We start from the raw sequence: 49,827 nt of genomic DNA, 5'->3' as shown, positions 1-49,827 counted from the left end.
CATTGAAACGGCCTTTAGAAAAAGTAATTTTTGCTTTTCCACCCCAATTGTCCGTTGTTTTTACTTTATCGTCATATGTAGCATAATTACCTGGTGTGTTTTCTATAGCATATTGAAAAACTCTATTGTTTAATGGTTGACCACCCCATATTCCTCCAAGTTCTAAACCAAATGCTCCTACTGTAGTTTTTAAATGCAGAGTTGCTCTTCTTGTTTTTGGAAGTGGAATCGCTATAGACGTTGTGGCAGCACCTGCATCATCAATGTCTTCGTGATATACTGCAGTTGCATCAAAAATTCCGATTTTTTTACTGTATTTTAATAAAAAAGCTGGATTTGCTCCCCACCATAACTGTGGTCCAAAAGCTGCTTTTAATCCGTCTAAACTTCTTTTTCCGTCCAATTCAAAACCCATAACTTCTCCGTTATATAAATCTAAATTTGGACCGTAGTTAGCTTCAGGATATAAACCAAAAAAATCACCTTCGTAGCCCCAATGATAATGACCTGTTCTATAAAAGCCTCTTACATCAAACTCTTTAGCACTCCATGTGTAAGAAGCGTTATAAATTTGAACTCTGTTATTATCTGTAAGTTGCATGGTTCCATCTTCTGAAGAAACGGTTTGGGCTCTACCTCTATTTTCATAAAATATTTCATTGATGGGGTTTTCTGCAACCCGACCTAAAATATTTACATTTACATTAGCTTTCATATTTGGTGCAGGATTGCCTTCCACACCAATGTAATAAGACTCCATATGATCAAAACCCAATTGGTTTGGATATGAAGTTGAATTTTCTTCTGCGTTAGTTGGAGTTGTAACTAAACGTCCACCTGTGTTAAACGTTGTAAATTCTGCTCTTAAGTTGCTGATTTTTAAAATTTGATTATCATTTCCTCCTAAAGCTGCTTTGTCGCCTCTGGCTCTTAAAACAGCATCAGTCAAACTGATGTTTTTGAAATGATTTTCTATATAATCTAAAGTAATTCCTTTTTCATAAGGATTAATTAAATGAGCTTGTTTTAATGAATAGTATGCCGCTCTTGGATATAGATCGTATAATCCTCTGGTGTTTGTTGCGCCTTTTGCACAAATACCAAACCATTCTTCATTCATGTTGTTAGCGCCTAGTTTAAAGTCATACGAATAACCCTGATTTCCCCATGAAGCGTTATCATCATGTACATCTAAATTTTTAGTTTGTCCATACTTCCACCATCCGTCACTAAATTGAAAAGTAAAACCACCTAAAGAGTTGTTTGCTTTACCAAGACCTGCTGCGTTTTCGTAAATTTCTTTCCAGTTGTTTACCATATAATAGGCTTGAGATTTTTGGTCTTCGGCATTATCAAGTGTATTAAAAGCGTCAGCACCAAACTCTGTAAATAAAAGTGGTTTATTTAATTCTTTTTTTACACGATCAAAAGCATCAACAAATGAAACACCTCTATACATATTTGTACCTAAGATGTCGATGTCTTTACATTCTTTTGCTATGATGTCTAAAAATAATAAATCACCATTACAAATGGCTATTGGGTGTGAAGTATCAATTTTTTTCATTCCTAATACCGCTTCATTAAAAAGCTTATACATACTAACAGCTCTTTTAGTAGATTTTCTTTCTTCTAAAGGAATATTTTCTGTAGCTGCACCATCCCAAAACAATCCATAATTGTTTTCATTTCCTAATAAAAATAACAAAAGTCCTTTTGTATTTTTATATTCGTTTACCAAATCTTCTGTTTCTTTTAATAAATTTTTTTTAACTACAGAATTAGAGTACTCTGTATTAGCAACCCATGTGCCGTTAATAGAAACTCCATATCTACCAAAAGAGTGATTAAGCATTGTATAGATGCCATATTTTTCGTAGATATATGTAATCCATTTTGGCTGTATGCCTGTGTATTGTCTGATGGTATTTACACCCATGTTTTTTAGCAAACTCATTTCGCTATCTAAAGCAGCTCTTATAATATCATCGGATTGATTCCATAATACATAACTGTAATTTTGTGAAATAGGAATATAATCCCAATTCATTCCATTAATAATAAAAGGATCACCATTAACAAGCAATCGCATACCGTTTGAGTTATTTTCTATAACTACTTTATCTGCTTGTGCAAAAAAAGAAGTTGTAAAGCAACAGAAAAAGGCTACTAAAAATATTTTTTTCATTTGTAAAACTTTTGATATTATAAGAATTTTTGAATGTTTTAATTATAAGAATCGTAAAAATAAAATTAATATATTCATAAAAATAATTACTTACTACAACAAAACATATACATCTAAATATATTTTTTTTAGTTGTGTAATTTTTTAACAAACAACATGATAACGCATTAAAAGACAATAAAGAAATCTAATTATATAATTAAAGCGTAAATTATTAATAAAGTGATGTGTTGTTGTATAGTAATTTGTAAGCTTTAAAACTGATAAATTGATGTAAATAAAAAATGCGACCCAATTTATAAAAAACTGAATCGCAAATTCTTTTATATATTATTGATATACTCTTATATAATCAATTTCCATACTTGACTGCGTAAATGCAGGATCAATTGTACCTCCAAAATCTCCTCCCATTGCAACATTCAATATCAAAAAGAAATCGCTATTAAAGGGTAATGTATTTGTATTTGGTACAGAATGGAATAAAACGTCATCAACAAAGAACTGAATTGAAGTTGGACTCCAAATGGTTTTATAAATATGGTATTGTGTACTCGCATTTTGAATTACTGTAGTACCTCCATTTCCACCACCAGGTGATACACCCGGATAATGCAGTGTACCATGTATCGTGTTTTGCATATTACCTTTATGTTCCATAATATCAATCTCACCACAAGCAGGCCATGTATTTGTTGCGTAATCTTGACCTAACATCCAAATTGCAGGCCACGTTCCACCTCCAAATGGAAGTTTTGCTCTTGCTTCAACTTTACCATAAGTAAATTCAAATTTATTTTCTGATTTTAATCTTGCAGAAGTGTATGAAGAACCTGTTTTAAGAGCAGTAATTACTAAATTACCAGCAGATACAGTTACATTTGATGCAGCATTGGTATAGGTTTGAACTTCATTATTACCCCATCCGCCTCCAGCACCAAGGTCATATCCCCATTTAGTTGTATCTGGCACACCATCAACATCAAATTCATCAGACCAAACTAAATTTGTATAATCTGTTGGAGGGTTTTGAACAGGCAAAGTAGTTGTAAAAATATGATACCAAGCTAAAGATGCATTGTTACCCATAACTGCTCTAACAACCATTCTATTGTTTGTAATAGATATAATTTCATATGACGATTGACCAATATAATATCCCATAAAGCCATTATCTGAAAAATTCATCATAGTACCTCTTGTTTGAGAAGAAGCTTCAGTGTTTTGAGAAACAAATGATTCAGAAGGACTTAATGAAACTGATTTTATACCTGATGTGTCAAAAGCGTAGCAAAAATCGAAACCTTGAGATCCTCCTGCTACATTTTCATAGGAAGTATTAAAAAAAGTACTTCCCCCATTATTTAGTTCGTATTTTAATTGTTCGCCTACTAATGAAAAAGTTAATTCATTTTCATACAAACAGCTACTATCTGTTGTAGCTGCCTTTTCAAAAGGTGTTGCTTGATAATAATTTGCATAATAATTTGCAGATTCATCGTCGTTGTTTTGACCTACACCTAAATGACCCTGTTCAGATGCTGACCAATACCATTTTTTTGTAGTACCATTTGTTAAAAACTGAACAGTTTCTGGATCTTCAAACAAACTGAATACTTCAATATCTAGAGTAATTGAAGATGCAACTCCCCCTTTACCGCTTGCAATAACAGTAACAGAATATACATGTGTACCTGTTAAAGTAAACCTTTTGTTTAAAGTGCCACTTGGAGCATTTATATCGCCATCGTTAAAAATATATTTATATGAAATAGCATTATCTGCTGTTGCAATAAAATCTACTTTTCCAGAGCCGTCACCATTCGGTAAATCTGTAGTGACTCCTTGAATTACAAAATTTACTGCAAGGTTTGTAGGTGTATTTATATCGCCAAAAGTTTCTAAATTATCTTGACAACCTACCATTAAAATAAAAGTTGCTGCAAGAATAAAAAGTTTATGTATTTTTTTCATTGTTTTGTGTTTTTAATTAAATTGTATAATATCATCAAAATAATAATCAGCTCCTGTTCCTGCATTTCCAAAATCATAAAAAAGAACTACTTTTTGATAATTGTTTGCAGAATTTACACCTGTGAAATCAAAAGTTAATTCTTCCCAACCATTTGCTGTTACTGTTGTTGCGTCTACTTCTAAGAATACATTGGGATTTGTGCTGTTTTCTAGTTTCATTCGAATGATTTTTCCTGCTGCTGGCGCCCAAGATTTGATTTTTATTTTTTGCAAAGAAGAAAAATCAATAGGAGCATCTAACTCAATAAAGGATCCTGCCCAAGTTTGAGAACCATTTCCTTTGTTCATATGTGCAACGTTTGCACTAGTGTTTATGCCTGAAGCATCTGGATTTGCAATTATAGAAACTCCAGCTCCGCCAAAATTGGTAAAAGTATAAGTCAAAACACTAGATTCAAAATCTAAAGGTAATTCGACAGTAGGTGCTCCAGATGTTAATTCAACATCATCATAATAGTAATCAGAATTTGTTCCTGCATTACCAAAGTCGTAAAAAATTACAATTTTTTGATAGTTATTTGAGGATACGGCACCCGTAAAATCAAAAACAAGTTCTTCCCAAGCATTTGCAACAGTTGTTGTTGCATCTAATTCTAAGAAAACATTTGCGTTAGCACTGTTTTCAAGTTTCATTCGAATTATTTTGCCTGCTGCTGGCGCATAGCATTTGATTTTTATTTTTTGTAATGTTGAAAAATCAATTGGTGAACCTAATTCAATAAAAGAACCCGCCCAAACTTCAGAACCATTTCCTTTGTTCAATTTAGCTACTTTAGAACTGGTGTTATCAACATTCATATATGGATTATCTACAACTGTAGTTGAAGCACCGCCAAAATTAACAAAAGCATAATTTAATGTAGATGATTCAAAATTAATTGGTAATAAAATTGGATTTGAAATTATTACTTGTTGTATATCTTCAGCAAATGCAATACCACCTGTTAAAGCGACTACTCTCACTTCATATATTCCAACATTTGTATAGGTATGAGTAACCTCATCACCTTGCATAAAGTCAACTGGTACTTGTGCTGGATCTTCACCATAAAACACTTGAAAGTAGGTTTCTAAATCAGCTGTTGCACTAACTTTAATAGCCATATTATTTCCAGTTACAGGAGTAATGATTGCTACTAAGTTTTCTGGAGCTATAAAAGAAACAGTTAATTCTTTTATGATTTCGGTTTGTAAACCGTTTAATGTGGTTGCTATAATTTTTACAGGATAAACACCCTCTAAATATACATGAGAAGTTGTACCGCCTGGATTTAATACGTCACTTTCATTAGAGGCATCACTATAGAAAACTTCGTACTGTGTAACACCATCACCACTTGGAGTAATGGTAACTAATCCTGAGTTATCTTGCTTTATTGTGAACAAAGCCGATACGTTGGTTGGTGCATCGATATTATTTATATCTATCAAGTCATTATCTGAGGTACATCCAAAAATGAATGCAATGATTACTAATGCTATATATTTTTTCATTTTTATTTATTTATTTAATAATTAGGATTTTGTTGCCAATTGCCGTTTGAGAATTGAATTTCTTCGAAAGGCACTGGAAATAATTCATGCTTACCTGTTATAAAACCTGGAATAGCTTGTGCTGCTCTACCGGTTCTTACTAAATCAAAAAAGCGATGTCCTTCTCCAACTAATTCAAAATTACGTTCGGCCCAAATAAAATCAGTCAACGCAGCACCAGATGATGAAATATTATGATTTACATCTCCAAATGCTCTTTCTCTAACTTGATTTAAATAATCTCTAGCTTTTTCATCGTTAATTCCACCTCTGTTAAAAGCTTCTGCAGCCATTAACAAAACATCTGCATAACGAATAGATCTGTAGTTGTTTGGATTTGTTAAGTTTTGATCACCTATATTGGTATCCCCTTGTCTTGCGATATATTTTCTATTATAAAATCCGGTATGCTCATTTCCTTCTCCAAAAGAAGCATTATTAGATGCTGCCCATGAAACGATGTTTAAAATGGCTACATCTTTACGATTATCTCCTACTTCAAATGAATTATACACGGCTTGTGTGGGTACATTAAAACTGTATCCTGAATCAAATAAAGGTCCTGAATAATTACGTATTCCGTTGAATCCAACTGCTACATTACCTTCACTACACTGCAAACATCCAAAACCAGCACCTTCAGTATCTGTATATTGAACTTCAAAAACAGATTCTGAACCATTTTCACCTGAATTTTCAAAAATGGTATTGTAATCAGAAACTAAAGAGTAACTACCACTTAAAATTACTTGCTCTAAAATAGCTGAAGCATCTACATATTTGTTTTGATACAAATAAACTTTACCTAACAAAGCTTGAGCAGCTCCTTTTGTTGCTCTACCAGTTTGAGAAGCTGAAGCATTTAAATGTTCTACTGCAAAAAGCAAATCACTCTCTATGTTAGCATATACTTCTGCTACCGAAGAACGTGGAAGTGATTCAATATCTTTAACGCTAAATCGTTGATCTACTTTTATTGGAATTGGTCCAAACCATTTAGTCAATTCAAAATTATAGTATGCTTTTAAGAAACGTGTTTCGGCAATTACTTGATTTTTGTTTGGAAAATCGGTTTTATCCTTAAATTCTAAAATATAACTGGCTCTATATACACCAGCAAACATCCAATCCCAAATGTTTTTTAATTGTGCATTAACCGGGGTGTGAATCATGTCATCAACTTGTTGTATTCCTACAACATCTGTAGCACTTTCTCCACCTGCTAAAGTATTATCAGAAGCAATTTCTCCTAACAATACATTTAAATAAGATGATTGTAATAAATCATATGCACCTATAAGTGCATCGTTATAATCAGTTTCTGTGTTGAAATAATTTTCAGAGTCAATTACATATGGCGCTTCTTCGTTTACAAATTCGTCTGAACACGAAACTGCAAAAGCTGCACATACTAATAAAAGTGTTTTTAAACTATATTTTTTCATTTTCATTTTTTTAAAAATTAACATTTAAACCTAATACATATGTTTTTGGAGTAGGATAAAATCCGTAGTCAATACCACCTGAAATAGGGTCTCCACTATTTGCTGATGGGTCATATCCTTTATAGTTTGTAAACGTATATATATTGTTTGCTGATGCATAAATACGTACTTTACTCATACCCGCTTTCTTTATAAAAGAATCTGGAAGCGAGTATCCTAATTGGATGTTTTGAATTCTAAAGAACGAAGCATCTTCTACAAAATAATTTGAAAATAAATTGTTTGATGAAGCGCCTGCTGTAACTCGTGGCACATCATTACTAGTTCCTTCTCCTGTCCATCTACCCAATACATAGTTTAATTTGTTTAAGTTGTTTTCAGTTCTTTCATAATTACGAATCAAATCATTTCCAACTGACGCATACGAATAAGCAACAAAATCAAAACCTTTATATTTTAAATTTAAATTAAATCCTAAGGTATAATCTGCAATTGATTTACCAATAAATGTTCTATCATCTAAATTTACTACACCATCTCCGTTAACATCTTTAAAACGTATGTCTCCAGGAGAAGCTGCCGTTCCTAGACCAGCTTGAGAAGGGTGAGCATTAACCTCGGCTTGATTTTGAAATATTCCATCCGTTTGTAATCCATAAAATGATCCTATCGGTTGACCAACTTGCATTCTTGTTGGAGATTGTTGACCAATACCAAATGCGCCACTTTCAATAAATCCAGTTGAATTTTTAACTTCTAATACTTCGTTATTTATAGTAGTTACATTAAATCCTAAACTGTATTTAAAATCTTTAATTTCGTTTTTGTAGTTTAAGGCTAATTCAAATCCTGTATTTCTAACCGTTCCTGCATTTACGGTTGGGTTTCCAGAACCTGGAGCACCTTGGCCATTAATTCCCGAAACAGGTGTGCCTCTAATTAACAAATCGCTACGCTTATTGTTAAAATAATCTGCCGTAATTTCAAGTTTATTATTAAACATTTTAGCATCAATACCCACATCTAATTTGGTGTCAAATTCCCATTTAACATCTGGATTCGGAATTTGACCTAATGCAGTTCCGTTTGACAAAATACCATCAAACACATATGTACCCTCACCTGATAATAACGAACGGTAATCATTATTACCAATAGCATCATTACCTAAAGTTCCATAACTGGCTCTTAATTTTAAGAAATTAACTTTACTGTCTTGATTAAAAAATTCTTCGTCAGAAATAATCCAACCACCTAAAACAGAATTAAAAAAAGCTACACTGTTATTAGGAGCAAACCTTGAAGATTGATCTCTTCTTAAAATCACAGAAAGTAAATATTTTCCGCTATAATCATAATCTACTGTAGAAAACAAAGAAGGTCTTTTGTAAGCTGCAGACTTATATGACCCAACAGTTAATACACCTTCTGGTGCCGGACCGTTTGCAAGAGCAATGTCTGCATATTCCCATAAGTTATAGGGTACGTCATAACCTGTTGCATATAAACCTTCGCCACCCTCTTCATATAAAGTACCACCAACGGTTACTTTTACATTATGTTTTTCTGCAAAAGACTTTTCATATTCAGCATAAAAGTCAAAAGTATAGTTGTTAAATTTTTGTGTGTTTTGAGATACCGTACTTTGACTTACGTTATTAAAAACTTTTCCAATACCATAATCAACTAACATGTTAAATGATTTTGCTACACTATTACCTCTTTGAAAACCATAACGAGTAGTAAATTTTAAATCGCTTGTCGCTTTAAATTCTAAACTCATACCACCATTTAAACGTTCTTGATTATAACTGTTATACGTGTTAGTAATTTGAGCTAATGGGTTTATTACCTCATTACCAAAACCAGGTGTGGCAGGAACTAAAGTATATGCACCATTTGCATCATAAGGCGTTAATGTTGAAGGTGTATTTAAAGCGTTAAATAATACAGAACCTAATCCGCCTTCATTTAAACCTTGTCTATTAAAATCGGTATAAATTAAATTTGTTGAAAATTTAAATTTGTCTGATAGGTCTACACCTACAGCAATTCTTGCTGTTCCTCTGTCAAACCCAGATTTATCGAGACCTACAATACCGTCTTGCTTTATTTTAGATGCACTAAATGCAAAGGTCATTTTTTCTGAACCACCCGAAACAGACATGTCATTATTAATGATTGGAGCATTTTTTAAAACTTGATCTTGCCAATCAGTCCCTTTTCCAATCCCAACGATTGAAGGGTATGGTATTGTTAAACCTGCATTTGCATTACTTTCATTAAGTAGCAATGCATATTCTTGAGCATTTAACAAATTGATTTTTTTAGTTGTTTGCTGAAAACCTGTATATGAATTAAATGAAACTTTAGTTTTTGCATTTTTCTTACCTTGTTTTGTGGTAACAATAACAACACCATTAGCACCAACAGCACCATAAACAGCAGCCTGTGCATCTTTAAGTACAGTGATGGATTCAATATCCGATGGATTTAATAAATCCATACTACCTTGATAACCGTCAATTAACACTAAAGGACCATTATTACCATTAGAAGAAATTCCTCTAATTCTTATGTCAAAACCAGAGCCAGGTGCACCAGAACCTGAAGAAACATATACTCCAGCAACCGTACCTTGAAGCGCTTGTTCTGCTTTAATAGGTCTTAAATCTTCTATAATTTTACTATCTACTATAGCAATGGAACCCGTAACATCTTTCTTAGTTTTTGTTCCATATCCAATAACAACAATATCTTTCAAAGCTTCCACATTTTCAGTCAATGAAATGGTTACTTTTTCAGATTTGTTAATTACTTTATTAAAGTCATTATACCCTACGTAACTAAATACTAGAGTTGAACCTGATGGATTGTCTGAGATAGTAAAATTTCCATCAAAATCTGAAATAACACCAGTTTTGGTTGTTGTGTTAATAATGTTAACTCCTAAAAGGACTTCACCCGTTTTTGAGTCTACTATCCTACCAGATAACTCGTATTTTTGAGAAAATACAGTTATGGAAAAAAGAAAAAGTGTGAATACTAAAATACTTGATTTCATATATCTATAATTTGTTAATTTAATAATTTCAATATTTATTTGTTGAATATTGAAATGTTTTATTTTCAAATGCAAATTATGATAAAACGAGCTTTAAAAGTCCGTTTACACCACAACAAAAAATATACATTACGGTAATTTGTTAAAAAAAATATGAATTAATTAAAAAAAAGACTGTATATAAGCAGATAATATAATTATTTATTGCCTATTTGCACTATAGAATATGAGTTTATATATATAAATGTTGTGGCTATGTATGGGTAAAATTTATAAATGGTAGTGTTAAATTGATAAAATATATTCCACTAAACCTTGTTCGTGTGATAAATCCATTTTTTTACGCAAACGATAGCGCTTTATTTCTACACTTCGTACAGAAATATTGATAAGTGGTGCAATCTCTTTAGAGGATAAGTTAAGCCTTAAATAAGCACATAGTCTTAAATCATTTGGGGTTAAAGAAGAGTGTGTTTGCTTTACTGTTTTTATAAAGTTATTATCTACATTATCAAAGGCTTCTTTAAAAACATTCCAGGTATCTTCTTCTTTTACATTTTTTGTAATTGTTGTAATAATAGATTTTATACTTCTATTAGAAGTGTCTCCAGTAGAGTTTTTTAAATCTTCTTTTATTATGTTCAACAACTCCGTCTTTTTTAATAAATTTAATGTAGAAACAGCTAGTTCTTTATTTTTCTTATCTACATCTAAACTAAGTTGCTCATTTTTAATTCTCATGATTTCTTGATTGGATTCTAATTCTTTTAACTCGAGCAATAGATTATTTTCGGCTATTATACTTTGATGTCTTTTTTCGTGATAATTTGAATAATATTTATTTACAAAATATAACAGTACAAGAAAGGATATGAAATAAATAAATTTTGCCCATGTATTACTGTACCATGGTTTTTTTATAGAAAATGAATATGAAGATATGTTTTCAGTTATAGAATTAGCCACTTTTGCTCTCACGCTAAAAACATAATCACCTGGAGCTAAGTTTTTAAAAACTGTTGATGATTTAGAATCCCACTTACTCCATTGATTTTGTAATCCTATCAATTTAAATTGAAATTCTGAATTGATATACGAATCATATTCAGGTATGGTATAATTAAATACCACATTGTTTTGCTTATAATTAAAAGAACCCTCTTCATATATTGAATTATAAAAAGGCTTTTGATTTAATATGTTATTGCTAATTTGAGTAAGAGTAACTTTGTATTTTTTAAAATTTATATTATTATTTTCTAATATATAATATCCATCTGTTGTTCCAATTAAATAAGCCGCTTCATTTATTTTAACAATATTTTCATATCCTGACATTGAGTTTGTTAAAGAGGCTGAAATAGGCAAGCTGGTTTTTTTTAAGTCAAAGGACATTTTGCTTGATGAAAAATTGTAAATATAATTTTTGGTAAAAAACCATAAATCATTTGACTTGTCGACTACCATTTTACCTGTAACATATTCATCTTTGTCATATATAGTGCTTAAAATACTATCTTTTTTAAATTCTTTTGTTTTTGAATCTAATTTAAAAACACCTGCTCTTGATGCATAATAAATTTGATTATTTAATTTTACTAAACTTGCATTTTTTCCTTTTAATGGCGTTTTATATTCAAATACAACTGTAGCGCTTGTTAAATTTTTATTTGCTTTAAACCTATAAATTCCTTTATATTCATGACTAACATAGATCTCATCTTTAATAATTTCAAAATATCGAGAGGAGTAATCAAAACCTTTAATTTTATTTTTAAAAAGCCATTTTCCATTTTTAAATTCTAATAAAGAAATACCAGAATAATTACCTTGAAGAATAATGTTTTTGTTAAAAGGTAACGATTCAAATTTCCAGGTTCCTGATTGTTTATAAATTAAGGAAGCTAGGTCTTTTTCAATTATAAATGTTCCTGAATCATGACCACAAAAAAGGGTTTTATTGTGTTCGTATAAAGACCAAACTTGACCGTTTGTACCTTTAATAAATTTAAAATCAGAGACAGAATTTATGTTTTTATAAAACAATCCTTGATTTGTGCCTATATAAAGTATGTTGTTTTGAATTTTAGACGCATAAACGGTTCCTATTAAACCTGTAATATCTACAAAACTTTTAACCGGAGATTGCATGTTTATGCAATTAATTCCATTATCTAAACCTATCCATAAATTATTATCTGAATCCTCAAATAAAGATAAAATAGTATTATTACTAAGACCATTATATTGGGTAATTTTATAGACCAAGTCACCGTTTTTATTTAATATAAAAATACCATTTGAAATTGTACCAATAATAAAATTACCGTCAGATAAAAGTTTAAAACTATAAATACTACATTGGCTCAACTCCTTGTCTATAGAAGTGTTATGTTTTTTAAATTCATTATTTCTATAACTGTATATTCCTTGTTTTTGTGTAACCAATAAAAGTCCATCTTCAGATTCAATAAGACTTATTATCTTTTTTTCTTGAATAAAGTCTTTACTTAAAAAGATTTTGCTTTTTCCATTAACGATTTCAAATAAACCATTATTTGTTTGAAAATAAATTCCTTTTGAGGTTTGATATGTCTTAAATATAGTATTGCTTGGAGAAATTACTGAGAACTTGTTTGTTTTTGTATTGTAAGCATATATATTTTGTAATGATTGAAAAAGGATCCAATCGTCGTAACTAAAAATTCCCCAAAATTGTTCATCATCAACTAGTTTTTCTTTTATATTTTTAGTTAATGATTCGTATTTCAATTGTCCATTTTTTTGTCTTTCCCAAAAACCAAAATCCATATAAGAACCTGTATAAATTTTTTTATTTATACATTTAACGGATCGTATTATGGTTTCATTTGAAGATGGGTACAAGGTCCATTTTGAACCATTAAATTCTAATAACCCTTCATTATTAGCAAAAAACATGAAATGATTTTCATCTTGAGAAATCATCCAATTTTGAATACCTGCTTTGTAGTCAGTTTGACTATATTTAACTATTGGCGGTAGTTCTTGACAGAAAAAAAATTGAAAAGAAAAAAACAATACTAATAGAATCTTATATTTCAAAATAAAATAATTAATGAGTTGAATACATAATAAATGTAAAAATAATAAAAAAAGGCATGCAAAAGCATACCTTTTTATAATCTTAATAATTAAAGAACTAGTTTTTGATTAATTTCTTAACAACTTTTAAACCGTTAGAATTTAAGTTTAAGAAATATTGACCAGAGTTTAATTCAGAAATGTCCAACGTAAAATCTTTAGAATTTACTAATTTATTCATAACCGTTTGTCCTAAAACATTTACAACAGAAACAGAATCAATATTTTCAATAGAAGTAATATTTACAATATTATTTGTTGGATTTGGATACATATTAACTTTTGAATCAGTAAAAGATTCAGAACTAGCAGTAGCTACTTTATAAAAATAAAAATTATCAATGTATAGTAAAGAAGGTGCCGAAGGATCAATTAATAATTGCGTAATTTTTGTTTTATTTGGTAACGCAGCAAAAGAAGACATATCTACTTCAATACTTTGCCATGAACCTGTTACAGTTGTTCCTAAAGGAGCAATAGCTTCACCACCGTCAACAGTATTGACAATTTTAACACCGATAGGATTAGTGTCTGGCGTCCAATAATCAATATGCATTTTTTCCATGTTAGTAAGATTAACACCATTTGTATAATTTGTTACTATACCAATAAATTCACACCCAGTTATTTTCCAAGTATCATTTCCTTCAATCTGCATTACTGAAAAATTTCCTAATTGTGACCAAATAGTTGGTAATTCATCTAAAGTAACATTAGTATAAGCACCACTGTATATTGAAACAACATCTGCAGCATCTCTAGCTGGAGGAGTTGGAGCAGCAACTAGAGGTTCTTGTCCTGCACAAGGTGCACAATTTCCACCGCAATCAATACCTGTTTCAGAACCATTCATTACACCATCAGTACATGTTGCTGGGTCAGTTAACTTATTGGCACCCCAAGTAATATCATCAACTAAAAGTTGTACATCAGATGTTCTATTTGCACCACCACAAGTAAAGTCAATAAATACAACAACTTGGTCAATATTAACATTGTCACCAGCGTTAAAACCAGAAATATTCCAAGTTAAATTTACCCATTCGTTAAGAGTTGTAACCAAACCTTGATTATCAGAGATTTCAAAAACGGTTCCATTGGTAGCATTTGCAAATTTTATTCCTACCTTACCAGCTATACTTTTATTAACTTTCATACTTAAAGTTAAATTACTAGTCACACCTGCATCTAATTGCCAAGTCCCTAAAGTACCATGCAGATTAATTGTACCCGCATAACAAGCTGAATTTTGAGTTGCAATTAATTTTAAAACTTGAGTAGTTGCTGAAGTGTTTACGCCATCAGGATCGGGATTGGTGATTATTTCTGCACTTGGAGATGGATTTTCAAATGTTGTCCAATTAGCTAGGGTTCCTGAAGGAGTTCCAGATTCAAATCCTAAATTATACTGTTGCTGTTGCGAAAAAGCAAATGAAACAGTAAAAAGAATTAATAAGTAAGTAATTTTTTTCATAATATCTATTTTTTTGAGTTAAATATTTAATTATATCAAATATATCTTATAAATAAATGTGATATTAATAATTAGTGATATAGAAACTATACATTTTTATAAATACTTAAAAACAATAAGAAAGTCAATAAATAATAGAAAAACAACACGTTACAAAATGAAATCCTTTATACAAAAGAGACATTTAAACAACTATTATAACGGTTTAGTATAGGTAATGTATAGTTTTTTTAACCGCAGTTAAAAAGCAATTGACCTGTTGAAAGTCATAAAATAGGTTGTTTGTGCTTAAAATTAAAAAAAACAAAGAAAAAGTTGTGTATCGAACCATTATACTTTGAGAAAATTTATGATATTCCTTTTCTAAATATTTATGTCTAGTGGCATTATTTATGTAAATTTGCATTTCTTAACAAAATGCTATGATTAAAACCGATTTTTCAAAATTAGAACCTAAAAAAAATATCTTAATAAAAGGAGCACAACTACACAATTTAAAAAATATTGATGTAGCTATACCCCGCAATAAATTAGTTGTAATTACGGGCCTATCGGGCTCAGGCAAATCGAGTTTAGCTTTTGATACCTTATATGCAGAAGGGCAGCGAAGATATGTTGAAAGTTTATCTTCTTATGCTAGACAATTTTTAGGTCGTTTAGACAAACCAAAAGTAGATTATATAAAAGGTATAGCTCCTGCAATAGCTATTGAACAAAAAGTAAATACCACAAATGCTCGATCAACTGTTGGTACCTCCACAGAAATTTATGATTATTTAAAATTACTATTTGCACGAATTGGCAAAACTATTTCGCCGGTCTCTGAAAAAGAAGTTAAAAAAGACACTATTGCCGATGTAATAACCTATATTAAAAGCTTAGAATCTGATTCTAAATGGCTTTTAGCAAGTCCTATTCATTTAGAAGAAGGTAGAACTATAGAAGACAAGTTAAAAGTTCTTTTGCAACAAGGTTTTGCTCGTATTTTAGTTGACAACGAAATGATCCGTTTAGACGCTATTGAAGAATTAAACTTTGTTAAAAATGAAGTGCTTTTAATTATCGATAGAATTGTTGTTAAAAAAGATGATGAGGAGTTTATGAATCGTTTGGCAGATGCTATTCAAACAGCATTTTTTGAAGGAAAAGGAACCTGTTATTTACAAGAAGTAAATACAAATAAAAGAGTTGGATTTAGCAATAATTTTGACCTTGACGGAATGAATTTCTTGGAGCCAAATATTCATTTATTTAGTTTTAATAATCCTTATGGAGCTTGTCCTACGTGTGAAGGTTACGGAAGTATCATAGGTATAGATATTGATTTAGTAATTCCAAACACGGCTTTGTCGGTTTATGAAAATGCTATTTTTCCTTGGCGAGGCGAAAGTATGAGTTGGTATAGAGATCAATTGGTCAACAATGCATATCGATTTGACTTTCCTATTCACAAACCCTATTTTGAACTTTCAGAACCACAAAAGGCACTAATTTGGGAAGGAAATAACTACTTCACAGGTTTACATACGTTCTTTTCTGAATTAGAAGAAAAAAATTATAAAATTCAAAATAGAGTTATGCTTTCACGTTATCGTGGAAAAACCAAATGCCATTCTTGTAAAGGAAAAAGATTGCGTATAGAGTCAACTTATGTTAAAATAGCAGGCAAAAACATATCTGACTTAGTTGATTTGCCAATATTAAATTTAATTGAATTTTTTAAAGAACTGAAGCTTAACACCTATGACGCTATTGTTGGTAAACGATTATTAATCGAAATTAACAGCAGATTGGAATTTTTAAACAAAGTTGGCTTAAGCTATCTAACGTTAAACAGAAATTCAGCTACTTTATCTGGAGGAGAATCTCAACGCATTAATTTGGCTACCTCATTAGGAAGTAGTTTAGTAGGATCTATGTATATTTTAGACGAACCCAGCATTGGTTTACATCCAAAAGACACGGAACAATTGATTGAAGTTTTAAAAAACTTACGTGATTTAGGCAATACTGTTATCGTTGTAGAACATGATGAAGATATTATGAAAGCTGCCGATATGATTATAGATATTGGACCCGAAGCAGGCACAAATGGAGGGTATTTAGTAGCGCAAGGAACCTATGAAGAAATTTTGAAGGCAGACTCGTTAACTGCTAAATATTTAAATGGTCTAGAACAAATTGAAGTTCCAAAAAAACGCAGAAAATTTAAAAATCATATTGATGTTATTGGAGCAAGAGAAAACAATCTTCAAAATCAAAATTTTACCTTCCCTTTAGATTGTTTGACTGTAATAACTGGCGTTTCAGGAAGTGGTAAAAGTACATTGGTTAAAAAGATTTTATTTCCTGCCATCAAAAAAAAATTGGAAGGAATTAGTGAAAAACCAGGACAATTTACAGCTTTAGAAGGCAGTTATGCGCATATAAAACATATTGAATACGTAGATCAAAATCCTATTGGAAGAAGCTCGCGATCCAATCCTGTAACGTATATAAAAGCGTATGACGATATTCGAGAATTATATGCCAAACAATCAGTTTCTAAATTGCGAAATTACCAAGCCAAGCATTTTTCATTCAATGTAGATGGCGGAAGATGCGAAACCTGTAAAGGCGACGGCTCGGTTACTATTGAAATGCAGTTTATGGCTGATGTGCATTTAGAATGTGAAATGTGTAATGGAAAACGCTTCAAAAAAGAAGTCTTAGAAGCTAAATTTGAAGATAAAAATATTGATGATTTATTAAAAATGACTATTGATGAAGCTTTAACTTTTTTTACCAAATTTGAACAAAAGAAAATTACTCAAAAACTACAACCTTTGCAAGATGTTGGTTTAGGGTATGTACAATTGGGACAATCCTCTTCTACCCTTTCTGGTGGAGAAGCTCAACGTATTAAATTAGCCTCTTTTTTAGTAAAAGGCACCATAAAAGACAAAGCCTTATTTGTTTTTGACGAACCCACAACAGGCTTACACTTTCACGACATTAAAAAACTATTAGCATCTTTTGACGCATTAATCGAAAAAGGACATTCAATTATTGTAATTGAGCACAATTTAGATTTAATTAAATGTGCCGATTACATTATTGACATTGGCCCAGAAGGTGGTGTTTTTGGAGGTAAACTAATGGCTTTTGGCACACCCGAAGAAGTTGCTAAAAACAAAAATTCGGTTACTGGAAAGTATTTGAAGATGAAGTTGTAATTAGTTAATAAAATTTCTTTTTAATTTTTTTAAATACTGAAACAATAACTTGATTAACATCCAAAGATAATTTTAATTTATAGCTTAGAGACATGTAAATTATTGTTACCAATATTGATTTTAAAGCCATGTTTACAATCGGATGAAAAGAAAATTCCCAAAAATAAAAGAGTAAAAAACAAGCTATTAAAACCCCAAAGGCAATAATAGTTTTTTGTGTAAAAGGAAATAAATTCATTCGTTTTACTACAAATAATAATTTGGCTAAACTATAAATCGTAATGGCTATCATTGTAGCGAAGGCAGTTCCATTTAATCCGTACAGGGGTATAAAAATCATGTTTAACAAAACGGCTGTGGTAACCAACAATACACCTAAAAATAAAACCATTTTATAATATTTTGAATTGAAAATAATAGCATTATTGTTGCCTAAAATTAAATCAAAGTATTTTGACAACCCAATGGTAAAAACTACAAAAACACCACCAGAATATTGCTTTGGTAACAATAAATACAATTGATTAATGTTAACCAAAATGCCTAAAAATATTAAACCACCAACAATTTGTAGTGTAATTGAAGATTTTTTATATAAGTCATTTAGCTCGTCATGTTTGTTTTCGCTCATCAATTTAGCCGTAATTGGATACGTAATTTGATGCATGGCTCTACTTGGAACAGCAATTACAGTCGCTATAAATATTGCCACAGAATAGTAAGCAATATTTTCAATATCAACATAGCTATTTAACATTAATTTGTCAATTTCTAAAAACAAATTGGCAATTCCACCAGTTAAAATAATGAACAAGCTATAAGTAATAATTGCCTTATAATTAAAAGGAAATCTAAACTTAAAAGAAGGAAATCTAACTTTAAAAGCATATATTTTCATGATAATCATGGATACCAAATAAATTATCATTAAAGAATACACAAACTCTTTTGGAGTTATCCAATTATAATAAACGGATAAAAGACTAATTGTAACTAATATTCTAATAAAAACTTCTTTAATAAAATTACCTAAAACCGATTGCATATGAACTTTTACCCAAGCATAAAATATTTCAAAATAACCCATACAAAGTCCGATTATTGGAATTTGCCATACATAATCATAAACAATTGAATTTTTAACAGACAACCATTCTGCAATTTGATGATAGCTAAAATATCCAATCAACGAAAACGGAATTATCAACAAAAAAGGAAGAAATAATACAAAGGTTAAAAAAGTAGATTTTTCATCCTCTGTTTTATATTCATTAAAATATTTAACCACCGTATTGTGAACTCCAAAAGCCATTAAAGGCATCATAATATTTGCCGTTGACAAAATAAAAGCAACCAAGCCATAATATGTATCTCCCAAAAAATGTACGTACATATACAACGTATTTACAGCTCCAATGGCAAAACCAATGTAAGTGATAACTGTGTTTTTTAAGGACTGATTTAAGACTATTCCCATTTTTTAGCGTTCTGTTTCAGTTTACTGATAAATTGTCGTTTGGCATTAGCCAACGGAAAAAGTATTCAGATACTATATTTTTTTTAAAATTTTAGATAAATGTTCGGTTAGTTCTTTTCTGTTGTATTTTTCCAAACCAATGGCATTTACTTGTAATGTGTTTTGTTTAAAATGATTGTAATACATTTTTATTTGACATTTTAAAGCCTCTTTTTCATCATACATAAAGAATGTTCCTGTGTTGGTTTCATTAATGATGTTTTTAAAATCCGCCTGTTTGGGGCCAATGGCTAAAATAGGTCTTTTAGAAACCATATATTCAAATAATTTTCCTGGAATAATACAATTTGTGGCTTCTGAATCTATTTCAATTAACAATAAAACTTGCGAACTTTTTTGTTCTTGTAAAGCTTCCTTGTGTGAAACATAACCCAAATAATTTACATAGTTTTCTAATCTAAATTCTTTGATGGTTTCTAAAACTTCTTTACTAACGGCTCCAATTAATTTCAGTTGAAAATCGTTTGCAAATGCTTTATTTTCATGTACTAATTCTGATAAAGATTTCCATAAAATTCTTGGATTTCTTTCTGATAAAAACGAACCTATGTGTGCCAAAGTAAATTTAGAATCCATCGATTTTTTTGCTACCTCTTCAAAATCATAACCGTTTGTTATTACTTCAATTGGTTTTGAAGTAATTTGTTCAAATTCTGATTTTGTTGTTGATGAAGTTACGATTAATTGGTCACAACTATTCATCACTTCTTTTTCTAAATCCTTATGTTTTTGAGCCGCTTTTTTAGATAATTTTAGTGCTTTGTGGTAGCCAATCGTAGTCCAAGGATCTCGAAAATCTGCAATCCATTTAATATTATTTTGTTTTTTTAAACCCAGTCCAATTAAATGCACACTATGAGGTGGACCAGTTGTAATTATGGTTTCAATATTGTTTTCTATAATATAGTTGCAGAGAAATTTTATAGAGGGTTTAACCCAAAATATTCGTGCATCAGGAATAAACATATTTCCTCTTATCCAAAGTAATGCTTTTTCAATAAAAGATTGTTTTTTCTTATTAGAAATAATTCCAGAACTGATTTTATTTGTTTTATTTTTCGACAAAAAAGAAGCCAAGCCATAAGGTTCAAAAATAGGTTTTTTAATAATTGTTGCCTTTTCTGAAACTTCTTTAAGCAAATTCTCATCTAATAAAGGATAAGTTGGGTTTTCTGGAATATAAACAAATGGTTCAACTCCAAAATTAGGCAAATACTTTACAAATTTTAACCAACGCTGCACTCCTGGCCCACCAGCTGGAGGCCAATAATAAGTGATGATTAGTATTTTTTGTTTTTCTGGTTTCAGTTTGTTTTTGTTAAAAAATTGAAAATTCTACATTCAAAAATTATTATGTGTTTTTTATCAAGCTAAACTTGATTCCGCTTCTTAATTATTTTAAGATGCTGAATCAAGTTCAGCTTAACTAGGTTTAAACTACTCTTTCTTGCTTACTCTTTCTTCTTTACTCTCAAAATAAATTCCACCAATTAATAACAACAACATTCCAATAGAACTAAACAATACAATTGTACTTCCTGTTTTTACAACTTTGGGGTCAAATTTAAATTCAATGATGTGCTTTCCTGACGGAACTTGTAAGCCTCTTAAAGCATAATTTACTCTAAATATTGGAGATTCTTTCCCATCTATTGTTGCTATCCATCCATTTTTATAATACATTTCAGAAAAAACTGCAAAACCATCATTTAAATTGGTAGATGCATATTTTAAATGATTGGGTTTGTATTGGATTAAGTCAATTTTGGAAAGAGAATCTTTTGAAATATTTGTAGCTCCTTTAAAATCGTGTCCGCTTTTCGCTAAAACATCTAAAACCAATTCATCTTTGGTTCTCAAACTATCCAAAGCTTTCATTTCTTGATCAGCAGAACTTACTTGAATAATTTTTTTAACAAACCAAGCATTTCCATTTGCATCTGGGTTTAGCAACGCAACATCATCTCCTTGTTCATTGCTCTGTATGATGTATTTAGTATTTAGCATGTTATAAACCTGAAGGTTTTTTTTGGCAATTTGGTAATCAAATAATTGCTGCATTCTTCGGGGTTTAACCGCACTATAACCACCTAATGATTTATGAAAATATGAACTACGTGCACTGCTCATGTTTCCATTAATTTCAAACACTCTAAAATGTGTGCTGTCTTTAAGTATGTTTTGGTCAGCTTCGGTGATTTGATAAGGAATGTCAATTTCTCGTTTCGACTTAAAATTATCTTTGTTTACATACTTTTTATCTACTACAGCCAAATCAAAAACCATAATTAATCCTATTACGATAACAGCATTTGTTTGGGTAATTTTATGCTTTAAAGAAGCATACATTGCCAAAAAAACTAGTGCAAAAAACCCAAGAGATCGCATTACATCAGAAGAATACATAGCTGCTCTATCTTCTTTTAAAACACGCAGAAAATCATAGCCATAAGACTCTATATAAGCCCCGTCTGAAGGACCTGAGAAATCAAACATACCTTTGCATAAAAATAAGGAAACTAAAATTCCACCTACTATGGCTCCTGATTTCCATAAAGCGTTCCATTTTTGAGTGTCATCTGATTTGTAAAAAGAGTATAATCCTAAAACAGCTAAAACAGGCATACATAATTCCAATATAACTTGGATAGACGAAACAGCTCTAAATTTATTGTATAATGGAACATAATTGATGAAAAAGTTTGTTAAAAACATGAAATTTTTTCCCCAAGAAAGAAACAATGAAACTATAATACCCGTTAGTAAAGCATGTTTTATTTTTCTTTTTTCTACAAATAAAGCTAAAACAGCCAAAAAGAAAACTATAATTCCTATATAAGCTGGGCCCGAAACACCTGGTTGATCACCCCAATACGTTCGCAATTGTTTGGTAATTATGCTAGCGTCATTTTCACTAGCACCTTGAGACAAAACATATTGAAACATTTCAGAATCTTTACCTAAATCTTCATAACTAGCTCCTCCAAAAAGTCTGGGGGCTATTAAATTTAAACTTTCTGCAATTCCATAACTATAATCAGTTATGTATTCATAACTCATCGCGTTAGAGCTTTCTTTTTTAGAACCATTGGGTTCAAAAGTTAATTCACTATCGCTTCGAGTTGAAAATTTCGCATATTCTGAAGTTGCCATCAATCCTGTTGCATTTGATCCTACCGCAAAAAAGCCTGCTAGGGCAAAAACGCCAACAACTTTAGATAAACCTTTAAAATCTTTTTCTTTTATAAATTCAATAAAATAATAGATGGATACTACTAAAAGCAGGATCAACAAATAATAGGTCATTTGAAAGTGATTCGCTTGTATTTCTAAGGCTGCTGCTATCATTGTCAGTAATCCCCCAACAACATATCGTTTTTTGAACACCAGTAAAACACCTGCTAACACCATAGGCATATAGGCAATGGCATGGGCTTTTGCATTATGTCCAGCTCCTATAATAATTATCATATAGGTAGAAAACCCAAATGCTAAAGCTCCAAAAAAGGCTTTTAACGGATCTACTTTTAAAACCAATAAAAGAATATAAAACCCCAAAAAATACAAAAACAAATAATCGGCAGGTCGAGGTAAAAAACGCAAAACATCATCAAATTGTCCAATGAAATCGTTTGGATATTTTGCCCCTAATTGATAGGTTGGCATACCTCCAAAAGCACTATTAGTCCAGTAAGGTTCTTGATTGGTTTCTATTCTAAAATCGTTTTGCTCTTTTGCCATTCCTGTATATTCGGCAATATCGTGCTGATATATTTGTTCGCCTTTTAACACAGGGTAAAAATAAATGACAGCAACAATAATAAAGCCTAAAACAGCTAGTAAATGGGAGCTGTATTTTTGTAAATATTTCATTCTTTTATATAAATTTTAATACCGCTAAAGTAAATAAAAAAAGGATATTGTTAAAATATCCTTTGTGTTATTGTTTAATCAAAAATTAATCCAATTCTTCATAATCAACATAATCGCCTACTTTTTTCTTTTCTTGGGGGTTTACCTTGGTTTGAGTCGAGTCATTAACATTTGATTGATTTTGATTTTGTTGTTGCTTAAACTGGTTTTCCATTTTTTGTTGCAACTTACTCATTGCTTTTTGCATTAAAAAAGGAGCAAAAAGACGCACTAAAAATTTAAACAAATAATAAAATAAAATAATTATGGCTATTGTTCTTAAAAAGCCAGAAAAAGATGCTTCTGTCATTATACTAAAATTTTAAAATTCAAAATTACAATTATAAGTAGTTAAAAACCCTATTTTGTTTCTTAAATTTATGATAAATAACTACTTTTGAAAACTTATATATCTGATTTATGAAAAAAATATCTATCGTATTAATATTGACAACTTTACTTTCTACAGATTTTTCCTACGCTCAATACACAGATGTAATTAACTCAAATCGTCCCGGAAAATCAATGATGGCTTTCTCGGTAGGCAAGTCTGTAATTCAGTTAGAATCGGGTTTTTTTTTAATCAATGAAAATCATGATTTGTTAGGTTATGATGCAACTGGATTTGGTGTTGATTTTGCAGCAAGATGGGGTTTGTTTAAAGATGAACTAGAAATAATAGCAGAAGTTCAATATCAAGAAGACATCTATACAAGTACAATTGAAAAATTTAAAAGAAACGCAATACGATCAACCACATTTGGCGTAAAGTATTTAGTATATGACCCTAATAAATATTACGAACATAAAACAAATATAAGAAGTTGGAAGGCTAATCAAGGATTTAAATGGAGGCAATTACTTCCTTCTGTTGCTGCATATGCCGGTGTAATTATAAACCCTAATACAAACCCTTTTGCCTTTTATTCAACAAAACCTACATCAAAATTAGATGGCAAAGTTACTTTGATAACACAAAACACTTTAGGAACAAGATGGGTTTTAGTTAATAATTTTATCTACTCTAAATTTGCATCAGAATTTCCTTCTTTAGAATATATTTCAACCTTAACGCACGGTATAAATCAACGATGGTCTATTTTTATAGAAAATCAAGGATACAGCAGCCGCGTATACAAAGATAACGTTTTTAGAGGAGGGGCTGCTTTTTTAATCACTTCTGACATGCAAGTTGACGCTTCGTTTTCAAAAAACATAAAAAACACACCATCACTTATGCATGGTGGCTTAGGCTTGTCTTGGCGATTTGATGAAAATTACAGAGAATTGAGAATTAAATCTCCTAAGGACTATAATAAAGATAAAAACAACAAAAGCGCTAAAGAAAGAGAATCTAAAAAGAATAAAAGAAAAAAAGAAAAAACAAACATATAAACTCAATAGAGCACATATAAAATTAATCTTAATGATAGTTATAAAAGAAGCAACGTCTAAAAAAGAAATGAAAGACTTCGTAATGTTTTCATTCGATTTATATAAAAACAACCCTTATTGGATTCCACCTATAATAAAAGAAGAGTTAGAAACTTTTGATAAAGATAAAAACCCTGTGTTTTTATCTGCTGAAGCTTATTTTTATTTGGCCTATAAAGAGAATAAAATAGTTGGAAAAATAGCCGCAATTATCAATTGGGATGAAGTAAATAAGCTAGGCAAAAGCAAAGTGCGTTTTGGTTGGTTTGATGTTATAGACGATGTTCAAGTTACGAAAGCATTGTTGGAAAAAGTATATGAGTTAGGAAAAAAAAACAATTTAGAAATGGCAGAAGGTCCTATTGGATTTTCAAATCTAGATAAAGTTGGGGTTCTTATAGAAGGTTTTGACCAAATAGGCAACATGGTCACATGGTACAGTTTGCCCTATTATAAAGATCATTTTGAAAAACTAGGCTTAACAAAAGAAAAAGAATATGTAGAAAGCACCTTTTCATTTAGTAATATAAACCCTGAAACATTTCAAAAATTTAGTTCTTTAATCAAAGAACGATACGGACTAAGAAGCTTAAATTTTACTAAAACTAAAGATTTAATGCCTTATGTAGATAAAATGTTTGATTTATTTAATGATAGTTACGCAAAACTGCAGTCATTTGTTGCCATTAATGACATTCAAAAAAAGTATTTTAAAAAGAAATATATTAGCTTTATTAATCCTGAATTTATAAAATTTGTCCTTGACAAAGATGATAATATGGTTGCTTTTGCCATAGTAATGCCTGGTTTTAGCGAAGCCCTTAAAAAAGCCAATGGAAAACTATTTCCTTTTGGATTCTATCATTTATTAAAAGCTAAAAAAAAGTCTAAAGAAGTTGTTTTTTACTTAATTGGGGTTCGCCCAGAATATCAAAGTAAAGGTGTTACTTCAATCCTCTTTGAAGAATTATATAAAGCATGCCATGCTAAAGGAATAGATACTTGTACCAGAACACCAGAGTTAGAAGATAACACGGCTATTTTAAATCTTTGGAAAAATTTTAATACAAAAATAAACAAACGAAGACGAACGTATAGTATAAAATTATAAAGACATAAAACAAAAAATCCATTAACTATTTACTAATGGATTTTTTGTTATTAAAAAGTACTCTAAATACTATAAACTTAAGCGTCTAGATCAACTGTTGTTCTATCAGCTATTTCTTTATACGTTCCGTTAACAAGTTTATCGCGAATAATTTCAAAAGCAGATAAGGTTTCATCAATATCAGATAAAGAATGTGATGCCGTTGGAATCATCCTTAATAAAATAATTCCTTTAGGAATAACCGGATAAATTACAATCGACAAGAAAATACTATAGTTTTCTCTTAAATCATTAACCATAACCATGGCTTCTGGAACACTTCCTTCAAGATAAACAGGTGTAACACATGTGTTTGTATCTCCAATATTAAATCCTTTTTCTTTTAATCCGTTTTGTAAAGCATTCACGTTTACCCAAAGTTTGTCTTTTAAACTTGAACTTTCACGTAATAATTCTAATCGTTTTAAAGCTCCTAAAGTTTGTATCATTGGCAATGATTTAGCAAACATTTGAGAACGTAAATTATATTTTAAATAATCAATAATATCTTTATCAGCAGCTAAAAAAGCTCCTATACTTGCCATAGATTTTGCAAAAGTAGAAAAGTATACATCAATTCCGTCTTGACAACCTTGCTCTTCACCTGCTCCAGCACCTGTTTTTCCAAGAGTACCAAAACCATGAGCATCGTCAACTAATAAACGAAAATTATATTTTTCTTTTAAAGCTACAATTTCTTTAATTTTTCCTTGTTGACCTCGCATTCCAAAAACACCTTCGGTAATGAATAAAATACCACCACCTGTTTCTGTTGCCATTTTGGTAGCACGTTGCAAGTTTTTTTCCATACTTTCCAAATCATTGTGACGGTATGTAAAACGTTTTCCCATGTGCAAACGAACACCATCAATGATACAGGCATGTGCGTCAACGTCATAAACTATAATATCATTTTTAGAAACTAACGCATCAATACATGACATAATTCCTTGATAACCAAAATTCAACAAATAAGCTGATTCTTTTTGTACAAAGGCAGCCAATTCATTTTCTAATTGTTCATGAGCATCAGTATGCCCACTCATCATACGAGCACCCATTGGATAAGCTGCACCATATTGTAAAGCTGCATCTGCATCCGCTTTTCTAACTTCAGGATGATTCGCTAAACCCAGATAATCGTTTATTGACCAATTTAATACTTCTTTTCCTTTAAACATCATTCTAGGACCTAATTCTCCCTCTAATTTTGGAAAAACAAAATAGCCTTCTGCTTGAGATGCCCATTTTCCTAGTGGACCTTTATTGTTTTGAATTCTTTCAAATAAATCTTTTACCATGATATCTTTTTTGTTAAAAAACTATGCAAAATTACAAATAAAATAACTCTCTACATAATTTATTTTATTGGAGTATTTAAAACAATAAAAGCACTTATAACAACATTAATTTGCCGTTTTGCAACATTCTATTTATTAATTTTTTTATAGTTGACTAAAAAAAACAAGCATAAAAAGCTACTGCTTACAAAACATACTGAAAAATAAAGAGTACAAATTAGTTGATATTCAAATAATGCATGTATATTTGCACCGAACGACACAGCGATGTGGTTACACGTTTACCATGAAAGTCGATCGCTCCAGATCGGCTTTTGTACTTTTACAGAAGTTCTGGAACAAATCAATTTCAATTACTCATTAAAATTGAAACAATCTAAAACAACAACAATGCAACTTGTATTTGCCTCCAACAATAAAAATAAAATCAAAGAAATTCAGCAAATGCTACCTGATTTTATAACTATTTTAAGTTTGTTAGATATTGGATGCACCGAAGAAATTGCAGAAACCTCCAACACTATTGAAGGAAATGCAGCTTTAAAAGCAAATTATGTTAGTCAAAAATATGGATACGATTGCTTTGCTGATGATACAGGCTTAGAAGTTGAAGCATTAAATAATGCGCCAGGAGTTTATTCTGCAAGATATGCAGGTGAACAAAAAAATGCAGATGACAATATGGATAAATTATTGTTTGATTTAGATCAAAAATCAAATAAAAAAGCCCAATTTAAAACTGTAATTGCTTTAAATTTAAACAAAAATCAATTTTTTTTTACTGGTATTGCCAAAGGAAAAATTATACAAGAAAAAAGAGGAACAGAAGGATTTGGTTATGATCCTATTTTTGTTGCTGAAAATCATACCAAAACATTTGCAGAAATAACATCAGCTGAAAAGGCAGCCATCAGTCATAGAGGAATTGCAGTTACACATTTAATTCAATTTTTAAATAAATTTGAAGTAAAACCACCCACTAATTCAGCTACTTAACGATAATTTTTTATAAATTAATCAAAAAAAATACATAACTAATTGATATTCAGTAACAAACTTATTAGCTATATTGATTAATTAGCCCTACCTTTGCACCCAATTTAAAATACTTTATGAATAAATTTGAACAATTAGGTCTGAATGAATCGTTACTGCTGGCGATCAAAGATCTAGGATTTGAAAATCCGTCAGAAGTGCAAGAAAAAGCGATTCCAGTTCTATTGGAACAAAATACAGATTTAGTAGCTTTAGCACAAACAGGTACAGGGAAAACAGCAGCATTTGGTTTTCCGCTTATCCAAAAAATAAATGTAGAAGACAGAAGTACTCAAGCATTAATTTTATCTCCAACACGCGAACTTTGTTTGCAAATTACAAACGAAATTAAACTGTATTCAAAATACATTAAAGGTTTAAATACAGTTGCAGTATACGGTGGAGCAAGCATAACGGATCAAGCAAGAGATATTAGACGTGGAGCACAAGTAATTGTAGCAACTCCTGGTAGAATGCAAGACATGATTAATCGTGGACTTGTAAACATTAAAAACATCAGCATCTGTATTCTTGATGAAGCAGACGAAATGTTAAACATGGGCTTTTATGACGATATAGTTTCTATATTATCAGACACACCCGACGACAAAAACACATGGTTGTTTTCAGCAACTATGCCTGCTGAAGTCGCAAGAATTGCTAAAAAATTTATGAAAGATCCTGCAGAAGTTACTGTAGGTCATAAGAATTCTGGTTCTAAAACCGTTTCTCACGAATTTTACTTAGTAAATGCTCGTGATAGATATGAAGCGCTAAAACGTTTGGCAGATTCTAATCCAGATATCTTTTCTGTGGTTTTCTGTAGAACAAAAAGAGACACTCAATCCGTTGCTGAAAAATTAATTGAAGATGGTTATAGTGCAGCAGCATTGCATGGTGACTTATCTCAGGCACAACGAGATGGGGTAATGAAATCTTTTAGAGGTAGACAAATTCAAATGCTTGTTGCTACGGATGTTGCGGCTCGTGGAATTGACGTTGAAAACATTACACACGTTGTAAATTATCAATTACCTGACGAAATTGAAACCTACAATCACCGCTCAGGAAGAACAGGTCGTGCTGGTAAAACCGGTACTTCAATTGTTATTATCACAAAAAGCGAGTTGCGTAAAATTTCTTCAATAGAACGAATCATTCAACAAAAATTTCAAGAAAAAACAATACCTTCTGGAATTGAAATTTGCGAAATTCAATTGTTGCACTTAGCAAATAAAATAAAAGACACAGAAATAGATCACGAAATTGACAACTATTTACCTGCAATTAATGAAGTTCTTGATGGGCTAACCAAAGAAGAATTGATTAAAAAAATGGTTTCTGTTGAATTTAACAGATTTATTGCATACTACAAAAAAAATCGTGACTTGTCTGGATCTAATTCAGGTGAGAGAAGCGAAAGAAGCACTTCACCAAGAGAGTTTAAGTCAGGTGATGACGTTCGTTATTTTATAAACATAGGCTCAAGAGATGATTTTGATTGGATGCAATTAAAAGACTTTATTAAAGAAACCTTAGATTTAGGTCGTGACGATGTATTTAAAGTTGACGTAAAAGAAGGATTTTCATTCTTCAATACTGATGGTGAACACATGACTAAAGTAATGGAAACCTTAAACGGTTTTGACATGAACGGTAGAAGAATAAATGTTGAAATCTCCAAAAACGAAGGTGGCGGAGGTTCTAGAAACTCACCAAGAAGAGACCATAACGGAAGAGGCGGAAGAAGCGATAGAGGTTCTGGCGGTGGTGGTGGATTTAGAGGAAGAAGTGATAGCGGAAGTCGTGATAGTAGTGGTGGTGGCAGAAACTTTACAAAAAGAGATTCTAGTGCTCCTGCAAGCGAAAGAAAAAGAACATCTTCATCTGATGAAGCACCTAGAAGAGAAAGAAAAAGCTCAGACGGTGAATCTAAAGGTTTTTTTGAAAAAGCTAAAAGGTCAAGAAGAAGCGAATAAATAGTTAATTTTCTTATAAAACTACAAAATATCCCCAATTGATTTGTATTTTTGAATCAATATATAAATGATGAGATATTTTGTAGTTTTTTTATGTTTTATAACGACCAACCTTTTATTTTCTCAAACTATAAAAGACACTTTGGTTGTTATTAATAAAGTGAATGGTTCTGTTGTAAACAACCAAACACTACTACCTATGAACAATGTTCATGTCATTAACACCACCAAAGTAAAAGGCACAATTACAAACGGAAACGGTCAATTTACAATTGAAGGCGTTGTTAATGATACCATTATTTTTACCTATTTGGGATTTGAAACCGTAAAAACGGTTATTACAAATGACTGGATAAAAAATGTATCTACTAAAATTAAATTGACCGAAAAAATTTATGTTTTAGAAGAAGTCAAACTATCACAATACAATCTTACTGGATACCTCGAGGTAGATACTAAAATCATACCTGTTAACGAAAATTACCGAGCAAATATAGCCGGAATCATAGGATTGTATGAAGTAGGCGAACGATCACCAAACGCTATTGGTAGAGTTGTACGTTCTGTTTTAAACCCTGCAGATTTTTTATACAATACCTTCAGTAAAAAATCTAAAGAAATGAAAAAATTAAAACAGATGAAAGCTAATGACGGCATACGATTGCTTTTATCATCCAAATATGACAGAGAAACTTTAGCCTCTTTATTAGAAATATCAAAAGACGATATTCCTGTAATATTAGAAAAATGTAATTATTCACAAGATTTTATAAAAACGGCTAATGATTTACAAATTCTTGATGCCATAAGTGGATGTTATGAAGAGTATAAAATGCTAAAACGTTTATAAATTTTCTTTATATCTGCTTTCAACAAACTTAATATCTTTTATTGTTTTACGAGTCCAATCTAAACGTTTTTCATAAATTTCTTCTTCACTCAATTGCCATTTAATATCTGAGTTTCGCAATCTATTGGTTAGATCTTGAATAATTATAGCGGCTGAAACCGATATATTTAAACTCTCCGTAAAGCCAACCATTGGAATTTTAAGATAACCATCTGCTTGTTGCATTACCACATCTGACAATCCATCTATTTCTGTGCCAAAAAACAAAGCACAAGGCTTTGAAATATCAAAATTTTCAATAAAACAAGACGCATCATGAGGCGTTGTTGCAATAATTTGGTACCCTTTTTTTCTTAGATTATCCATGCAAATCTGACTGCTAGGATGTTCGTAAATATCAACCCATTTTTGAGCACCCATAGCTATTTGTTTATCTATAGACTTACCATGTCTTTGTTCAACAATATTAAGTTCTTGAATTCCAAAAACTTCACAACTGCGCATTACAGCACTTGTATTATGCATTTGAAACACATCTTCTACCGCAACAGTAAAATGTTTGGTTCTATGGGCTAACACGTCTAAAAATCGTTGCTTTCTATTTTCTGATATAAAATCTTCTAAATATGTTAATAAATTAATGTCAATCAAAATCTTATTCTTTTTATATTTGATACAAAGAAACAATAAAAACTCAAATGAAAAAATTAGTTGTTTTAACAGGAGCTGGAATAAGTGCAGAAAGCGGCATTAAAACCTTTAGAGATGCTGACGGCTTATGGGAAAGCCATGATATTATGGAAGTAGCTTCATTTTCTGGTTTTATAAAAAATCCTGAACTAGTTCTTGATTTTTATAACAAGAGAAGAAAACAACTTTTTGAGGTTCAACCTAATCTCGCACATGATATTTTGACTCAGTTAGAATCTTATTTTGAAGTCTTTATTATTACTCAAAATATTGATGATCTTCACGAACGCTCAGGCAGCACAAATGTTATACACCTGCATGGTGAACTTTTAAAAGCACGTAATATAAAAGATCCAAATTCAATCATAGAATGGAAAAACAATATCAATTTGGGCGATGTAGATTCAAAAAACATACAACTCAGGCCTCATATTGTTTGGTTTGGAGAAGAGGTGCCTGAAATGGAAAAAGCCATAAAAATCGTCGAACAAGCAGACTATTTGCTCGTTGTGGGCACATCGCTTCAAGTATATCCAGCAGCTGGGTTGATTAATTATGTTTCTGAAGATGTTTTGGTTTACTATATTGACCCAAAACCAGTTGAAATTAATGATTTAGACAACCCTATAAAAATTATTCCACTTTCTGCCACAAAGGGCATGAAAATTGTAAGTGAAGAACTGAAAAGATTGAAATAATTGTTGCCTTTTTATTAAAAAACTATAATCTAACAACTATAAACTAACAACAAATCCTTATTTTTGCACTTTACTTATAAAATGTGTAATGCATTAAACGCTTGGCACAGATTAAACCACAAAAAACAAAAATGCAAAACCTAACAGAGTTAAACGCAATTTCGCCAATAGATGGGCGATATAGAAACAAAACAAAATCATTAGCTCCTTATTTTTCTGAGGAAGCTCTTATAAAATACAGAGTATTAATAGAGGTGGAGTATTTTATTGCTTTATGTGAATTGCCTTTGCCACAATTGCAAAATGTAGATGTAAAATCATATAGTGCTTTGCGTGATTTATATAAAAAATTTAGCACAGAGGATGCACTTTGGATAAAAGAAACCGAAAAAACAACCAATCACGATGTCAAAGCTGTTGAATATTTCATCAAAGAAAAATTTGAAGCTTTAGGCTTATCGCCATATAAAGAATTTATTCACTTTGGGCTAACCTCTCAAGATATTAACAATACAGCCATTCCTCTTTCTACAAAAGAAGCTTTTGAAGATTGCTACTTGCCATCCTTAATAGCCTTAGTTCAAAAACTAAAAGAATTAAGTGTTGAATGGGCATCAATTCCTATGCTAGCACGAACACATGGACAACCGGCTTCTCCAACCCGTTTAGGAAAAGAAATTATGGTATTTGTTGAACGCATTGAAGAGCAAATGCGTTTGCTGTTTAATGTTCCGTTTGCTGCCAAATTTGGTGGCGCAACAGGTAATTATAATGCACACAAAGTTGCCTACCCCAATCAAGATTGGAAACAATTTGGAACTTCATTTGTAGAAGAATCTTTAGGATTGCATCATTCATACCCAACAACGCAAATAGAGCATTACGATCATTTTGCTGCATTTTTTGATGCACTAAAACGCATTAATAATATTGTATTAGATTTAGATAGAGATATATGGACCTATGTTTCCATGGAATATTTTAAGCAAAAAATAAAAGAAGGCGAAATAGGCTCATCGGCTATGCCTCATAAAGTAAATCCTATTGATTTTGAAAATAGTGAAGGAAACTTAGGAATTGCTAATGCCATTTTTGAACATCTTTCGGCAAAATTACCTGTTTCGCGTTTGCAAAGGGATTTAACAGACAGTACTGTTTTAAGAAACATTGGCGTACCAATGGGACATACCTTAATAGCTTTTGAAGCAACCCTAAAAGGATTAAATAAATTACTTTTAAACGAACCCAAATTTGCCGAAGATTTAGAAAAAAACTGGGCAGTTGTTGCAGAAGCCATTCAAACTATTTTAAGAAGAGAAGGCTATCCTAACCCATATGAAGCTTTAAAAAATTTAACACGAACAAATACGGTCATCAATAAAGAAGCGATTCATAGTTTTATTAAAAACTTAAACATATCTGAAAGCATTAAAACAGAATTATTACAAATCACTCCAAGTAACTTTATTGGAATTTAAAACAAAACATGAAAAAAAAAATATTCTTACTGTTTGTAACTTCTATATTATTTGGATGTAAGTCTAATCCGAATAATATAGATCTTGAAATGAAAAATAATAATGAATTTATCATTTATGTAGCCAGTCATTTTTATGATTGTGTAGGTGTTGTGCCTCAAAAGTGTTTGCTTATAAAATTTGAAGACGAAGATAAGTGGCAATTACATTATGATGGAATTCAAGGATTCAACTTTGAAGAAGAATATGCCTATAAATTATTAATAAAAAAAGAAATTCTAGACCCAAATAATGTTTTAGCAGATGCTTCAAGTGTTATGTATCATTTAGTTAAAATTTTAGATAAAAAAATATTTAAAAAAGAAGACTTAAACGGAAATTGGAAACTTAAGAAAATAAACAATACGTTAATTGATGATGATAAAATAGTCCTTCACATTGACACAAACTCATTAAAATTTTTTGGCAATGATGGTTGTAATTCATTTTTTGGAAACACTACTGTCATAAGTTCAAATTCAATAAAATTTGGGCCATTAATGTCTACAAAAATATTTTGCGAAGAAAAAATGAAAATAGCTGATTTATTTACAAATACACTCCAAGAAAGCCAATCTTATAAAAAATATGGTGCTTTTTTAGAAATAAAATCCAAACAAAACACCCTAATTTTTAAGAGATAGTATTTTAATTTTTGATATGAATATTAGGCGGCTTAGGATTTTTTTACCCTTAAATTGAAAAATTACATCATATGTAACTCCACAATTTATTATATTAAACAGCCTTAATAAACCATGGTTTATTAAGGCTGTTTTTATTTTTATTTTAAGTATCTAATAAAATATACGTCTTTAAAACCAAAAATTAGCGTGAATAATTTGGAGCCTCCTTAGTAATGGTAACATTGTGCGGATGGCTTTCCCCTATTCCACTGGCTGTAATTCGAACAAAACGGCCTGTTTCTTGTAGAGTTGAAATATTCTTTGACCCGCAATAACCCATGCCAGCTCTTAAACCACCTACAAATTGTTGCATGCTTTCGTTTAACTCACCTTTGTATGGTACACGACCTACAATTCCTTCTGGAACTAATTTTTTAACATCATCTTCTACATCCTGAAAATATCGATCTTTTGAACCTTCTTCCATTGCTTCAATAGAGCCCATTCCTCTATAAGATTTGAATTTTCTTCCTTCAAAAATAATAGTTTCACCCGGACTTTCTTTTGTTCCTGCTAATAAAGATCCTAACATAACACAATCTGCACCTGCAGCAATAGCTTTAGGTATATCACCCGTATAACGGATTCCTCCATCGGCAATTACAGGAACACCACTTCCTTTAATGGCAGCAGCAACTTCAATAACAGCAGAAAATTGAGGAAATCCAACTCCAGCAACCACTCGAGTAGTGCAAATTGAACCTGGCCCAATACCTACTTTTACACCATCGGCTCCGTTTTCTACTAAATATTTAGCTGCTTCAGGTGTTGCAATATTTCCAACAACTACATCTAAATTAGGAAACGCAGCTTTTACTTGCTTTAAAACATCTACAACTCCTTTAGTGTGACCATGAGCAGTATCAATAACAACAGCATCTACTCCCGCATTTACAAGTGCCGTAGCACGTTCTACAGCATCAGCAGTTACTCCAAGAGCAGCAGCAACACGTAAACGCCCAAATTTGTCTTTATTTGCGTTTGGCTTTTGTGTTAATTTAGTAATATCTCTAAAGGTAATTAAACCTGCTAAAATATTATTTTCAGAAACAACTAAAAGCTTTTCAATTTTATGATTTTGTAAAATTTCTTCAGCTTGTTGCAGTGTAGTTCCCACTTTTGCAGTTACCAAATTTTCTGAGGTCATAACTTCAGTTATAAGTCTGTTGCTTTGCTTTTCAAAACGTAAATCTCTATTGGTAACAATTCCTTTTAATGTCATGTTTTTATCAACGACAGGTATTCCCCCAATTCCGTGTTCTTTCATCGCACGTTTAGCGTCACCAACTGTAGCTGTTAAAAGTAAGGTTACAGGGTCTATTATCATTCCAGATTCAGCACGTTTTACTTTACGTACTTCTGCAGCTTGTTTTTCAATTGACATGTTTTTATGCAAAACCCCTATTCCACCTTCTTGAGCCATAGCGATTGCCATAGCACTTTCAGTAACAGTATCCATTGCGGCTGAAATTATAGGTGTGTTTAATGTAATATTTCTAGAAAACTTAGATTGAATACTAACTTCTCTTGGTAAAATTTCTGAATAATTAGGGATTAATAGAACGTCGTCATAAGTAAGACCTTCTCCGATAATTTTTGTGGTATGTGCGTTCATATGCAATTTAGTTTATGCTGAAATTTATTTCAGCTTTAAATCCTTTAAATTGCATGCAAATATAAGAAAAAGTGATCAGTTATCAATTATGATTTGTTTGTTTTTTTTGCTATGATAGCTATGAAAAGCTTTTTTGTGAAAAAAAGAAAAGAAAAGTTGAAAAAAAAATTCTTAAAAAAAATGAATCGGCATTAATTTTTAATGATAGTTGGTAAAAATCTTTAACGCTTCGTTGTAAGCACTTTCAAAACTCATAGCATGGCAATTGGTATCTGCTTTTTGAGCTGTAAAGAACGAAACTAATTTTTCTGTAGGCATATTGCCCGTTAAATCATCAGCAGCCATAGGACAACCACCAAAGCCTTGAATAGCTCCGTCAAAACGATGACAACCTGCATTATAAGCAGCATCAATTTTTTCGTACCATTTGTCTGGAGTTGTGTGTAAATGAGCACCAAATTCTATTTTGGGATATTTTGGAATAAGGTTTGAAAACAAATAGTCAATCACTTCTGGTGTTGAAGTGCCCACCGTATCTGATAGCGAAAGGATTTTGACTCCCATTTTTGATAATTTTTCGGTCCAATTTCCAACAATATCAACATTCCATGTATCACCATAAGGATTTCCAAAACCCATTGATAAATAGGCTACTACTTCTTTATTACTTTTGTCAGCAATTTCAAGAATTTCTTGTAAACTTATTATAGATTCTGCTATGGTTTTGTGTGTATTTCGCATTTGAAAATTTTCAGAAATGGAAAATGGAAAACCTAGGTATTGAATTTCTTTATGCACAGATGCTAACTCAGCACCTTTGGTATTGGCTATTATGGCTAATAATTTACTTTGTGTTTGCGACAAATCTAATTGTGCTAATACTTCAGCTGTATCAACCATTTGCGGAATTGCTTTTGGAGAAACAAAACTTCCAAAATCAATAGTATCATAACCTACCCGCAGTAAAGCTTGTATATACTGCACTTTTTTCTCCGTAGGAATAAATGCTTTGATGCCTTGCATAGCATCGCGGGGACATTCGATTATTTTAATTTTTGGGTTCAAAGTTATGTTTTAAGAATGCTAAGATAAGAAGATTTTTATGGATAAAAAAAAACAAAAGTATTCCATATTTGTGGAATAATCAATTATATTCCATAAATATGGAATATTTGATATTATTCCATATTTGTGGAATAATTAAAATAAATTTTTTATATTTGATTTAAAGTTTCTATCAACAAAAAGAAAAAAGTAAAAAAAAAAAACAATGATTTGTATTATAACAGGAGATATAAAAGGTTCACGTAGAGCAAAATCTTCCAATTGGATAGATGGTTTAAAAAATTTGTTTTTACAATTTGGAAAAAGTCCGAATGATTGGGAAATTTATCGTGGTGATGAATTTCAATTAGAAATAAAAAACGTTGAAGAAGCTTTGCTAAAAGTATTTTTAATAAAAGCTTTTTTAAGAACTATTTCGTTAGATGCAAGAATGAGCATAGGTTTTGGTGATAAAACATTCAAATCTAAACGAATATCAGAAAGTAATGGAACTTCTTTTATAAATTCGGGTGAAGCATTTGACTTAATGAAGAAAAATAAGATTACATTAGTTTTACAGTCTTCAAACAAAGAATTCAATAAAGAAATGAATTTGTTAGTGCGTTTAGGACTTTCGTTTATGGATAATTGGCTTTCACAACAAGCTGAGTTTGTATTTTTAGCGATTCAAAACCCAAATATTTCACAAGAAGAAATGGGTGAGAAATTAAAAATAAATCAAGCAGCAGTGAGTAAAAGAAGAAAAAGAGCTAATTTTGATTTGTTATTAGAAATAAATTCAGCGTTCACTAAAAAAATTAAAATGCTTGAGCTATGATGTTACTATTTACAAAACTTTTATTGGCACATTTGATAGGTGATTTTATATTGCAACCTAATAAATGGGTTTCTGACAAAGAAAAAAAGAAAGAAAAAAGCATCTATTTATATCTTCATACAGCTTTACATTTAGCTTTAATGCTCCTTTTTGTTTCTAATATTAATTTTATTATTTATGGTGTATTTCTAGCTATTTCACATGGAATTATTGATTTTATTAAACTAAAGTATCAAAAGAAAAAGACAAAACACATTTGGTTTTCTGTAGATCAGTTATTGCATTTGATACTGATTTTTGTAATCGTATTAGCTTACAACAATACATCTATAGATTTTCAAAACATAGATAATCGTATTTGGATTTTTATAACTGGTTTAGTTTTATTAACGAAACCAACCTCGATTATTATAAAAAACATTATTTCTATTTGGACACCAGAAAGCAAAAACAAAGAAGATCAATCGTTACAAAACGCTGGTAATTACATTGGAATTTTGGAACGATTATTTGTGTTTTGTTTCATTTTAACCAATCATTTTGAAGCTATTGGTTTTTTATTAGCCGCAAAATCTATCTTTAGGTTTGGAGATTTGAAAGAAGGGAAAGACCGAAAACTTACAGAATACGTTCTTATTGGAACATTATTAAGCTTTGGAATTGCAATTTTAGTTGGACTGCTTGTGGAATATGGTACTAGAATTAGCTTTTATTAAGCAAAGCATTATTAATATCCTTAATCAATTTTGGTCCTTGATAAATAAAACCTGTATATAACTGCACTAAACTTGCACCAGCATTTAATTTTTCTAAAGCATCTTTTGCCGAATGAACACCTCCTACTCCAATAATTGGGAATGATTTGTTGCTTTTTTGCGAAAGAAAACGAATCACTTCTGTTGAACGATTAGAGAGTGGCTTACCCGACAAACCACCCATTTCTGCTTTATTATCTGAAACTAGTCCATCACGAGAGATTGTTGTATTGGTTGCAATTACACCAGCAATTTTGGTTTCATTTACAATTTCAATAATATCCAGCAGCTGCTCGTTTGTTAAATCTGGTGCGATTTTTAACAAGATAGGTTTTGGAGTTTGTTTTTTGGAATTTAAATTTTGTAAAACTTGTAAAAGTTTTGTTAGTGGCTCTTTCTCCTGAAGTTCTCTTAAGTTGGGTGTGTTTGGTGAACTTACATTGACTACAAAATAATCCACATAATCAAATAAAGCTTCAAAACAAATTACATAATCATTAACTGCTTCTTCATTTGGAGTACTTTTATTTTTTCCAATGTTTCCGCCAATTAAAACTCCTTTATTTTTTTTAAGTCGAATAATAGCATCTTCTACACCACCATTATTAAAACCCATTCGATTAATGATTGCCGAATCTTCTTGCAATCTAAAAAGTCGTTTTTTAGGATTTCCGTCTTGTGGTTTTGGTGTAATTGTACCTATTTCAATAAATCCAAAACCAAAGTTTGATAATTCTTGATAAAGCTTGGCGTCTTTATCAAAGCCTGCAGCTAATCCAACGGGGTTTTTAAAGGTTAAACCAAAAACGTTTCTCTCCAATTTGGGACTATTGATCTCATAGTAAAAATTGATGATCAGACCTACAAAAGGTATTTTATGTAAAATACGAATCAATGAAAAAGTAAAATAATGCACTTTTTCTGGATCAAACTTAAATAAAATCGGGCGAATTAATAAACGATACATAATATAGTTTTGAAATGCAAAAATAAGAAATATAAAAAAAAAGTCCCACTTAAAAGTGAGACTTTTTTATAATTTTAATTAAATTTTGAAACGTTTTCTGTCAGTTTCAGTCAAATATATTTTTCTTAAACGAATAGATTTCGGAGTAACCTCTACATATTCATCTTTTTGAATGTATTCTAATGCTTCTTCCAAAGAAAAAATAATTGGAGGAATAATTCTTGCTTTTTCATCATTTCCAGATGAACGAACGTTTGATTGTTTTTTAGCTTTTGTTACGTTTATACACATATCATCACTACGAGAGTTTTCTCCAATCACTTGACCTTCATAAATTTCTGCATTAGGCTCTACAAAGAACTTACCGCGATCTTGTAATTTATCGATTGAATAAGGAATTGCCTTACCGTTTTCCATAGATATTAAAGAACCATTATTACGCCCTGGTATTAACCCTTTATAAGGTTCATAACCAATATAACGGTGCGACATAATAGCTTCACCTGCTGTAGCAGTTAATAATTGATTACGCAATCCAATTATTCCACGAGATGGAATATTAAATTTAACAATCATACGCTCCCCTTTTCCTTCCATAGAAAGCATTTCTCCTTTACGTATAGAAACAAACTCTACGGCTCTACCTGAAAGAGTCTCAGGTAAATCGATAGTTAATTCTTCAATTGGCTCACATTTTTTACCGTCAATTTCTTTGATGATTACTTGTGGTTGACCGATTTGTAATTCATAACCTTCTCTTCTCATCGTTTCTATAAGAACAGATAAGTGAAGTACACCACGACCAAATACCATAAACTTATCAGCAGAATCAGTCTCACCTAATTTCATAGCTAAGTTTTTCTCTAATTCTTTTGCTAAACGATCTCTAATATGACGAGATGTTACAAACTTACCCTCTTTACCGAAGAAAGGAGAATCGTTAATTGTAAACAACATACTCATAGTAGGTTCGTCTATATCAATTGTCTTTAAAGCTTCAGGGCTTTCAAAATCGGCGATTGTATCACCAATTTCAAATCCTTCTACACCTATAATTGCACAAATATCTCCAGCAATTACTTGCTGTACTTTTTTACGACCAAGTCCTTCAAAAGTGTGTAATTCTTTTATACGTGATTTAAATATAGTACCATCTCTTTTAACTAAAGAAATTGGCATACCTTCATTCAAAATACCTCTTTCAAGACGACCAATTGCAATACGACCTGTAAATGCTGAGAAATCTAAAGAAGTAATCAACATTTGTGGAGTACCTTCAGAAACCTTTGGAGCAGGCACGTTTTCAATCACCATATCCAAAAGAGCTTCAACGTTGTCTGTAATGTTTTCCCAATGGTCAGACATCCAGTTATTTTTTGCAGAACCATATACCGTTGGAAAATCCAACTGCCATTCTTCAGCACCTAATTCAAACATTAAATCAAAAACTTTTTCATGTACTTCTTCTGGAGTACAGTTTTCTTTATCAACTTTATTGATTACAACACATGGTTTTAATCCTAAATCAATAGCTTTTTGAAGTACAAAACGAGTTTGTGGCATAGGCCCTTCAAAAGCATCAACTAAAAGACAAACACCATCTGCCATGTTAAGAACACGTTCTACTTCACCACCAAAATCAGCGTGACCAGGAGTGTCTATTATATTGATTTTTGTACCTTTATAAACAACTGATACGTTTTTAGAGGTTATAGTAATACCTCTTTCACGCTCTAAGTCGTTGTTATCAAGTATTAAGTCACCTGTGTTTTCGTTATCACGAAAAAGTTGACAATGATACATGATTTTATCAACCAGTGTAGTTTTACCGTGGTCAACGTGAGCAATAATTGCAATGTTTCTTATAGATTCCATCTGTGATTTTTAATGGGTGCAAAGGTACTATTTAATTTGTTAAAAAATACAAACCTTTGAATTACTTTATTTTTATTTACTGTTTCTTAACTTATACCTATAAAAAAAGCCCTCACATGAGGGCTTTATACTTTTTAAAATATAAATTCTTATAAAGAACTTACAAATTTAGTTAACTTAGATTTTAAGTTAGATGCTTTGTTTGCATGAATAATGTTCTTTTTTGCTAATTTATCTAACATTGAAAACACATCATTTAATTTTGTTTGTGCATCTACTTTATCAGTTGCTAAACGAATTGCTTTTATAGCATTACGCGTAGTTTTGTGCTGATATTTGTTGATTACTCTTTTCTTTTCGCTTGTCTTAATTCTCTTTAAAGCTGACTTGTGATTTGCCATTTTTTTTTTATTTAATTGTAATAATTATTTATAAACTACTAGTTAAAAAAGAAAAACCTCCCATAATTGTTTACACAATGACTTTGGTTTTAACTAATAAAACAAAAACTAGAGACACCAAGTTCTTATTTTACAAAACTTATTTACAACTAATTGTAGCCCGTAGGGGAATCGAACCCCTCTTACATGGATGAAAACCATGCGTCCTAACCGATAGACGAACGGGCCCTACAATTCTCTATTGCGGATGCAAAAATACAACTATTTTTTATTCTCGCAACAGAAAGTTATTTTTTTTTAATATGCTTTTGCAAATAGAACTCTACGGGTTGATTTTGAACCTGTTAGAACACAAAACCCTTCTTCAAGTGAGTTGTTTAGTGGAATGCATCGTATTGTAGCTTTTGTTAATTCTTTAATTTTTTCTTCCGTTTCTTCTGTACCATCCCAATGTGCTGAAACAAAACCAGCCTTATGATCTAAAACATCTTTAAACTCTTCAAAATTTTGAACCTCAGTGATATGCGTGTCTCTATAATGCAACGCTTTACTAAACAAATCATTTTGAATTGTTTCTAAAATAGTTGCTATGTAAGTAATAACACCTTCACTTGAAACTATTTCTTTTGTAAGATTATCTCTTCGGGCAACTTCAAAAGTTTTATTTTCTATGTCTTTAGGACCAATCGCAATTCGTGTTGGAACTCCTTTTAATTCCCATTCTGCAAATTTAAACCCAGGTTTATGAGTTGTTCTGTTGTCAAATTTAACAGATATGTTTAATTTTTTAAATTGAGAAACCAATTCATTTGCCACTTTAGAAATCACATTAAACTCTTCTTCCGTTTTAAAAATAGGCACAATTACAACTTGAATTGGAGCCAAATTTGGAGGCAAAACCAATCCTAAATCATCTGAATGTGTCATTACTAAAGCGCCCATTAAACGTGTTGAAACACCCCAAGAAGTTCCCCAAACATATTCTTGCTTCCCTTCTTTATTCGCAAATTTTACATCAAAAGCTTTGGCGAAATTTTGACCTAAAAAATGTGATGTTCCTGCTTGTAATGCTTTGCCATCTTGCATTAAGGCTTCGATACAGTATGTTTCTTCTGCTCCAGCAAAACGCTCGCTATCTGTTTTTGTTCCTCTAACTACAGGAATTGCCATAAATTGCTCAGCAAAATCAGCATAAACATGCATCATTTTTTCAGTTTCTTCTAAAGCTTCTTCTTTTGTAGCGTGAGCCGTATGACCTTCTTGCCATAAAAATTCGGAAGTTCTTAAAAACAAACGCGTTCGCATTTCCCAACGCACAACATTTGCCCATTGATTGATCAATAAGGGTAGGTCTCTGTATGACTGAACCCAACCTTTGTATGTGGACCAAATGATAGCTTCACTTGTAGGGCGAACAATTAATTCTTCCTCTAATTTGGCATTTTCATCTACTTTTAGCTTTCCAGGATTGTCTTCGTCATTTTTTAGTCTGTAATGGGTTACCACTGCACATTCTTTAGCAAATCCTTCAGCATTTTTTTCTTCTGCTTCAAACATGCTTTTAGGCACAAAAAGAGGAAAATAAGCATTTTGATGACCTGTTTCTTTAAACATTCTATCTAATTCAGCTTGCATCTTTTCCCAAATTGCATATCCATATGGCTTTATAATCATGCAACCTCGTACAGCTGAATTTTCGGCTAAATCAGCTTTTACAACTAATTCGTTGTACCATTTAGAATAGTCTTCTGCTCTTTTTGTTAAGTTTTTACTCATTATTATTTAATTGGCATAAATTTTGTTATTTTAATCTTAATTAAACTTTAACTAAAATATTCGACAAAACTAACTATTTTTGTGAAGTCGAACAATAAAAAAAGCCCTATTATGAAAATTATTTACCAAATTTCAATAAAAAGATCCAGATTGTTCCTTATAGCGCTAGTACCGTTATATCTAGTTTCTTGTGGTTCGTTTAAAAATGTTTCTGTAGATGATTCAGATGGGATTTATAATTCGGGTTCAAAAAAAGAAACAACATTAGATGAAAATCAAACTTATACACAAGTAAAGCCATCGAATGTTTATGTTGATAAGTTCAAACAAATTCAAAATGAATTTGCTGAAACAGAATATTTTACAGATATAGATTCATATCAATCAACTTCAGTAGACACAGTGTATGTGATGGAAAGCAACAATTATGCTGGATGGGGAAACAACACCAACGAAGTAAGTATTAATTATTATGACAACAACTGGAATAACTGGGGATGGAATAATTGGGGTTGGAATAACTGGTATGGTCCAGGTTGGAATAATGGATTATATTATGGAAATATGTGGGGGTTAGGAAACTGGAATAATGGCTTTTATTATGGAAATACATGGGGATTAGGGTATAACAACTATGGATGGAACAACTGGTGTGGAAATTCATACTATGGAAATTCATACTATGGCCAAAACGCATCCTATACGCCTGGCAGAAGAGGTATAAACAACAATTATTCTAGAAATTCTGCTAGAACAGCAACAGTTACCAGCACTAGTAGAAATGCTCAAATTGGAAATGCTACTGTTAGACCTCCTAGAGCAAGATCAGCATCAATAAGAAATCCCAATGCATCAAACGTTATACGAACAAGAGACACGCCAAGTTTTTCTCCAAGAAGCTCTTCGGTTAGTGGCAATGGAACTACTAATTCTACCATTAAAGATCCAAGACCAATTCGCACATCAACAAAACCTACAACGACATCACCTAGAAACAATTCTACCCCTAGAAACAGTCCCGCACCCCGAAGTAGTTATGGCGGATCTAACTCGCCTAGAAGTTCATCTTCAAGCTCTGGAGGCGGAAGAACAAGCGGAGGAAGTTCTCGTGGAGGCAATAGAGGTGGTTTATAATTTATAAAATAAAACAATGAAGAAAATAATTTTATTCCTACTATTGGGTACATCTTTTATTGGCTCATCTCAAGAAACTGTTGTTAATGATGCCCTTCGTTTTGCTTCAGATGATTTAAACGGCACAGCTCGTTTTAGAGCAATGAGTGGTTCGCTTGGAGCTATTGGAGGAGATTTATCAGCTATAAACATTAATCCTGCGGGTTCAATAGTTTTTACTTACAACACTTTTAGCACAACTTTGTCTGGATTAAGTCAAAACAATAAAACTTCTTATTTTGGAACTAAAGCCAATGAAAATAACTTTAAATTAGACATCAACCAAATTGGAGCAGTGCTGGTTTTTAACAACACCAATACAACTAGTAAATGGAATAAAATGAGCTTAGCTCTAAATTATGAAAACACTCATAATTTTGACAATCAAATTTTAATAAGAGGAACGAATCCTACTAATTCTATAGACGGTTACTTTTTAAATGCTGCGCAAAATGTGCCATTTGATGTATTAACAAATAATACGTTTAGTAATTTATATTTTAATGAACAGCAAGCATATTTAGGGTATAATTCTTATTTATTGGAATACGACTCAAATTCTTATTACAGCAATGTGCCAAATGGCGGAAATTATTATCAAGAAAGTTATATTTCTTCCAAAGGATACAATGGAAAGTTGACTGGTAATTTTGCCTTTAATTATGATGATGTATTTTCACTAGGAATGAATTTAAACCTTCATTTTGTTGACATTAACAAATCGACTTCTATTTACGAAAGTAATTCAAATCCTGAATTTGACAATGGTGCAACTGTAAAGCGTGTGCAGTTTGAAAATGAATTATACACCTATGGAAGTGGGTTTTCACTAAACCTAGGTGCAATTGCAAAAATTACAAATCAATTTAGAATAGGGCTTGCATATGAATCGCCAAGTTGGTATGCTTTAAACGAACAATTATCGCAACAAATAACTGTTGAAAGCACTGAAGATGGATCCTATTTTATAGAAACAATAAATCCAAATATTGTAACTATTTATCCAACATATAAAGTTAAAACTCCAAGTAAATTAACTGCTAGTGCTGGATATGTTTTTGGCAACAAAGGGTTTATAAACATAGACATTACTTCCAAAGATTATAGCAGTACTAAATTTAAACCTAAAAATGATTATGCCAATTTAAATAGTTTTATGAAAACCAATTTAAAAAGCACCCTATCGTACAATATTGGTGGTGAATATAAAATAAAACAAGTAAGTGTAAGAGCTGGATATCGTTTTGATCAAAGCCCCTATGCAGCAACTAACTCTATGAGTGATTTAGTTGGTTATTCTGGCGGATTAGGTTATAGTTTTAATAATGCACGATTGGATTTATCGTATTCAAAATCTCATAGAGATTACAATCAAAGCATCATTACATCTGGCATGAATGATCAAGCACAAGTTAACAATAATAAAAACAGTGTAAGTTTGTCTTACAGCGTAACTTTTTAAACATTTTATATGAAAACAAAAATTATATTATTTGCATTACTTGTTTTTAGCTTAACAAATGCACAAACTGAAAAAGGAACAAAATTAATTGGTGGAGATTTTTCAATAGGTTTTAACAAAAATAAATCAACTAATACTATTGATAATTTAAATACAACTAATAAAAGTTATGGTGTAAACTTATCGCCAAAATTTGGTTATTTTATAAAAAATAATTTAGCTATTGGAACTTCAATATATTTTGCAAATAGTAAAAATGAAAATGAAGATTTTAACAATGAAAATAATTCATTTATTAAAGTCAAAACAATTTCAACCAGCGTGGGTGCAAATTTTTTTGTAAATTATTATAAACCTATTATTGGTAAATTATCTATTATTTTAAATAACAATATAGGTTTTTATAATTCTAAGTCTACTTATATAAATAGCCAAAATACTGATGAAAACAGCATTAAAAGTAATAATTTTAGTATTAATGTCAACCCAGGTTTAATTTACTTCATAAATAATAAATTTAGTTTAAGTTATAAATTATTAAACATACAGTATTATCATGGTAAATCAACAAATAGCAACAATGAAAATAGTACTATTTTTAATAACACTTCAAATTCATTTAATGCAAATTTAAGCACAAATGTTTTTAATTTAGGTTTAGACTATTATTTTAAATAATTGGGAAAATATTTATTTTTAAATAACTACTTCTTTTTGAGGTAGTTTTTTTTGGACTTACTAGAAAATCACTATAAAAAATTTATAGCCCTGATGGAAATAGCATCCTTTTTTGAAAAAAAAGATAGAATGGACAGCAGGAAGAAGCCAATATAAATAAAGCCCAATCCATACTGCTACAAATGATTATTTTACGTAATTTTGCACCTCAATTTTATTATATGAGAACCAAAACGATTAAGAAAAATAAAATCAACGTAATTACACTTGGATGTTCTAAAAACGTCTACGACAGTGAAGTATTGATGGGTCAACTGAAGGCAAATGGTAAGGATGTGACCCATGAAGCTAAGGAAAATGAAGGAAATATTATTGTAATTAACACCTGTGGATTTATTGATAATGCAAAAGAAGAGTCCATTAATACAATATTGGAATATGCTGATAAGAAAGAGCGCGGCTTAGTCGACAAAGTATTTGTAACGGGTTGCTTGTCTGAACGATACAGACCCGATTTAGAAAAAGAAATTCCAAATGTGGATCAGTATTTTGGTACTACTGAACTGCCATTGCTCTTAAAAGCATTAGGTGCTGATTACAAACACGAATTGATTGGAGAACGACTGACTACAACACCAAAAAATTATGCTTATTTAAAAATATCGGAAGGCTGTGACAGACCTCGTAGTTTTTGTGCCATACCTTTAATGCGAGGTAAACACGTCTCTACTCCTATTGAAAAGTTGGTTATTGAATCTGAAAAATTGGCTAAAAATGGCGTAAAAGAATTGATCTTAATTGCTCAGGACTTAACCTATTATGGCTTGGATATATACAAAAAAAGAAACTTAGCTGAATTACTTGAAAACTTAGTAAAAGTAGATGGTATTGAATGGATTCGTTTGCATTACGCTTTTCCAACTGGTTTTCCAATGGAAGTTTTAGACTTAATGAAACGTGAACCTAAAATTTGCAACTATATTGACATTCCATTACAACACATTAGTGATAGTGTTTTGAAATCGATGCGAAGAGGAACCACACACGAAAAAACTACTAATCTTATAAAAGAATTTAGAAAAGCAGTTCCCGAAATGGCTATACGAACTACATTGATTGTAGGATATCCAGGAGAGACAGAGGAAGATTTTCAAATTTTAAAAAATTGGGTTGAAGAAATGCGTTTTGAACGTTTGGGATGTTTTACCTATTCTCATGAAGAAAACACACATGCTTATAATTTAGTTGACGATGTTCCTGAAGAAATAAAACAAGAACGTTCGTTACAAATAATGGATATTCAGGCGCAAATTTCTTGGGATTTAAATCAAGAAAAAATTGGACAAACCTTTAAATGTGTAATAGACCGAAAAGAAGGGCAGCATTTTGTAGGAAGAACTGAATTTGACAGCCCTGATGTAGATAATGAAGTATTAGTAGATGCATCAAAATTTTATTTAAAAACAGGTGAATTTGTAAATTTAAAAATTACAGATGCAACTGAATTTGATTTGTATGCTGAACCAGCTTAAAAGAGCTTGTGATCTACCTATAAATTTTAATTAATACATGTATGGATTCATTATCTCAAATAGTCTTAGGCGCAGCTACTTTTGCTTTAATTAAAGACCATGAAATTGGTAAAAAAGCTTTGTTGTATGGCGCTATTTTAGGCACTATACCTGATTTAGATGTTTTGATAAATCCTTTTTTTAACCCTATTGAGCAACTGTCTATACATAGAGCATTTAGTCATTCTATCTTTTTTGCTATACTAATGAGTTTTTTGAGTGCTAAATGGTTTTCATATAAGTACAAAACATCATACAAATCGTGGTTTTGGGCTAGTTTTCTAGCTTTATTTACACATCCTTTATTAGACATTTGTACAACTTATGGCACACGAATATTCTACCCCTTAAGCAAATCTTTTTATAGTTTAGACAATATTTTTGTAATTGATCCATTATATACCATATGGTTGCTTATAGGATGTGTTGCGTTGCTTGCTATGGGCAAAACTAACAAAAAACGACTCACAGTTATACGATGGTCTTTGTCGCTGTCTACTCTTTATTTAGTTTTTGGATTCTTTATACATTTTTACGCAACACAACATTTTGAAAGTGAATTGAAAAGACAAAAAATTAGGTATCAAAATATTAAAGTAGTACCTACCCCTTTTAACACTATACTTTGGGGAGCTGTTATAAAAACAAATCAAGGATTTTATTATGGTTATTATAGTTTATTTAACTCTAAAAACAAGATTGATTTTCACTTTGAAAAAAATGATTTAATTTTTTTAAAAAAAATTAAAAAAATTAAAGATATTGAGCCTTTTTTTAATTTTACTGAAGGTTTTGAATTGGCTAGAG

The 49,827-nt window shown here is 31.0% G+C and carries 35 protein-coding genes and 1 tRNA gene; 16 read left to right on the top strand and 20 right to left on the bottom strand.

Going from position 1 to position 49,827, the window contains the following annotated elements:
- From AABM47_RS07755 to AABM47_RS07725, 7 genes are all read right to left on the bottom strand, one after another.
- On the bottom strand, window positions 1–2,188 hold a 2,188-nt coding region (locus AABM47_RS07755; RefSeq protein ID WP_338410358.1), incomplete at its 3' end, for a glycoside hydrolase family 2 TIM barrel-domain containing protein.
- Window positions 2,189–2,518: 330 nt separating this feature from the next.
- Window positions 2,519–4,162, bottom strand: a complete 1,644-nt coding sequence (locus AABM47_RS07750; RefSeq protein ID WP_338410357.1) for a glycoside hydrolase family 16 protein — start codon at window positions 4,160–4,162, stop codon at window positions 2,519–2,521.
- Between the two features lie 12 nt (window positions 4,163–4,174).
- A complete protein-coding gene (locus AABM47_RS07745; RefSeq protein ID WP_338410356.1) occupies window positions 4,175–5,716 on the bottom strand; it encodes a hypothetical protein in 1,542 nt (513 codons plus the stop codon).
- Window positions 5,717–5,730: 14 nt separating this feature from the next.
- Window positions 5,731–7,200, bottom strand: a complete 1,470-nt coding sequence (locus AABM47_RS07740) for a RagB/SusD family nutrient uptake outer membrane protein (RefSeq protein ID WP_338410355.1) — start codon at window positions 7,198–7,200, stop codon at window positions 5,731–5,733.
- Between the two features lie 10 nt (window positions 7,201–7,210).
- Complete coding sequence (locus AABM47_RS07735; RefSeq protein ID WP_338410354.1) at window positions 7,211–10,264, bottom strand: TonB-dependent receptor; 3,054 nt, start codon at window positions 10,262–10,264, stop codon at window positions 7,211–7,213.
- Between the two features lie 285 nt (window positions 10,265–10,549).
- Window positions 10,550–13,231: a two-component regulator propeller domain-containing protein gene (locus tag AABM47_RS07730; protein ID WP_338410353.1), complete on the bottom strand. Its 2,682-nt coding sequence runs from the start codon at window positions 13,229–13,231 to the stop codon at window positions 10,550–10,552.
- 214 nt (window positions 13,232–13,445) lie between these two features.
- Entirely contained in the window at window positions 13,446–14,861 is a 1,416-nt protein-coding gene (locus AABM47_RS07725; protein ID WP_338410352.1) for a T9SS type A sorting domain-containing protein, read from the bottom strand.
- Between the two features lie 422 nt (window positions 14,862–15,283).
- On the opposite strand from AABM47_RS07725, the gene uvrA reads away from it, so the two are divergent.
- Window positions 15,284–18,076: an excinuclease ABC subunit UvrA gene (gene uvrA / locus AABM47_RS07720; RefSeq protein WP_338410351.1), complete on the top strand. Its 2,793-nt coding sequence runs from the start codon at window positions 15,284–15,286 to the stop codon at window positions 18,074–18,076.
- Between the two features lie 4 nt (window positions 18,077–18,080).
- Here uvrA and AABM47_RS07715 read toward each other — a convergent pair whose 3' ends face one another.
- The 4 genes from AABM47_RS07715 to AABM47_RS07700 form a co-directional block, all read right to left on the bottom strand.
- Window positions 18,081–19,553: an oligosaccharide flippase family protein gene (locus AABM47_RS07715; protein ID WP_338410350.1), complete on the bottom strand. Its 1,473-nt coding sequence runs from the start codon at window positions 19,551–19,553 to the stop codon at window positions 18,081–18,083.
- 72 nt (window positions 19,554–19,625) lie between these two features.
- On the bottom strand, window positions 19,626–20,921 hold the full coding sequence (locus AABM47_RS07710; protein WP_338410359.1) for a glycosyltransferase family 4 protein: 1,296 nt from the start codon (window positions 20,919–20,921) through the stop codon (window positions 19,626–19,628).
- A gap of 129 nt (window positions 20,922–21,050) precedes the next feature.
- Complete coding sequence (locus AABM47_RS07705) at window positions 21,051–23,486, bottom strand: YfhO family protein (protein ID WP_338410349.1); 2,436 nt, start codon at window positions 23,484–23,486, stop codon at window positions 21,051–21,053.
- Between the two features lie 85 nt (window positions 23,487–23,571).
- On the bottom strand, window positions 23,572–23,835 hold the full coding sequence (locus AABM47_RS07700; protein WP_338410348.1) for a DUF4834 domain-containing protein: 264 nt from the start codon (window positions 23,833–23,835) through the stop codon (window positions 23,572–23,574).
- A gap of 110 nt (window positions 23,836–23,945) precedes the next feature.
- Between AABM47_RS07700 and AABM47_RS07695 the strand changes: the two genes are divergently transcribed.
- Both AABM47_RS07695 and AABM47_RS07690 read left to right on the top strand, forming a co-directional pair.
- Window positions 23,946–24,920, top strand: a complete 975-nt coding sequence (locus AABM47_RS07695) for a transporter (RefSeq protein ID WP_338410347.1) — start codon at window positions 23,946–23,948, stop codon at window positions 24,918–24,920.
- Window positions 24,921–24,951: 31 nt separating this feature from the next.
- On the top strand, window positions 24,952–26,070 hold the full coding sequence (locus AABM47_RS07690; RefSeq protein WP_338410346.1) for a GNAT family N-acetyltransferase: 1,119 nt from the start codon (window positions 24,952–24,954) through the stop codon (window positions 26,068–26,070).
- Window positions 26,071–26,147: 77 nt separating this feature from the next.
- Here AABM47_RS07690 and AABM47_RS07685 read toward each other — a convergent pair whose 3' ends face one another.
- Complete coding sequence (locus tag AABM47_RS07685; RefSeq protein WP_338410345.1) at window positions 26,148–27,410, bottom strand: pyridoxal phosphate-dependent aminotransferase family protein; 1,263 nt, start codon at window positions 27,408–27,410, stop codon at window positions 26,148–26,150.
- 390 nt (window positions 27,411–27,800) lie between these two features.
- Between AABM47_RS07685 and AABM47_RS07680 the strand changes: the two genes are divergently transcribed.
- The 3 genes from AABM47_RS07680 to AABM47_RS07670 all read left to right on the top strand — a co-directional run bounded on the left by AABM47_RS07680 (window position 27,801) and on the right by AABM47_RS07670 (window position 31,274).
- Window positions 27,801–28,406 carry a non-canonical purine NTP diphosphatase gene (locus AABM47_RS07680; protein WP_338410344.1) on the top strand — a complete coding sequence of 202 codons (606 nt, stop codon included), beginning with the start codon at window positions 27,801–27,803 and terminating at the stop codon, window positions 28,404–28,406.
- 116 nt (window positions 28,407–28,522) lie between these two features.
- Window positions 28,523–30,424 carry a DEAD/DEAH box helicase gene (locus AABM47_RS07675; RefSeq protein ID WP_338410343.1) on the top strand — a complete coding sequence of 634 codons (1,902 nt, stop codon included), beginning with the start codon at window positions 28,523–28,525 and terminating at the stop codon, window positions 30,422–30,424.
- Window positions 30,425–30,491: 67 nt separating this feature from the next.
- On the top strand, window positions 30,492–31,274 hold the full coding sequence (locus AABM47_RS07670; RefSeq protein WP_338410342.1) for a carboxypeptidase-like regulatory domain-containing protein: 783 nt from the start codon (window positions 30,492–30,494) through the stop codon (window positions 31,272–31,274).
- Here AABM47_RS07670 and AABM47_RS07665 read toward each other — a convergent pair.
- A complete protein-coding gene (locus tag AABM47_RS07665) occupies window positions 31,269–31,925 on the bottom strand; it encodes an RNA methyltransferase (RefSeq protein WP_338410341.1) in 657 nt (218 codons plus the stop codon). The two genes, AABM47_RS07670 and AABM47_RS07665, sit on opposite strands and share 6 nt — an antisense overlap.
- Before the next feature lie 47 nt (window positions 31,926–31,972).
- Between AABM47_RS07665 and AABM47_RS07660 the strand changes: the two genes are divergently transcribed.
- The 3 genes from AABM47_RS07660 to AABM47_RS07650 all read left to right on the top strand — a co-directional run bounded on the left by AABM47_RS07660 (window position 31,973) and on the right by AABM47_RS07650 (window position 34,823).
- Window positions 31,973–32,662 (top strand): Sir2 family NAD-dependent protein deacetylase, encoded by a 690-nt coding sequence (locus AABM47_RS07660; protein ID WP_338410340.1) that lies wholly within the window; start codon window positions 31,973–31,975, stop codon window positions 32,660–32,662.
- A gap of 131 nt (window positions 32,663–32,793) precedes the next feature.
- Window positions 32,794–34,140: an adenylosuccinate lyase gene (gene purB, locus AABM47_RS07655; RefSeq protein WP_338410339.1), complete on the top strand. Its 1,347-nt coding sequence runs from the start codon at window positions 32,794–32,796 to the stop codon at window positions 34,138–34,140.
- An 8-nt stretch (window positions 34,141–34,148) separates the two neighbouring features.
- The gene (locus AABM47_RS07650) at window positions 34,149–34,823 is read left to right on the top strand and encodes a DUF4377 domain-containing protein (protein ID WP_338410338.1); all 675 of its coding nucleotides are present in this window, start codon (window positions 34,149–34,151) and stop codon (window positions 34,821–34,823) included.
- A gap of 184 nt (window positions 34,824–35,007) precedes the next feature.
- On the opposite strand, the gene guaB is transcribed toward AABM47_RS07650, so the two are convergent.
- Window positions 35,008–36,480, bottom strand: a complete 1,473-nt coding sequence (gene guaB, locus AABM47_RS07645; protein ID WP_338410337.1) for an IMP dehydrogenase — start codon at window positions 36,478–36,480, stop codon at window positions 35,008–35,010.
- Between the two features lie 198 nt (window positions 36,481–36,678).
- Window positions 36,679–37,545, bottom strand: coding sequence for a hydroxymethylglutaryl-CoA lyase (locus AABM47_RS07640; RefSeq protein ID WP_338410336.1), 867 nt, complete (start codon window positions 37,543–37,545; stop codon window positions 36,679–36,681).
- 205 nt (window positions 37,546–37,750) lie between these two features.
- On the opposite strand from AABM47_RS07640, the gene AABM47_RS07635 reads away from it, so the two are divergent.
- Together AABM47_RS07635 and AABM47_RS07630 are read left to right on the top strand one after the other, a co-directional pair.
- The gene (locus tag AABM47_RS07635) at window positions 37,751–38,362 is read left to right on the top strand and encodes a hypothetical protein (RefSeq protein WP_338410335.1); all 612 of its coding nucleotides are present in this window, start codon (window positions 37,751–37,753) and stop codon (window positions 38,360–38,362) included.
- Window positions 38,359–39,078: a DUF3307 domain-containing protein gene (locus tag AABM47_RS07630; protein ID WP_338410334.1), complete on the top strand. Its 720-nt coding sequence runs from the start codon at window positions 38,359–38,361 to the stop codon at window positions 39,076–39,078. The genes AABM47_RS07635 and AABM47_RS07630 overlap by 4 nt, the downstream gene beginning before the upstream one ends.
- On the opposite strand, the gene AABM47_RS07625 is transcribed toward AABM47_RS07630, so the two are convergent.
- From AABM47_RS07625 to proS, 5 genes are all read right to left on the bottom strand, one after another.
- Window positions 39,065–40,084, bottom strand: a complete 1,020-nt coding sequence (locus AABM47_RS07625) for a quinone-dependent dihydroorotate dehydrogenase (protein ID WP_338410333.1) — start codon at window positions 40,082–40,084, stop codon at window positions 39,065–39,067. The two genes, AABM47_RS07630 and AABM47_RS07625, sit on opposite strands and share 14 nt — an antisense overlap.
- Before the next feature lie 78 nt (window positions 40,085–40,162).
- Window positions 40,163–41,959, bottom strand: coding sequence for a translational GTPase TypA (gene typA / locus AABM47_RS07620; RefSeq protein ID WP_338410332.1), 1,797 nt, complete (start codon window positions 41,957–41,959; stop codon window positions 40,163–40,165).
- Window positions 41,960–42,108: 149 nt separating this feature from the next.
- Window positions 42,109–42,360, bottom strand: coding sequence for a 30S ribosomal protein S20 (gene rpsT, locus AABM47_RS07615; protein ID WP_338410331.1), 252 nt, complete (start codon window positions 42,358–42,360; stop codon window positions 42,109–42,111).
- Between the two features lie 156 nt (window positions 42,361–42,516).
- Window positions 42,517–42,588: transfer RNA gene (locus tag AABM47_RS07610), tRNA-Glu, on the bottom strand.
- A 69-nt stretch (window positions 42,589–42,657) separates the two neighbouring features.
- Window positions 42,658–44,136, bottom strand: a complete 1,479-nt coding sequence (gene proS, locus AABM47_RS07605; protein WP_338410330.1) for a proline--tRNA ligase — start codon at window positions 44,134–44,136, stop codon at window positions 42,658–42,660.
- Between the two features lie 111 nt (window positions 44,137–44,247).
- Here proS and AABM47_RS07600 point away from each other — a divergent pair, with 111 nt between their 5' ends.
- From AABM47_RS07600 to AABM47_RS07580, 5 genes are all read left to right on the top strand, one after another.
- Window positions 44,248–45,270, top strand: a complete 1,023-nt coding sequence (locus AABM47_RS07600; RefSeq protein ID WP_338410329.1) for a hypothetical protein — start codon at window positions 44,248–44,250, stop codon at window positions 45,268–45,270.
- A gap of 16 nt (window positions 45,271–45,286) precedes the next feature.
- Window positions 45,287–46,771: a transporter gene (locus AABM47_RS07595; protein WP_338410328.1), complete on the top strand. Its 1,485-nt coding sequence runs from the start codon at window positions 45,287–45,289 to the stop codon at window positions 46,769–46,771.
- Between the two features lie 9 nt (window positions 46,772–46,780).
- Window positions 46,781–47,449 (top strand): outer membrane beta-barrel protein, encoded by a 669-nt coding sequence (locus AABM47_RS07590; protein ID WP_338410327.1) that lies wholly within the window; start codon window positions 46,781–46,783, stop codon window positions 47,447–47,449.
- 221 nt (window positions 47,450–47,670) lie between these two features.
- Window positions 47,671–48,981 (top strand): 30S ribosomal protein S12 methylthiotransferase RimO, encoded by a 1,311-nt coding sequence (gene rimO / locus AABM47_RS07585; RefSeq protein WP_338410326.1) that lies wholly within the window; start codon window positions 47,671–47,673, stop codon window positions 48,979–48,981.
- A gap of 41 nt (window positions 48,982–49,022) precedes the next feature.
- Window positions 49,023–49,827, top strand: an 805-nt coding sequence (locus tag AABM47_RS07580) for a metal-dependent hydrolase (RefSeq protein WP_338410325.1), incomplete at its 3' end; no start/stop codon positions are given.

The sequence above is a fragment of the uncultured Flavobacterium sp. genome, from assembly GCF_963925415.1.
Taxonomy (GTDB): Bacteria; Bacteroidota; Bacteroidia; order Flavobacteriales; family Flavobacteriaceae; genus Flavobacterium.
Note: the sequence above shows the minus strand (reverse complement) of the source record. Positions and strands in the feature narration are given on the sequence as shown.

What these genes read in the sequence shown, in the direction of transcription:
- purB (WP_338410339.1), top strand. Translation starts at nt 32,794, where the DNA reads ATGCAAAACCTAACAGAGTTAAACGCAATTTCGCCAATAGATGGGCGA.
- AABM47_RS07735 (WP_338410354.1), bottom strand. Translation starts at nt 10,264, where the DNA reads ATGAAATCAAGTATTTTAGTATTCACACTTTTTCTTTTTTCCATAACT.
- AABM47_RS07590 (WP_338410327.1), top strand. Translation starts at nt 46,781, where the DNA reads ATGAAAACAAAAATTATATTATTTGCATTACTTGTTTTTAGCTTAACA.
- AABM47_RS07745 (WP_338410356.1), bottom strand. Translation starts at nt 5,716, where the DNA reads ATGAAAAAATATATAGCATTAGTAATCATTGCATTCATTTTTGGATGT.
- AABM47_RS07705 (WP_338410349.1), bottom strand. Translation starts at nt 23,486, where the DNA reads ATGAAATATTTACAAAAATACAGCTCCCATTTACTAGCTGTTTTAGGC.
- AABM47_RS07635 (WP_338410335.1), top strand. Translation starts at nt 37,751, where the DNA reads ATGATTTGTATTATAACAGGAGATATAAAAGGTTCACGTAGAGCAAAA.
- rimO (WP_338410326.1), top strand. Translation starts at nt 47,671, where the DNA reads ATGAGAACCAAAACGATTAAGAAAAATAAAATCAACGTAATTACACTT.
- typA (WP_338410332.1), bottom strand. Translation starts at nt 41,959, where the DNA reads ATGGAATCTATAAGAAACATTGCAATTATTGCTCACGTTGACCACGGT.
- AABM47_RS07730 (WP_338410353.1), bottom strand. Translation starts at nt 13,231, where the DNA reads ATGATTTCTCAAGATGAAAATCATTTCATGTTTTTTGCTAATAATGAA.
- AABM47_RS07625 (WP_338410333.1), bottom strand. Translation starts at nt 40,084, where the DNA reads ATGTATCGTTTATTAATTCGCCCGATTTTATTTAAGTTTGATCCAGAA.
- AABM47_RS07715 (WP_338410350.1), bottom strand. Translation starts at nt 19,553, where the DNA reads ATGGGAATAGTCTTAAATCAGTCCTTAAAAAACACAGTTATCACTTAC.
- AABM47_RS07630 (WP_338410334.1), top strand. Translation starts at nt 38,359, where the DNA reads ATGATGTTACTATTTACAAAACTTTTATTGGCACATTTGATAGGTGAT.
- AABM47_RS07675 (WP_338410343.1), top strand. Translation starts at nt 28,523, where the DNA reads ATGAATAAATTTGAACAATTAGGTCTGAATGAATCGTTACTGCTGGCG.
- AABM47_RS07685 (WP_338410345.1), bottom strand. Translation starts at nt 27,410, where the DNA reads ATGGTAAAAGATTTATTTGAAAGAATTCAAAACAATAAAGGTCCACTA.
- AABM47_RS07660 (WP_338410340.1), top strand. Translation starts at nt 31,973, where the DNA reads ATGAAAAAATTAGTTGTTTTAACAGGAGCTGGAATAAGTGCAGAAAGC.
- AABM47_RS07750 (WP_338410357.1), bottom strand. Translation starts at nt 4,162, where the DNA reads ATGAAAAAAATACATAAACTTTTTATTCTTGCAGCAACTTTTATTTTA.
- AABM47_RS07680 (WP_338410344.1), top strand. Translation starts at nt 27,801, where the DNA reads ATGCAACTTGTATTTGCCTCCAACAATAAAAATAAAATCAAAGAAATT.
- rpsT (WP_338410331.1), bottom strand. Translation starts at nt 42,360, where the DNA reads ATGGCAAATCACAAGTCAGCTTTAAAGAGAATTAAGACAAGCGAAAAG.
- uvrA (WP_338410351.1), top strand. Translation starts at nt 15,284, where the DNA reads ATGATTAAAACCGATTTTTCAAAATTAGAACCTAAAAAAAATATCTTA.
- AABM47_RS07670 (WP_338410342.1), top strand. Translation starts at nt 30,492, where the DNA reads ATGATGAGATATTTTGTAGTTTTTTTATGTTTTATAACGACCAACCTT.
- AABM47_RS07700 (WP_338410348.1), bottom strand. Translation starts at nt 23,835, where the DNA reads ATGACAGAAGCATCTTTTTCTGGCTTTTTAAGAACAATAGCCATAATT.
- AABM47_RS07695 (WP_338410347.1), top strand. Translation starts at nt 23,946, where the DNA reads ATGAAAAAAATATCTATCGTATTAATATTGACAACTTTACTTTCTACA.
- proS (WP_338410330.1), bottom strand. Translation starts at nt 44,136, where the DNA reads ATGAGTAAAAACTTAACAAAAAGAGCAGAAGACTATTCTAAATGGTAC.
- AABM47_RS07725 (WP_338410352.1), bottom strand. Translation starts at nt 14,861, where the DNA reads ATGAAAAAAATTACTTACTTATTAATTCTTTTTACTGTTTCATTTGCT.
- AABM47_RS07595 (WP_338410328.1), top strand. Translation starts at nt 45,287, where the DNA reads ATGAAGAAAATAATTTTATTCCTACTATTGGGTACATCTTTTATTGGC.
- AABM47_RS07600 (WP_338410329.1), top strand. Translation starts at nt 44,248, where the DNA reads ATGAAAATTATTTACCAAATTTCAATAAAAAGATCCAGATTGTTCCTT.
- AABM47_RS07690 (WP_338410346.1), top strand. Translation starts at nt 24,952, where the DNA reads ATGATAGTTATAAAAGAAGCAACGTCTAAAAAAGAAATGAAAGACTTC.
- AABM47_RS07740 (WP_338410355.1), bottom strand. Translation starts at nt 7,200, where the DNA reads ATGAAAAAATATAGTTTAAAAACACTTTTATTAGTATGTGCAGCTTTT.
- AABM47_RS07650 (WP_338410338.1), top strand. Translation starts at nt 34,149, where the DNA reads ATGAAAAAAAAAATATTCTTACTGTTTGTAACTTCTATATTATTTGGA.
- guaB (WP_338410337.1), bottom strand. Translation starts at nt 36,480, where the DNA reads ATGAACGCACATACCACAAAAATTATCGGAGAAGGTCTTACTTATGAC.